At 73.4% G+C, this 57,223-nt stretch carries 49 protein-coding genes, 3 tRNA genes and 1 pseudogene (1 of these 53 cut by a window edge); 33 read left to right on the forward strand and 20 right to left on the reverse strand.

What is annotated here, in order from left to right; all coding sequences use genetic code 11:
• Positions 1-150: 150 nt before the first annotated feature.
• A complete protein-coding gene (locus tag AB0I41_RS19360) occupies positions 151-1,110 on the reverse strand; it encodes a hypothetical protein (RefSeq protein WP_357109127.1) in 960 nt (319 codons plus the stop codon).
• Between the two features lie 102 nt (positions 1,111-1,212).
• On the opposite strand from AB0I41_RS19360, the gene AB0I41_RS19365 reads away from it, so the two are divergent.
• Both AB0I41_RS19365 and AB0I41_RS19370 read left to right on the forward strand, forming a co-directional pair.
• On the forward strand, positions 1,213-2,319 hold the full coding sequence (locus tag AB0I41_RS19365; protein WP_357109130.1) for a hypothetical protein: 1,107 nt from the start codon (positions 1,213-1,215) through the stop codon (positions 2,317-2,319).
• A 197-nt stretch (positions 2,320-2,516) separates the two neighbouring features.
• A pseudogene (locus AB0I41_RS19370) lies at positions 2,517-2,863 on the forward strand (amidase family protein); the annotation flags it as partial.
• 89 nt (positions 2,864-2,952) lie between these two features.
• On the opposite strand, the gene AB0I41_RS19375 reads toward AB0I41_RS19370, so the two are convergent.
• Positions 2,953-3,600, reverse strand: a complete 648-nt coding sequence (locus AB0I41_RS19375) for a response regulator transcription factor (protein ID WP_357109133.1) — start codon at positions 3,598-3,600, stop codon at positions 2,953-2,955.
• Positions 3,601-4,818 carry a histidine kinase gene (locus AB0I41_RS19380; RefSeq protein ID WP_357109137.1) on the reverse strand — a complete coding sequence of 406 codons (1,218 nt, stop codon included), beginning with the start codon at positions 4,816-4,818 and terminating at the stop codon, positions 3,601-3,603. It lies immediately after the preceding gene.
• Positions 4,819-4,917: 99 nt separating this feature from the next.
• Between AB0I41_RS19380 and AB0I41_RS19385 the strand changes: the two genes are divergently transcribed.
• The 5 genes from AB0I41_RS19385 (at position 4,918) to AB0I41_RS19405 (ending at position 11,245) form a co-directional block, all read left to right on the forward strand.
• The gene (locus AB0I41_RS19385) at positions 4,918-5,832 is read left to right on the forward strand and encodes an ATP-binding cassette domain-containing protein (RefSeq protein WP_357109140.1); all 915 of its coding nucleotides are present in this window, start codon (positions 4,918-4,920) and stop codon (positions 5,830-5,832) included.
• Complete coding sequence (locus AB0I41_RS19390; RefSeq protein WP_357109144.1) at positions 5,829-6,596, forward strand: ABC transporter permease subunit; 768 nt, start codon at positions 5,829-5,831, stop codon at positions 6,594-6,596. The genes AB0I41_RS19385 and AB0I41_RS19390 overlap by 4 nt, the downstream gene beginning before the upstream one ends.
• Entirely contained in the window at positions 6,593-7,162 is a 570-nt protein-coding gene (locus tag AB0I41_RS19395) for a putative Ig domain-containing protein (protein ID WP_357109147.1), read from the forward strand. The genes AB0I41_RS19390 and AB0I41_RS19395 overlap by 4 nt, the downstream gene beginning before the upstream one ends.
• Before the next feature lie 98 nt (positions 7,163-7,260).
• Positions 7,261-8,760: an Asp-tRNA(Asn)/Glu-tRNA(Gln) amidotransferase subunit GatB gene (gatB, locus tag AB0I41_RS19400; protein ID WP_357109150.1), complete on the forward strand. Its 1,500-nt coding sequence runs from the start codon at positions 7,261-7,263 to the stop codon at positions 8,758-8,760.
• 118 nt (positions 8,761-8,878) lie between these two features.
• On the forward strand, positions 8,879-11,245 hold the full coding sequence (locus AB0I41_RS19405; RefSeq protein WP_357109153.1) for a transketolase C-terminal domain-containing protein: 2,367 nt from the start codon (positions 8,879-8,881) through the stop codon (positions 11,243-11,245).
• Positions 11,246-11,476: 231 nt separating this feature from the next.
• On the opposite strand, the gene AB0I41_RS19410 is transcribed toward AB0I41_RS19405, so the two are convergent.
• Together AB0I41_RS19410 and AB0I41_RS19415 are read right to left on the reverse strand one after the other, a co-directional pair.
• Entirely contained in the window at positions 11,477-13,054 is a 1,578-nt protein-coding gene (locus AB0I41_RS19410; protein WP_357109156.1) for a metallophosphoesterase, read from the reverse strand.
• Between the two features lie 121 nt (positions 13,055-13,175).
• The gene (locus tag AB0I41_RS19415; RefSeq protein WP_357109159.1) at positions 13,176-14,351 is read right to left on the reverse strand and encodes a PQQ-dependent sugar dehydrogenase; all 1,176 of its coding nucleotides are present in this window, start codon (positions 14,349-14,351) and stop codon (positions 13,176-13,178) included.
• Between the two features lie 154 nt (positions 14,352-14,505).
• On the opposite strand from AB0I41_RS19415, the gene AB0I41_RS19420 reads away from it, so the two are divergent.
• Complete coding sequence (locus tag AB0I41_RS19420; protein ID WP_357109161.1) at positions 14,506-15,432, forward strand: 2-hydroxyacid dehydrogenase; 927 nt, start codon at positions 14,506-14,508, stop codon at positions 15,430-15,432.
• Positions 15,433-15,438: 6 nt separating this feature from the next.
• Here AB0I41_RS19420 and AB0I41_RS19425 read toward each other — a convergent pair whose 3' ends face one another.
• On the reverse strand, positions 15,439-15,813 hold the full coding sequence (locus tag AB0I41_RS19425) for a PH domain-containing protein (protein WP_357109164.1): 375 nt from the start codon (positions 15,811-15,813) through the stop codon (positions 15,439-15,441).
• 212 nt (positions 15,814-16,025) lie between these two features.
• On the opposite strand from AB0I41_RS19425, the gene AB0I41_RS19430 reads away from it, so the two are divergent.
• The 3 genes from AB0I41_RS19430 (at position 16,026) to AB0I41_RS19440 (ending at position 20,298) form a co-directional block, all read left to right on the forward strand.
• Complete coding sequence (locus AB0I41_RS19430) at positions 16,026-17,792, forward strand: sensor domain-containing phosphodiesterase (protein WP_357109167.1); 1,767 nt, start codon at positions 16,026-16,028, stop codon at positions 17,790-17,792.
• A 395-nt stretch (positions 17,793-18,187) separates the two neighbouring features.
• The gene (locus tag AB0I41_RS19435; RefSeq protein WP_357109169.1) at positions 18,188-18,526 is read left to right on the forward strand and encodes a metalloregulator ArsR/SmtB family transcription factor; all 339 of its coding nucleotides are present in this window, start codon (positions 18,188-18,190) and stop codon (positions 18,524-18,526) included.
• A 113-nt stretch (positions 18,527-18,639) separates the two neighbouring features.
• Entirely contained in the window at positions 18,640-20,298 is a 1,659-nt protein-coding gene (locus AB0I41_RS19440) for a SulP family inorganic anion transporter (protein ID WP_357109172.1), read from the forward strand.
• A 47-nt stretch (positions 20,299-20,345) separates the two neighbouring features.
• Here the strand turns inward: AB0I41_RS19440 and AB0I41_RS19445 are convergent, their stop codons facing one another.
• From AB0I41_RS19445 to ilvD, 3 genes are all read right to left on the reverse strand, one after another.
• Complete coding sequence (locus tag AB0I41_RS19445) at positions 20,346-21,677, reverse strand: DUF6596 domain-containing protein (protein ID WP_357109175.1); 1,332 nt, start codon at positions 21,675-21,677, stop codon at positions 20,346-20,348.
• Complete coding sequence (locus tag AB0I41_RS19450) at positions 21,650-22,069, reverse strand: YciI family protein (protein ID WP_357109178.1); 420 nt, start codon at positions 22,067-22,069, stop codon at positions 21,650-21,652. Before AB0I41_RS19450 ends, AB0I41_RS19445 begins: the two co-directional genes overlap by 28 nt.
• A gap of 191 nt (positions 22,070-22,260) precedes the next feature.
• Entirely contained in the window at positions 22,261-24,108 is a 1,848-nt protein-coding gene (gene ilvD, locus AB0I41_RS19455) for a dihydroxy-acid dehydratase (protein WP_357109181.1), read from the reverse strand.
• A gap of 110 nt (positions 24,109-24,218) precedes the next feature.
• On the opposite strand from ilvD, the gene AB0I41_RS19460 reads away from it, so the two are divergent.
• The 5 genes from AB0I41_RS19460 to serA all read left to right on the forward strand — a co-directional run bounded on the left by AB0I41_RS19460 (position 24,219) and on the right by serA (position 32,504).
• Positions 24,219-26,570 (forward strand): bifunctional diguanylate cyclase/phosphodiesterase, encoded by a 2,352-nt coding sequence (locus tag AB0I41_RS19460; protein ID WP_357109184.1) that lies wholly within the window; start codon positions 24,219-24,221, stop codon positions 26,568-26,570.
• Between the two features lie 234 nt (positions 26,571-26,804).
• Positions 26,805-28,688: an acetolactate synthase large subunit gene (locus AB0I41_RS19465; protein WP_357109187.1), complete on the forward strand. Its 1,884-nt coding sequence runs from the start codon at positions 26,805-26,807 to the stop codon at positions 28,686-28,688.
• Positions 28,688-29,203, forward strand: coding sequence for an acetolactate synthase small subunit (gene ilvN / locus AB0I41_RS19470; RefSeq protein ID WP_357109190.1), 516 nt, complete (start codon positions 28,688-28,690; stop codon positions 29,201-29,203). Before AB0I41_RS19465 ends, ilvN begins: the two co-directional genes overlap by 1 nt.
• A 54-nt stretch (positions 29,204-29,257) precedes the next feature.
• The gene (gene ilvC / locus AB0I41_RS19475; RefSeq protein ID WP_357109193.1) at positions 29,258-30,271 is read left to right on the forward strand and encodes a ketol-acid reductoisomerase; all 1,014 of its coding nucleotides are present in this window, start codon (positions 29,258-29,260) and stop codon (positions 30,269-30,271) included.
• A gap of 634 nt (positions 30,272-30,905) precedes the next feature.
• Positions 30,906-32,504, forward strand: a complete 1,599-nt coding sequence (serA, locus tag AB0I41_RS19480; protein WP_357109196.1) for a phosphoglycerate dehydrogenase — start codon at positions 30,906-30,908, stop codon at positions 32,502-32,504.
• A gap of 61 nt (positions 32,505-32,565) precedes the next feature.
• On the opposite strand, the gene AB0I41_RS19485 is transcribed toward serA, so the two are convergent.
• Positions 32,566-32,922: a hypothetical protein gene (locus AB0I41_RS19485; RefSeq protein ID WP_357109197.1), complete on the reverse strand. Its 357-nt coding sequence runs from the start codon at positions 32,920-32,922 to the stop codon at positions 32,566-32,568.
• A gap of 363 nt (positions 32,923-33,285) precedes the next feature.
• Positions 33,286-34,161: an FAD:protein FMN transferase gene (locus tag AB0I41_RS19490; RefSeq protein WP_357109200.1), complete on the reverse strand. Its 876-nt coding sequence runs from the start codon at positions 34,159-34,161 to the stop codon at positions 33,286-33,288.
• 223 nt (positions 34,162-34,384) lie between these two features.
• Between AB0I41_RS19490 and AB0I41_RS19495 the strand changes: the two genes are divergently transcribed.
• On the forward strand, positions 34,385-35,416 hold the full coding sequence (locus AB0I41_RS19495) for a 3-isopropylmalate dehydrogenase (RefSeq protein ID WP_357109347.1): 1,032 nt from the start codon (positions 34,385-34,387) through the stop codon (positions 35,414-35,416).
• 230 nt (positions 35,417-35,646) lie between these two features.
• On the forward strand, positions 35,647-36,744 hold the full coding sequence (locus AB0I41_RS19500) for a branched-chain amino acid aminotransferase (RefSeq protein ID WP_357109203.1): 1,098 nt from the start codon (positions 35,647-35,649) through the stop codon (positions 36,742-36,744).
• Positions 36,745-37,173: 429 nt separating this feature from the next.
• Here the strand turns inward: AB0I41_RS19500 and AB0I41_RS19505 are convergent, their stop codons facing one another.
• The 4 genes from AB0I41_RS19505 to AB0I41_RS19520 all read right to left on the reverse strand — a co-directional run bounded on the left by AB0I41_RS19505 (position 37,174) and on the right by AB0I41_RS19520 (position 39,629).
• The gene (locus AB0I41_RS19505; RefSeq protein ID WP_357109205.1) at positions 37,174-37,911 is read right to left on the reverse strand and encodes a tyrosine-protein phosphatase; all 738 of its coding nucleotides are present in this window, start codon (positions 37,909-37,911) and stop codon (positions 37,174-37,176) included.
• A 56-nt stretch (positions 37,912-37,967) separates the two neighbouring features.
• Entirely contained in the window at positions 37,968-38,378 is a 411-nt protein-coding gene (locus AB0I41_RS19510; protein ID WP_357109207.1) for a PRC-barrel domain-containing protein, read from the reverse strand.
• 158 nt (positions 38,379-38,536) lie between these two features.
• A complete protein-coding gene (locus tag AB0I41_RS19515; protein ID WP_357109210.1) occupies positions 38,537-39,067 on the reverse strand; it encodes a carboxymuconolactone decarboxylase family protein in 531 nt (176 codons plus the stop codon).
• A gap of 1 nt (position 39,068) precedes the next feature.
• Positions 39,069-39,629 carry a peroxiredoxin gene (locus AB0I41_RS19520; protein WP_357109212.1) on the reverse strand — a complete coding sequence of 187 codons (561 nt, stop codon included), beginning with the start codon at positions 39,627-39,629 and terminating at the stop codon, positions 39,069-39,071.
• Between the two features lie 364 nt (positions 39,630-39,993).
• On the opposite strand from AB0I41_RS19520, the gene cimA reads away from it, so the two are divergent.
• Positions 39,994-41,577 (forward strand): citramalate synthase, encoded by a 1,584-nt coding sequence (gene cimA, locus AB0I41_RS19525; RefSeq protein WP_357109215.1) that lies wholly within the window; start codon positions 39,994-39,996, stop codon positions 41,575-41,577.
• Between the two features lie 18 nt (positions 41,578-41,595).
• Here cimA and AB0I41_RS19530 read toward each other — a convergent pair whose 3' ends face one another.
• Entirely contained in the window at positions 41,596-42,579 is a 984-nt protein-coding gene (locus AB0I41_RS19530; protein WP_357109218.1) for an endonuclease/exonuclease/phosphatase family protein, read from the reverse strand.
• A gap of 347 nt (positions 42,580-42,926) precedes the next feature.
• On the opposite strand from AB0I41_RS19530, the gene AB0I41_RS19535 reads away from it, so the two are divergent.
• The 7 genes from AB0I41_RS19535 (at position 42,927) to arfB (ending at position 48,365) form a co-directional block, all read left to right on the forward strand.
• Entirely contained in the window at positions 42,927-43,433 is a 507-nt protein-coding gene (locus AB0I41_RS19535) for a hypothetical protein (RefSeq protein ID WP_357109221.1), read from the forward strand.
• A gap of 180 nt (positions 43,434-43,613) precedes the next feature.
• Positions 43,614-44,663 (forward strand): MoxR family ATPase, encoded by a 1,050-nt coding sequence (locus AB0I41_RS19540; RefSeq protein ID WP_357109224.1) that lies wholly within the window; start codon positions 43,614-43,616, stop codon positions 44,661-44,663.
• Positions 44,660-45,664, forward strand: a complete 1,005-nt coding sequence (locus tag AB0I41_RS19545; RefSeq protein WP_357109227.1) for a DUF58 domain-containing protein — start codon at positions 44,660-44,662, stop codon at positions 45,662-45,664. Before AB0I41_RS19540 ends, AB0I41_RS19545 begins: the two co-directional genes overlap by 4 nt.
• Positions 45,661-46,620, forward strand: a complete 960-nt coding sequence (locus AB0I41_RS19550) for a VWA domain-containing protein (protein ID WP_357109230.1) — start codon at positions 45,661-45,663, stop codon at positions 46,618-46,620. Before AB0I41_RS19545 ends, AB0I41_RS19550 begins: the two co-directional genes overlap by 4 nt.
• Before the next feature lie 31 nt (positions 46,621-46,651).
• Complete coding sequence (locus AB0I41_RS19555; RefSeq protein WP_357109232.1) at positions 46,652-47,515, forward strand: trypsin-like peptidase domain-containing protein; 864 nt, start codon at positions 46,652-46,654, stop codon at positions 47,513-47,515.
• Positions 47,516-47,621: 106 nt separating this feature from the next.
• A complete protein-coding gene (locus AB0I41_RS19560) occupies positions 47,622-47,930 on the forward strand; it encodes a hypothetical protein (RefSeq protein WP_357109234.1) in 309 nt (102 codons plus the stop codon).
• 9 nt (positions 47,931-47,939) lie between these two features.
• Positions 47,940-48,365: an alternative ribosome rescue aminoacyl-tRNA hydrolase ArfB gene (gene arfB, locus AB0I41_RS19565; RefSeq protein WP_357109236.1), complete on the forward strand. Its 426-nt coding sequence runs from the start codon at positions 47,940-47,942 to the stop codon at positions 48,363-48,365.
• Between the two features lie 69 nt (positions 48,366-48,434).
• Here arfB and AB0I41_RS19570 read toward each other — a convergent pair whose 3' ends face one another.
• Both AB0I41_RS19570 and AB0I41_RS19575 read right to left on the reverse strand, forming a co-directional pair.
• Positions 48,435-49,298: a 3-methyladenine DNA glycosylase gene (locus AB0I41_RS19570; protein ID WP_357109239.1), complete on the reverse strand. Its 864-nt coding sequence runs from the start codon at positions 49,296-49,298 to the stop codon at positions 48,435-48,437.
• A 33-nt stretch (positions 49,299-49,331) separates the two neighbouring features.
• Positions 49,332-50,792 carry a hypothetical protein gene (locus AB0I41_RS19575; protein WP_357109241.1) on the reverse strand — a complete coding sequence of 487 codons (1,461 nt, stop codon included), beginning with the start codon at positions 50,790-50,792 and terminating at the stop codon, positions 49,332-49,334.
• Positions 50,793-50,958: 166 nt separating this feature from the next.
• On the opposite strand from AB0I41_RS19575, the gene AB0I41_RS19580 reads away from it, so the two are divergent.
• The 4 genes from AB0I41_RS19580 (at position 50,959) to AB0I41_RS19595 (ending at position 52,438) form a co-directional block, all read left to right on the forward strand.
• Entirely contained in the window at positions 50,959-51,762 is an 804-nt protein-coding gene (locus tag AB0I41_RS19580) for a fumarylacetoacetate hydrolase family protein (protein ID WP_357109244.1), read from the forward strand.
• Positions 51,763-51,868: 106 nt separating this feature from the next.
• Positions 51,869-51,940: transfer RNA gene (locus AB0I41_RS19585), tRNA-Gln, on the forward strand.
• Between the two features lie 137 nt (positions 51,941-52,077).
• Positions 52,078-52,150, forward strand: a tRNA-Glu gene (locus AB0I41_RS19590).
• A gap of 212 nt (positions 52,151-52,362) precedes the next feature.
• Positions 52,363-52,438 (forward strand) — tRNA-Glu (locus AB0I41_RS19595).
• A 494-nt stretch (positions 52,439-52,932) separates the two neighbouring features.
• On the opposite strand, the gene AB0I41_RS19600 is transcribed toward AB0I41_RS19595, so the two are convergent.
• Positions 52,933-53,619 (reverse strand): IclR family transcriptional regulator, encoded by a 687-nt coding sequence (locus AB0I41_RS19600; RefSeq protein WP_088963553.1) that lies wholly within the window; start codon positions 53,617-53,619, stop codon positions 52,933-52,935.
• Positions 53,620-53,668: 49 nt separating this feature from the next.
• Here AB0I41_RS19600 and leuC point away from each other — a divergent pair, with 49 nt between their 5' ends.
• The 3 genes from leuC to AB0I41_RS19615 all read left to right on the forward strand — a co-directional run bounded on the left by leuC (position 53,669) and on the right by AB0I41_RS19615 (position 56,630).
• Positions 53,669-55,111 (forward strand): 3-isopropylmalate dehydratase large subunit, encoded by a 1,443-nt coding sequence (gene leuC, locus AB0I41_RS19605; RefSeq protein WP_357109247.1) that lies wholly within the window; start codon positions 53,669-53,671, stop codon positions 55,109-55,111.
• A gap of 15 nt (positions 55,112-55,126) precedes the next feature.
• Positions 55,127-55,714: a 3-isopropylmalate dehydratase small subunit gene (gene leuD, locus AB0I41_RS19610; protein ID WP_357109250.1), complete on the forward strand. Its 588-nt coding sequence runs from the start codon at positions 55,127-55,129 to the stop codon at positions 55,712-55,714.
• Between the two features lie 172 nt (positions 55,715-55,886).
• Positions 55,887-56,630 carry an HU family DNA-binding protein gene (locus tag AB0I41_RS19615; RefSeq protein WP_357109253.1) on the forward strand — a complete coding sequence of 248 codons (744 nt, stop codon included), beginning with the start codon at positions 55,887-55,889 and terminating at the stop codon, positions 56,628-56,630.
• Positions 56,631-56,695: 65 nt separating this feature from the next.
• Here the strand turns inward: AB0I41_RS19615 and AB0I41_RS19620 are convergent, their stop codons facing one another.
• Positions 56,696-57,223: the 3' portion of an NUDIX hydrolase gene (locus AB0I41_RS19620; protein WP_357109256.1), read on the reverse strand. It continues 357 nt past the right edge of the window; only the last 528 of its 885 coding nucleotides appear in the window; its start codon lies beyond the right edge, outside the window; the stop codon is at positions 56,696-56,698.

A 57,223-nucleotide genomic window follows, 5' to 3' on the forward strand; every position in this document is an offset into this window, starting at 1 on the left:
CGCGGCGCCCCCGCGCCCGCCCCCCCCGCCCGCCCGGGCCCCCCCCGCCCGCCCCCCCCGCACCCCGGCGCGCGCCGCCGCCGGTGCGGGTGCCCGCGGGCGGGGTCCGGTAGGCGGTCGCGGGCCTGACCCCGGCCGGCGGCCGGGAGGTCACCCGAGGCCGCGGCGGCCGGCCTGCAGTCCCGCCTGGAAGCGCGTGCGGGCGCCGAGGGCGGTGAGCAGAGCCGACGAGCGGCGCCCCAGCGTTCGCACGCCGATGCCGAGTTCACGGGCGATCGCCTCGTCCTTGAGGCCGGTGGCGAGCAGTCCCAGCAGCCGCAGGTCGATGTCGTCGCCAGCCGGCACGGGCAGTTCGGGATCCCACAGCGGCAGCGGCGTCGCCTGCGCCCACAGCAGCTCGAACAGCTTCACCAGCGCCGACACCACCATCGGTGCCCGCACCACCAGCGCCGCGTCGACGGCGCGTTCACTGGCCAGCGGCAGCAGCGCCACCGACCGGTCGCCGATCGCCAGCTTGAGCGGCACGTCGGTGTGTACCCGGGCCTGTTCCCCCGCGGCCACCGACACCATCGCCTGCTCGAAGGCGCCGGGCAGCTCGAAGGCCTCCGGCGCGTAGATCCCGCGAACGCTGGCGGCGCGGCCCAGCAGGTCGGTCTCGGACCCGTTCGCGGCGGCCACCTCCTGCGCGTACGGCGGGCGGTCGAGCACCAGCAGCTCGTTCGTCACGCCGTGCGTGAGCTGGATGAACTGAGCCTCGACGGCCGCCCTGCCGGTGACGATCTCCAGCAGTTGGTCCGGCCGGGTCAGCATCTCCTGCGGGAACTCCTGCGCCATCCGCTCCGCCGTCCGGCGTACCGCGGTGAACTCCTCCGTACGCCGCACCACCAGCGCGTTCACGGCGACGTCCGGGCGGGTCGCGACGAGTCGGGTGCGTGCGCCGACCAGCCGACTGAGGAAGCCCAGCTCCTCCAGGCGCTCGGTCGCCGCGCGCACCGCGCGCAGGCTCTCGTCCGTCTGCCGGGCGAGGTCCGGCAGGCTCGACTCCGGTGCCCGCAGCAGAGCGAGGTAGACCGCCTCCTCGACGGCGCTGAGGCCCAGTGCCTCGAACATCCGAGCCCCCTCACGCTCCGTGATCTGTCCGACTCAGGCCATGGCCGGCCTCGGCCACCGCTAACGATGGCGACCGGCGCGGTCCGCGTCTAGACATGCTTCATGATCTCTTCTCGACTCCGGACCGGCGCCCTGCTGGTGGCCGTCACGGCCACCAGCGCCGCCGGCCTCTCCGTCGCCGCCCCCGCCGCCGCTGCCGACGCCTGGCACCGTCCCCAGTGCGGCGTGGTGGAGGGCGACGGCTCGGCGACCATCACCCGCACCGACGGCACCTTACTGGCCCGCACCACGGCCAACCTGACTCCGGTCACCTACACGAAGCTGACCACCTTGAGTACCCCGAACGCCCTCGTCGCCATCTCGAAGAAGTCGATCCAGCGCTCGACGGACGCCGGCTGCAGCTGGCGGCAGATCGGCAGCACCGGGCAGGACCTGGCGGCGTACGACGTCACCGCCGGGCCGGACGGGACGGCGTACGCGTACGGGGTCAACGACCAGCCGATCTACCGGGTGGAGGGCGACACCTTCACCACCGTCGCCGGGCCGGTCTCCTACGACGGCGTGGTCGGCCTGGCAGCGGGCCCGGCCGACGCGCGCGTCCTGCGGGCGGTCAGCAAGGCGGGCCAGGTCTACGACTCCGTGGACGGCGGCACGTCCTGGGCGCCGGTGGGGGTGCCGGTCGGAGAGGACCAGTTTCTCTACAAGGCGGCGATCGACCCGACCGACCACGACCACGTCGTCGTCGGCACCATGGGCGCCGGCAGCTTCGTGACGTTCGACGGTGGCCGCAGCTGGACGCCGTCGACCGGCGCCGGCGCCACCGCACGGTCGAACGTCTTCTCCGTGGCGATCTCCCCGGTGGACCCGCGGACGGTGTGGCTGGAAGGCTACGACCCCAGCCAGAACGACAACGCCGCGCGGCACATCTGGCGCTCGACCGACGGGGGTCGCAGCTTCGCGTCGATGCTCGACGGCGCCCAGGTGACGCTCGTCAACGGCACCTCGATGTGGCCGAGCCCGGTCGACCCGGACGTGCTGTACTTCGAGTACGGCACGTGGTTCGGCGGCTACGGCACGGACCTCTACCGGTACGAGGCGTCCACCGGTCGGCTGACCTCGCAGCACAACCCCTACGACGGGGTCGCCAGCGTCGCCTTCAACCCGGCCGACCCGCGGGTGATGTACCTCGGTCTCGTCGAGGAGCGCTGACGGCGGTGCCCGCCCGGGGCCTGCGCCTCGGGCGGGCCACGCGCTGCCGAGACCGCCGTGGGGTGGACCGGGGCACCACAAGCGGTGAGTGAAAACCCGGGCGCGGCGGCCCTGGGCCGCCCCGCGGGTGATCCGAAGCGGGCCATCGGCGATCCGTCCGCTGGCACAGGATCGACCGTCGTCCAGTCTCGCCATTCGGTGTGGTCACCGAGTTCAGCGGCGAGGGCGCCGAGCCGGGCGTGATGGCCGCGTTCCGCGAGTCGGTGGAGACCCTCGCGAAGCTGGGCGCCGAGATCGTCGAGGTCTCCTGCCCGCACTTCGAGTACGCGCTACGTCGGACCCGTACCAGATGTACCTGGCGGATCTGTTCACCATCCCGACCAACCCGTACGGCGGACCGGCCATCTCGGTGCCGTGCGGGCTCTCCGACGGGCTCCCGGTCGGCCTGCAGATCATGGCCCCGACGATGGCCGACGACCGGGTGTACCGGGTTGCCGCCGCGTTGGAGTCCGTGGTCGGCACGTTCACCCCACCAGCGCTGTAGCCGACGACGTTCCGACGGTGCCGGCCCGGACCCCGAACCCGTGGGTCCGGGCCGGCACCGGATGGCCGGTGGCCCACGAGGCCGGCCTGCTATCGGCCCTCGGTGTCGCGGACCAGCAGGGCCGCCTGGACGCGGTTCGCGCAGTCCAGCTTGGTGAGGATCCGGCTCACGTAGGTCTTGATGGTCGTCTCGCTCATGTGCAGCCGCCGACCGATCTCGGCATTGGACAGGCCCTCGGCCACCAGCCCCACGACCTCCCTCTCGCGGGACGTCAACGCGCGCAGCCGTTCGCCGGCATCCTGCCGGCGTCGGGCGGTCACCGGCGTGACCATGCCCAGCACCAGGCGGGCCACCGCCGGGGAGAGGTAGGCGTCACCGACGTACGCCGCCCGGACCGCGCGGACCAGCTCGTCGGGGGTGCAGTTCTTGAGCACGAATCCCGCCGCGCTGTGCTGGAGGGCGTGCAGCACGTTCGGTTCCGCGCCGAACGACGTCAGCACCACCACCCGCAGCCCGGGCGCCTGTCGACGTAGTTCCTCGATCGCGCCGAGTCCGTCCAGCACCGGCATCTTGAGGTCGACCAGCGCGACGTCGACGCGGTGTCGGATCGCCTCCGCCACGGCTGTCCGGCCGTTCTCCGCCTCGGCGACGACCGTGATGTCCGGCGCCGACTCCAGTACGGTGCGGATGCCGGCGCGGATCAGTGGTTCGTCGTCGGCGACCAGCACCTTGATCACTCAGCCCACCCCCACCAGGATGGTCGCGGGCAGGACCACGAACATGAGCGTCGCGGCGGCGAACCCGACGGCGACCGCGCGGAAGCGGCCGATCGTCGGCGGATGGCTGTCGCCAGCCGACTGTGCCGCGACGCCGGGCGGTACGCAGGGCAGCATCGCGTAGAGCCGGAACGCCCCCTCGGCCACCCGGTGGTCGAGGAACCCACCGGCCGGGAGGACCCGCTCACCCAACCCGGTCAGGCCGTGGCCCGCCCCGACCTTGTCGGTCGGCGAGTCGGCCAGCGGATTGACGACGGTGAGCAGCAGCGCGTCCGCCTCCCACTCGACGTCGACCGTGACCGGCTGACCCGGGGCATGCTTGACGGCGTTGGTCAGCCCTTCCTCGACCACCCGGTACGCCGCCTGCCCGGCCGCTGTCGACAGCGGGAGCGGTTCGCCGCGTTCGCGCAGCGTCACCGACACCCCGGCTGCCTGGAACTCCGCCACCAGCCGGCCGATCGCCGGCACACCCGGTGCCCCGGGGAGTGCCTCGTCCCGTTCGCGTAACGCCCCCACCAGCTCGTACAGCTCGTTCATCGCCCCGCGCGTCGCGGTCGCCAGTTGCCGGACCGCCTGCTGTTGTCGCGATGGCAGCTCCGACACCTCGAGTGCGGCTGCCTGGACCGACACCAGGCTGAGTCGGTGGCCGAGCGAATCGTGCATGTCCCGGGCGATTCGCAGCCGTTCGTCGAGCCGTTCCCGTTCGGCGATGATCTCCTGTTCCCGGCGGAGCTGCCGGTTGTTCTGGCCGAGCGCCGACACCAGCCGCTCGTGCTGTGCGAGATACCTGCCGACCAGCAGGGGCAGCGCGACGAACACGATGAACGCGGTGGCGAGGGGCGCGATCGCCCGCGGTTGCCCGGCCCGGGTCACGAGCTGCGCGCCGAGACCGCCGACTGCCGCGCCGACGACCACGGCGGTGCCGGTTCCGGAGATGACCGCCCGCCCGGCCTGGTAGGCGGCCCAGAGCAACAGGACGTACGTGCCGCCGGTCAGCGTGGCCAGCACCAGCGCGACCACGAACGAGGCCGGGGGGCTCCAAAACCGCAGGGCGACCACCAGCGCGACAGTCAGCGCGTAGCCCACGACGGCGGCCGGGGGCAGGCCGTCGGAGTGGGCGGCCATCAGGAGTCGGGTGTCCACGATGACCACGACCGCGGCGAGAAGATACGTGCCCACGTCCGGCAGGCTAGTACGCGACCCGGATCAACTTTGGCGACGGAGACCGACAACCTTCGAGGACTGCCCGCGTTCCGCCCGGTCCCTAGCCTGGTCCCGGTGATTCAAGTGCGCAACCTCAGCAAGCGGTACGGGAGCACGGTCGCGGTGGACGGGCTCTCCTTCACCGTACGGCCGGGCCAGGTGACGGGGTTTCTCGGGCCGAACGGCGCCGGGAAGTCCACCACGATGCGGATGATGCTGGACCTTGAACGGCCCTCGGGCGGCCAGGTTCTCATCGGCGACACGCACTACCGGCGGCTGCCCGAACCGCTACGCCGGGTCGGCGCCCTGTTGGAGGCCGGGGCGGTGCACCCCGGCCGCAGCGCGTACCACCACCTGCTGTGGCTGGCGCAGAGCAACCGGATCCCGAAGGCCCGGGTGCGGGAGGTCCTGGAGCTGGTCGGTCTGACCGGCGTGGCGCGGAAACGGGTCAAGGGGTTCTCACTCGGCATGGGCCAGCGGCTCGGCATCGCCGCCGCGCTGCTCGGCGACCCGCCGGTGCTGCTCTTCGACGAGCCGGTCAACGGGTTGGACCCGGAGGGCGTGCGGTGGATCCGAAACCTGATGAAGGGATTGGCCGCCGAGGGGCGGACGGTCTTCGTCTCCAGTCACCTGATGAGCGAGATGGCGCTCACCGCGGAACATCTCATCGTGATCGGCCGCGGTCGGCTGCTCGCCGACACCACGGTCCGTGACTTCATCGAGGCTCACGCCCGCTCGTACGTGAGGATTCGGACGCCGGAGCCGGAGCGGATGCGCGACGCGCTGACGGCGGCCGGCATTCCGGTGCAGCAGGCGGCGGACGGCGCACTGGAGAGCCCTGGGGCGGAAGCCGCGAAGATCGGCGAGCTGGCCGCCGCGAACGGCCTGACCGTCCACGAGGTCAGCACCCAGACGGCCACGCTGGAGGAGGCGTTCATGCGGCTCACCGGGGACACCGTCGAGTACCGGGCCCTGGGGGGACAGCGATGAGGGCCGTCGCGGTCCTCGCCGCCGAACTGACCAAGATCCGGACTGTCCGGTCGACCGGCTGGACCCTGACGTCGGGCTTCGTGGTCTGCGTCGGTCTCGCCGCGCTGGTCGGGCTCAGCTTCCGCAACGGCCCGTCGGACCCGCAGCGATACTTCGACCCGCTCTTCGCCACGTTCTACAGCCTCACCCTCGGTCAACTCGCCCTGGTGGCGTTCGCGGTGCTCGTGGTCAGTGGCGAGTACCGCTCCGGCACGATCCGCGCGTCGCTGGCGGCGGTACCCCGCCGTGGCCTGTTCTACGGCGGCAAGCTGGTCGCCGGGGCGCTGGTGGTGTCCGTCGTCTCGCTGGTCACCGTGGTGGTCACCTTCGTCGTGGCGCAGCCGGCGCTCGGTCCACGCAAGACCTCACTCGGCGCGGACGGGGTGCCGCAGGCGATGGTCGGGGCCTGGCTCTATCTGACGCTGATCTGCCTGTTCGCCATGGGGGTGGCGGCGATGTTGCGTAGTTCGGCGCTGTCGCTCGGAATCCTGATCCCGCTGCTCCTGCTGAACTCGCAGGGGCTCGGCAACATTCCGAAGGTGAAGACCGTCGCGCAGTTCCTGCCGGATCAGGCGGGCTGGGTGATCATGCATCTGGCCGGGCCGCCGGACGATCCGCGCTGGGCCCGCGCCTACGGTCCCTGGACCGGGCTGGGCATCGTCGCGCTCTGGGCTGTCGCTGCCCTCGTCGGTGGCTACCTGGTGCTGCGTCGGCGCGACGCGTGAGCATCTTCTCGGGTACGCCGACCACTCCTGGCAGCTACTCGTTCGGGATCCGGATGAGCGACGCACACGGCTTCCACGCCGACCAGGAGGTGACCGTCGTCATCGCCGAGCCGGCCACCACCATCACCTCGGGGGAGCCGCCCCGGGGCGTGGTCGGCGCCGCCTACTCGTTCAGGTTCACCGCCGCCGGTGACTCGAACATCCAGTTCAGCGCGGTCGGCGGCGACCTGCCCGGCGGGCTCACCCTCGCTGCGGATGGTCTGCTCAGCGGCACCCCCGAGGCCGCGGGAAGCTTCACCTTCACCGTCAAGGCGACCGGAACCGCCTCGAGTGCCACGGACGAGGTGACCGTGGTCGTCGACGCCGCGCCGTCTCCGTCTCCGTCGCCCACCCAGACGTCGTCCTCACCGCCGACGCCGACGCCGACGCGCTCGGCCGGGCCGGGACTCCCGGTGACCGGCTCGGACACCCTCGCCATGCTGTGGCTGGGTATCGGCGCGATCGTCGTCGGCGGGATCATCCTCCTCGTGGTCCGCGGTCGCCGGCGGTTCACGACAGGCGGGTGAATCCCGACCGAGGTGGGGGAGGCCGAGCGGCTAGGCTTGGGCGCGTTCTGTACGGATGCCGCCGTGAGCCGGCCGCTGCCCGAAAAGCTGGAGTTCTCATGACCACGACACTGCCCGCGTACGACGAGGTTGTCGCGCGCTACGAACCGGTGATCGGCCTGGAGACCCACGTCGAGTTGGGCACGAACACCAAGATGTTCTGCGGCTGCCCGACCGACTTCGGCGGCGAGCCGAACACCCGGGTCTGCCCGGTCTGCCTCGGCCTGCCCGGCTCGCTGCCGGTGGCCAACAAGGCGGCCATCGAGGCGACCATCCGGATCGGCCTGGCGCTGAACTGCTCCATCGCCGAGTGGTGCCGGTTCGCCCGGAAGAACTACTTCTACCCGGACATGCCGAAGGACTTCCAGATCAGCCAGTACGACGAGCCGCTGTGCTTCGACGGCTACCTGGACGTCGAGGTCGGCGGCGAACTGGTGCGGATCGGCATCGAGCGGGTGCACCTGGAGGAGGACACCGGCAAGACGCTGCACGTCGGTGGGGCCACCGGCCGCATCCACGGCGCGACCGAGTCGCTGGTCGACTACAACCGGGCCGGCATCCCGCTGGTGGAGATCGTCACCAGGCCGGTCCCCGGCACCGGCGCGCTGGCGCCGGAGGTGGCCCGGGCGTACGTGACCGAGCTGCGCGACGTGCTCCGCTCGCTGGGCGTCTCCGACGTGCGGATGGAGGAGGGCTCGCTGCGCTGCGACGTCAACACCTCCCTCAACCTGCCCGGTCAGGAGTGGGGCACCCGCACCGAGACCAAGAACGTCAACTCGCTGCGCTCGGTGGAGCGGGCGGTCCGCTCGGAGATGCTGCGGCAGGCCGCGGTGCTCGACGCCGGCGGGAAGATCACCCAGGAGACCCGGCACTTCCACGAGGACACCGGCGACACCACGCCGGGCCGGTCCAAGGAGACCGCCACCGACTACCGGTACTTCCCGGAGCCGGACCTGGTGCCGCTCGCCCCGGACACCGCCTGGGTGGCCGAGCTGAAGGCGGCCCTGCCGGAGCTGCCCCGGCTGCACCGCCGCCGGCTCCAGGAGCGGTGGGGCCTGTCCGACCTGGACATGCAGTCGGTGCTCAATGCCGGCGCGGTCGAGCTGATCGAGGCCACCGTCGCCGCCGGCGCGACCCCGGCCGCCGCCCGCAAGTGGTGGCTGGGCGAGCTGTCCCGGCGGGCCAACGAGACCGGCGTGGAGCTGGCCGACGTCGGGGCCACCCCCTCGCAGGTCGCCGAGCTGCAGGGCCTGGTCGACGCGGGCAAGCTCAACGACAAGCTGGCCCGCACCGTCCTGGAGGGCGTGGTGGCCGGCGAGGGCTCGCCGACCCAGATCATGACCAACCGGGGCCTGGAGGTCGTCTCCGACACCGGCGCGCTCACCGCCGCCGTGGACGAGGCGATCGCCGCCAACCCGGGCGTCGCGGACAAGATCCGCAGCGGCAAGGTCGCCGCGGCCGGCGCGTTGGTCGGCGCGGTCATGAAGACCACCCGCGGCCAGGCCGACGCCAAGACCGTCCGCGAGCTGATCCTGGAGCGCCTGGGCGCCCAGGGCTGATTCCCCGGTCGAGGGCCGCCGTCGCGATCCGGCGGCGGCCTTCACTTCTTCGAGTACGCGCGCGACCCGCGCCACCCCCTCGCATGGGCGTCAACGGCGACGCCCGGATGGAGCCACCGTGAACGACCGTCCCGAGCCCGACCTCGACGTCCTCGACGAGATCCAGCGGCGGGTGCTCTGGCTCGCCACCCGGATCGTGGACGCGGCCAACCACGACCGGGACACCGGCGACGGAGTGAAGGTCGGCGGCCACCAGGCCTCCAGCGCCTCGCTGGTCACCGCGATGACCGCGCTCTGGTTCGCCCACCTGGACGCCGAGGACCGGGTCGCGGTCAAGCCGCACGCCTCGCCGGTGTTCCACGCCATCCAGTACCTGCTCGGCAACCTGGACCGGTCGTACCTGCCGAAGCTGCGGGCGCGGGGCGGGCTCCAGTCGTACCCGTCGCGGACCAAGGACCCGGACGAGGTGGACTTCTCCACCGGCTCGGTCGGGCTCGGCGCGGCGGCCCCGCTGTTCGCCGCGGTCACCCGCCGCTACGTGGACGCCCACTTCGGGGCGCGGCCGCACTCCCGGTTCGTGGCGCTGATCGGCGACGCGGAGCTGGACGAGGGGAACATCTGGGAGGCGGTGGCCGACCCGGCCACCACCGGGCTGGGCAACGTGATGTGGCTGGTCGACTTCAACCGCCAGTCGTTGGACCGGGTCGTCCCGGGTATCCGGATCAACCAGTGGCGCGGCCAGTTCGAGGCTGCCGGCTGGCACGTCGTGGAGGTCAAGTACGGCCGCCGGCTCGCCGAGGCGTACGCCCGGCCGGGTGGCGAGGCGCTGCGCGACTGGATCGACCTGATGCCCAACGAGCAGTACCAGTCGCTGTTCGGGCTGGCCGGGCCGGCGTTGCGCAAGCAGTTCCTCGACGGCGCGCCGGCCGAGGTGGGCGCCTTCGTCGCCGACATCCCCGACGACGAGCTGGGCCCGCTGGTGACCGACCTGGGCGGGCACGACCTGGCGGCGCTGCTCGACGCGTACGCGCAGTGCGACGCGGTGACCGACCGGCCCAGCGTGGTCTTCGCGTACACGGTCAAGGGGTGGGGGCTGCCGATCGCCGGCAACCCGCGCAACCACTCGGCGCTGCTCACCACCGAGCAGGTCGACGCGCTGCGCGCCGCCCACGGCCTGACCCCCGAGACCGAGTGGGACCGCCTCGACCCGGCGTCGGAGGCCGGCATCAGGGCCGGCGAGCGCCGGGAGGCGCTGTCCCGCGCGCCCCGCGAGCGGGCGCTGGGGGTCACCGTCCCGGAGACCACCCGGGTACGCGCCAACAAGCCCGTTTCCACCCAGGAGGTCTTCGGTCGGGTGCTGGTCGACCTGGCCCGGGACGAGAACGTCGCGCCCTACCTGGTCACGACCGCGCCGGACGTGGCCACCTCCACCAACCTCGCCGGGTTCATCAACAAGACCGGCGTCTTCGCCCCCACCGAGCAGCGGTCCTGGACCGAGGACCGGATGCTGCGCTGGACGGAGAGCCCCGCCGGCCAGCACATCGAGCTGGGCATCTCGGAGATGAACCTGTTCCTGCTGCTGGGGCAGCTCGGCCTGTCGTGGGACCTGTCGGGGCAGCCGCTGCTGCCGGTCGGCACGGTCTACGACCCGTTCGTGCTGCGCGGCCTGGACGCCTTCCTCTACGGCACCTACTCCGGCTCCCGGTTCGTGGTCGCCGGCACCCCGTCGGGCATCACGCTCGCCCCGGAGGGCGGCGCCCACCAGTCGACCATCACCGCCTCCGTCGGCCTGGAACTGCCCGGCGTCACCTTCATCGAGCCCGCGTACGCGGCCAGCCTGGACTGGCTGCTCTGCGACGCGCTCGGGCAGATCGCCGGCGGATCGGCGCCGGCGGCCACCGCCGCGCCAGCCGAGGACGGGGCGTACTACTTCCGGCTGAGCACCCGCCCGATCGACCAGGCGCCGTTCGAGGCGGCCCGGGCCCGGATCGGGGACGCGGTGCTGCGCCGGCAGGTGGTCGCCGGGGCGTACCGGCTGGTCGACGCGCACCAGGCGTACCCGCAGTTGGCGGGCGCCCCGGTGGTCACCCTGGCCGGCTCGGGCGCGGTGCTGCCGGAGGTGCTCGCGGCGGCCGCGGAGCTGGCCGAGGAGGGCATCGCCGCGCACGTGGTGGACGTGACCTCGCTGGACCGGCTGTACCGGGCCTGGCAGCGGACCCTGCGCCAGGGCGTACGGACCGCGACCGTGCCGAGCGTGCCCGGCGCGTTGCGGGCCGCGTTCGGCGACCGGGCCCCGGTGGTGACCGTGCACGACGCCGCCTCGCACGCGATGGCCTGGCTCGGCTCGGCGCTCGGCGTGCCGGCGGTGCCGCTGGGAGTGGACGAGTTCGGCCAGTCCGGCAACGTCCGCGAGCTGTACGAGCTGCACGACCTGCTGCCCGGCAGCATCGTCAACGCCGCCCTGGCCGCCCTGTCCCTGCGCTGAGCTCCGGTCCGGTCCCGCGGCCACCCGTGCGTGGCCGCGGCCGGGTCCGGGCGTGACGGCGCATGCCCGGATCCCGCCTGGTCGCGTCGGGCGTGGGGCTGCCTGTCCGGGCCCGCCTGTTGTCTCCTTCGGGGTGCCGGCCGCCGGGGGCGTAGCAGTACGAGCCCGTAGCCGCCCGTTGACACAGGCCGCCGCCAGCCGTGGGGCCGGGCCGGGTAGGCCCGGGGTGGGTCAGCGGGTCGGGGTGGGGGTGACGGGGACCGGGACGCCCTGCACCGGCTCCTTGATTACGTGGCGTTCCAGGTTGACCTGCGCCTGTCCGGTGCCGCCGACCGTGATGTCGTCGTACGCCTGGAGCAGTTTCTGCTGGTCGAAGTAGAGCACGGTCATCGACAGCGGGGTCGGTTTCTCGCCCTCCAAGCCGCGCAGCCCGGCCCCGCCGGTGGAGCCTTCCACCATCAACTGGGTCGTCTGCTTGCCGGGCTGTTGCGGCAGTTTCGACACCTGCCGGGCGTGGGTGTGCCCGGCGAGCACCAGCGGGCAGGTGCCGGAGAGCGGGCCGGCGGAGGCCGGGTCGTGCACCATGGCGATGTTCACCGGTCGGGGTGACCTCTGCATGGTGGTGGCGAGCTGTTCGCCGGCCCCGATCACCTGGTCGGCGACCTGCTTGGTCAGGCCGCTGCCCGCCGGCGAGGTCTCCTTGTCCGGGGTGAACCGGGGATCGCCGATCCCCGCGATGGTCAGCCCGGCCACCGTGGTGGTCGAGTTGTTGAGCACGATCGCGTTGGGCTGCCGGGCCACCGCCGCGGCGGTCCGCGCCGAGTCGTGGTTGCCCCGGATGTAGACGTACGGCTTCTTGAGCAGCCCGATCGAGCCGACGAAGGACGCCTCCGGCTCGCTGCCCCAGTCGGTGATGTCCCCGGTGTCGATCACCACGTCGATGCCGAACTGCTCCACCACCGTGCGGATCAGCTGCCAGCCGGTCGGGTTGAGGTGCATGTCCGAGACGTGCAGCACCCGGGTGGTGCCGGGCGCCGGCTCGTACACCGGCAGGGCCGAGACCGTGGTGTAGAGCTGGCTGACGTTGCCGACCAGGCGTTGCAGCTGCTCGGCGTAGCGGGAGTAGTCGTTGGCGATCCGCCGGGCGTCGCCGACGATCGCCGGGGCGTTGACCAGCAGTCCCTCGTACCGTGGCTCCTCGATCGCCTGCGGGCGCAGGGTGCCCGCGGCGAGCCCGAGGCTGCCGGCGGTGACCGCCAGCGCGAGCCCCGTGGACCAGGCGGTACGACGGACGTTCCGGAAGATCAGCGCGGCCAGCAGCAGGGTGACCAGCACGGCCGAGCCGGCGGTACGCAGCCCGAGCCGCATCACCCCGTTGCGGACGTCCTCGACGGCGGACTGGCTGGCCCGGCTGATGCTGGCCGGGTCGTCGATCAGCGCCTCGGTCTTGCGCTGGTCCAGCGCGCCCAGCCGGACGGTCAGGTGGGTCGGCCCGTCGTGGCTGTTGAGCTGGAGCGCGCCCAGCGGCGGGATGTCGACCGTCGTGCCGCCCTTGACCGCCGGGGCGAGGGTCAGGCTGGCCTGGAACGGCCCGATGTCGGTGTTGACCCGGCCGCCGGCCAGCACCCCGATCACCGCCCCGCCCAGTGCCACCATCAGGACGGCGAGCACCACGCCGGCCCGCCGGGCCCACCCAGGCCCGGTCGGCCGGTCGACCCCGTTCCTCCCGGGCCGCCAGCGCCGCTCGCGCCGGGCCGGGGGAGTGTCCTCGTCCCCGGGCCCGCGCTGCTCGTTCTCCCCACCGTCCATGCTGAGATTCTGTCCTGCCCAATGAAGGATCCTGGCAAACCCGGCACACGCCGCCGCGTTCCCCGCCGAAACTACCGGTGTGTCGCCCCTCCCGGCCTCGTGGCGGCCGTTCGGGTGGTGCTCAGCTGCGCCCGGCGCCGCCCTCGGCGAAGACCAGCCGCAGCAGCCGGTCGTCCTCCGGCGCCGGCTCGCCCCGCCCGTCGTGGTTGGAGGTGGAGACCCAGAGCGAGCCGTCCGGGGCGGCGGCCACCGCGCGTAGCCGCCCGTACCGGCCGGTCAGCAGCTCGCGCGGCTGCCCGAGCACGGTGCCGGTATCGGTCAGCTCGACCAGCCAGAGCCGCTCGCCGCGCAGGCAGGCGGTCACCATCAGCCGGCCCGCCGCGGCCAGGCCCGAGCAGGACGCATCCGAGGTGCGCCACTGCACGGTCGGGTCGGCGTACCGCTTGTCGTCCGCCTGCCCCTCGACGGTGGGCCAGCCGTAGTTGGCGCCCTTGTCGATCCGGTTGATCTCGTCCCAGGTGTTCTGGCCGAACTCGGTGGCGTACATCCGTTTGCCGGCGTCCCAGGCCAGGCCCTGCACGTTGCGGTGCCCCAGTGACCAGACCGGTGAGCCGGGGAACGGGTTGCCGGGCGCCGGCCGGCCGTCCGCGGTGATCCGCAGGATCTTGCCGCCGAGGTTCCCGCGGTCCTGGGCGAACCCCCGGTTGCCGGCGTCACCGGTGCTCACGTAGAGCTGCCCGTCCGGGCCGAAGGCCAGCCCGCCGCCGTCGTGGTTGCCGGCCTTCGGGATGCCGGTGAGGATCGGCGTCGGCGTGTCGCCGAGCTTCAGCTTGGCGACCCGGTTGTCCCGCTCCGTCGTGTAGTACACGAAGACGGTCCCGTCCTTGGCGTACGAGGGGGAGACCGCGATGCCGAGCAGCCCCGCCTCGCCGCCGGCCGCCACGTCCGGCACGGTCTGCACCGGGGTGACCCGCAGGCCCTCCGGGCCGGACTCCGGGCCGACCTTGAGGATCCGCCCGCTGTCCCGCTCGGTGACCAGCGCGGCGCCGTCGGGCAGGAACGCGATGCCCCACGGCACCCGCAACCCCTTGGCCAGGACCGTGGCGACCACCTCCTGTCCGGCACCGCCGGGGCTCGCCGACGCGGACGGGGTGGGCAGGTTGGGAGGCTCGCCGGCCGGGTCCGGCTCCGGCGGGCCGAAGCTGCACCCGGAGGTGGCCAGCAGCAGCGCCGCGCAGGACGCCGCCAGCGCCGCGCGACGGCGGCCGGTGCGGGGGTACGGGGGACGGGCGCTCACCCGGCCCAGCCTAGCCCGCGAATCCGGACCAGCCGGCCCACCGGCGACAGGCCGGGACTGGCGACCCGCTCACCGGGCCCGGACGGCGAGCAGCGCGACGTCGTCCTCGCGCCGGTCCGCGGCGGTGAGCAGCAGGTCACTATTGTCGGCGGACGTGAAGGTATGGATTCCACACGAGGTCGGGGCCGGGTTGCTCGGCGAGGTGCCCGCAGGCGTCACCGTCGAGCCGTGGACGGACCCGGGGCACCCGCCGTCGGACCCGGCCGGCGTCCGGTTCTGGGTGCCGACGTTCCTGTCCGCCGGAGACGCCACCGCGATGCTGGAGCGGCTGCCGAACCTGGCGGTGGTCCAGCTCCTCTCCGCCGGGGCGGACGCCTGGATCGGCCGGGTGCCGGAGGGAGTGACGCTCTGCGACGCGCGGGGCGTGCACGACGCCGGCACCGCCGAGTGGGTGCTCACCGCGATCCTGTCCCAGCTGCGCGGCTTCCCGGCGATGGCCCGGGCGCAGGCCCGCCGGGAGTGGGCGTACGCCGAGGTCAGCCCGACCGACGAGCTGACCGGCAAGCGGGTGCTGATCGTCGGCGCCGGCTCGATCGGCGCGGCGGTCCACGCCCGGCTGGCCCCGTTCGACGTCACCGTCACCCTGGTCGCCCGGACCGCCCGCCCGGCGGAGGGGGTGCACGGGGTGGACGAGCTGCCCCGGCTGCTGCCGGAGGCGGACGTGGTGGTGCTGCTGGTGCCGCTGACCGAGCGGACGAGAGGCATGGTGGACGCCGACTTCCTCGCCGCGATGCCCGACGGCGCGCTGCTGGTGAACGCCGCCCGGGGTCCGGTGGCCCGGACGGAGGCGCTGGTGGCGGAGCTGTCCAGCGGCCGGTTGCGGGCCGCGCTGGACGTCACCGACCCCGAGCCGTTGCCCGCCGACCATCCGCTCTGGGAGCTGCCCAACGTGCTGCTCACCCCGCACGTCGCCGGCTCGGTACGCGGCCTGCTGCCGCGGGCGTACCGGTTGGTGGGGGAACAGGTGCGCCGGTTCGCCGCGGGGGAGCCGCTGGTCAACACGGTGACCGACGGCTACTGAGCGGGCTCAGCGGTCGCCGGGCAGGTGCTGCCCGGTGGCGGAGACCAGCCGGGGCAGGTCGCTGCCGCGCACCGCGGGCAGCACGAGCTCCTGCCCGTCGTCGAGGCGGGCGACGGCGCGGCCGCGCGGGTCGGCGGACAGCTCGACGACCCGGTCCCAGGCGATCCGGCGGCCGCCGGCCAGGGCGCGCAGCCGCAGCTCGCGCTGGTCGGCGTCGGTGCCCGCCCGCCACGCCCAGACCGCGACGGCCAGCGGGACGAGGAGCACCGGCAGCAGGTACCACGCGGCGGTGGCCAGCGGCACGGCGCCGATGAAGGCGACGATCGCCGCGACCAGGATGGCCTGGTTGTACCGGAAGCGGATGGTGTCGGCGCTACTCACCCTCCGATGATCCCACCCCGGCGCGGTCCCGCTCTCCTCGGGCGGCGGAGGGTGACCGGTGCCATCCGGCGGTGACTTGAGTCACTGCCGGATGGCGTAACCGGGGATCGGCTCGGTCGTTTTCCGGGGATGGTGGGTGTCGGCTATCCGTCCCTGCCGCGTCCGCCCGCATCGCCGCACCGCCCCGTGTCCCCCTCACGAAGGCGACCGCAGTGCTTCACGCCTACCTCGTCCACCGCCCGCCGCCCGCGGTGGTCGCCGTGCTGGGAGCCGCCACGCTGCTGGCCGCCGCCCTGTTGCTCTTCGCCGCCGCCAACCGGCACTGGGCCGGCCGGCTGGCCGCCCGCGAGGCGCACTTCCGGGCGCTGGTCTCCGGTGGCCGTGACCTGATCCTGCTGCTCGACGAGGAGCTGCGGGTGCGCTGGCTCTCCGCGGCCGGCTCGCGCTGGTTCGGGCTGTGCGACGACGAGGTGCGCGGCCGGCGCCTGGCCGAGCTGCTGCACCCCGCCGACGCGCCGGCCGCGCTCGGCCGGCTCGCCGCGACCCTCGGCCACCAGGAGCCACTGCTGCTGGTGGCCCGGATGGCCACCGGCGACGGGGGATGGCGGGAGACCGAGTCGACCGTGAGCGACCAGCGCGGGGTGCCCGAGGTCGACGCCGTGGTGCTGCACGTGCGCGACATCGGCGAACGGCGCCGGTTGGAACGGGAACTGCACCGGCTCGCGGCCATCGACCAGCTCACCGGCCTGGCCAACCGGCGCGAACTGCTGCGGGCGCTCGGCGGGCGGGGCGGCGGCCGGGGCGCGCTGCTGCTGGTGGAGCTGCACGGCCTGGGCGCGGTGGTCGAGGGGGCGGGTCCGTCGGCGGCGGACGCCGTGCTGGTCGCGGCCGCCCGCCGGCTGCGCGACGTGGTGGGCCCGCACGACATGGTCGCCCGGGTGGCCGGGGAGGAGTTCGCCGTGGTCACCGACGCCGGTCCGGTGCCGGCGTACGCGCTGGGCGGCCGGCTCCTGGCCGCGCTCGGCGAGCCCTGTCCGACACCCGGGTGGATGGTGCGGCTGCGGGTGAGCATCGGCCTGGCCGAGCTGGCCGGGGCCGGGCCGGAGGACGCCCTGCGCCAGGCGGACCTGGCCCGGCGGCGCGCCGTCCAGCTCGGCCGGAACCGGATCGAGTGGTACGACGCCTATCTGGAGGAGCAACTGGTCCGCCGGCTGGACCTGGAGCGGGAGCTGCCCGGTGCGACCGCCCGGGGCGAGCTGGACCTGGTCTACCAGCCGGTGCTGGGGCTGGTCGACCGGCAGCCGGTCGGCACGGAGGCGCTGCTGCGCTGGCGCAGCCCGGTGCTGGGCACCGTGCTCCCCGCCGAGCTGCTGCCGGTGGCCGAGGATCTCGACCTCGTCGGCGAGCTGGGGCGCTGGGTGCTGGACCGCGCCTGCCGGCAGCTCGCCAGCTGGTCGGCCGGGGGCCGCGAGCTCTGGATGGCGGTCAACGTGACGCCCCGGGAACTGCTGGCGCCGGACTTCCTGCCCGGGGTGGCTGCCACGCTGGCCGGGCACGGCGTCCCGGCGCACCGGCTGGTGGTCGAGGTGGGGGAGCCCCGGATCGGCAGGGAGCTGCCCACCGTGGTGGCCCGGCTGGCCGGCCTGCGGTCGCTGGGGGTGCGCACCGCGCTGGACGACTTCCACGCCGAGCACGCCTCGCTGGCCCAGCTGCGTCGGCTCCCGATCGACCTGCTCAAGCTCCGGCCGCGGTTGGTGGGGCCGGCGGACGACCCGCAGCGCCCGCTGATCGAGGTGGTGGTCAGCCTCGGCGAACGGCTCGGCCTGTCGGTGGTGGTGGCGGAGCTGGAGTCCGAGGCGGACGTCGATCGGGCGCAGCGGGCCGGCTGCCGGTACGGCCAGGGCTTCGCGCTGGCCCGGCCGGCCACGGCGGAGCGGGTGGAGGCGTACTTCGAGGAGTTCCCGTCCGCCTCCCGCTGACCGTGCCGTTCAACACTCGCTGAACCGGTTCACGTGGCGAGGTTGTGACCGCACCGTGGCCGGCCGACCTTCTCGCGTCGGCCGGCCACGCCGGCGTCGTCGCGATCACGCCGCACGGCAAAGGCCGCTACGCACGGTGGTGACCCGCGCGGAGCCGGACCCCACAACGAGCGATATGCCTGTCGGTCATATTTGTGCCGCCCGGGCATATCGCCCACCAGGCCTACGCCCTCCCCGCCGCGACACGCCTCGTCCGGGCCACCCGGTCGTGAGCGCGGCGTACTCCTGTCCCCCGAAGGTGGCCACCGCCTCTTCCTGTACTTGAAGAATTCTTCAAGTGATAAAGTGTGCAAGGCGACGGGCCGGTCGGCCGTGCGGTGACGGGGAGGACGAGCGTGTCGGTGCCGCTGTACCAGGCGAAGGCGGAGCTGTTCCGTACCCTCGGGCATCCGGTGCGGATCCGGGTCCTCGAACTGCTCCAGGACGGCCCCAAGCCCGTCCGTGACCTGCTGGTGGCGATCGAGGTCGAGGCGTCCAACCTCTCCCAGCAGCTCGCCGTGCTGCGCCGCGCCGGCATGGTCACCTCGTACCGGGACGGCCCGCTGGTGGTGTACGCGCTCAGCGCCCCCGACGTGGCCGACCTGCTGGCCGCCGGGCGGCGCATCCTCGGCGCGGTCCTCACCGACCGCGACGGGCTCCTCGACGAGCTGCACGCCGACGGGCGGGACCGGTGAGCAAAGCGGCGTCGGGCCACCAACCACGGTCGGTCGCGGGTCGGCAGGGCAGCGTCGGCGGACCCGAGGGCCCCGCGTCCGGCTCGGGACGACCTCAGGGGGTCGTCGGCCTGGTGGGGGATCGTGTCCTCGGGTTGCTGCCCGGCCGCGCCGACTGGGCGGCCGTCCGCCGCTCGCCACGCCGGGACCTGCTCGCCGGGCTGACCGTCGCGGTGGTGGCGCTGCCACTGGCCCTGGCGTTCGGGGTCACCTCCGGGCTGGGCGCGCAGGCCGGCCTGGTCACCGCCGTGGTCGCCGGTGCCGTGGCCGCCGTCTTCGGCGGCTCGAACCTGCAGGTGTCCGGCCCGACCGGGGCGATGACCGTGGTACTGGTGCCGGTGGTGCAGCAGTTCGGCCCGACCGGGGTGCTGATGGTCGGCGCGATGGCCGGGCTGATCCTGGTCGCCCTGGCCCTCGCCCGTCTCGGTCGGTACGTCCGCTACCTGCCCACCCCGGTGATCGAGGGCTTCACCGCCGGCATCGCGGTGGTCATCGCCCTGCAACAGGTGCCCGCCGCGCTGGGCGTGACCGACGCCGAGGGCGACCGGATCTGGGCGGTGGCGGCCGACGCGGTCGCCCGGTTCGTCGTACACCCCCGGCCAGCCGCCGTCGCGGTGGCCCTGGGTGTTGCGGCGCTGATGCTCCTCGGCGCCCGCTGGCGGCCCGGCCTGCCGTTCTCGCTGCTCGGAGTGGCCGCGGCGACGGTCCTGGCCGAGACCGCCCCGGTCGAGCTGGCTCGGATCGGCGCCCTGCCGCAGGGGCTGCCCGCACCGTCGCTCGGCTTCCTCGACCTCGACGCGGTCGGCGTGCTGCTCCCCTCGGCGCTCGCGGTGGCCGCACTCGCCGCCCTGGAGAGCCTGCTGTCGGCCACCGTTGCCGACGGGATGACCGTCGGCGAGCGACACGACCCGGACCGGGAACTCTTCGGCCAGGGCCTGGCCAACCTCGCCTCCCCGCTCTTCGGCGGCATCCCCGCGACCGCCGCCATCGCCCGGACCGCGGTCAACGTCCGCGCCGGAGCATCCTCGAAGCTCGCCGCGCTGACCCACGCCGTCGCCCTCGCGGTGATCGTGCTGACCGCCGCACCCCTGGTCGGCCGGATCCCGCTCGCCGCCCTGGCCGGCGTGCTGCTCGCCACCACCGTGCGGATGATCGAGGCGGGTTCCCTCTGGGCGCTCGCTCGCGCCACCCGGGGCGACGCCCTGGTCCTCGTGCTCACCTTCGCCGTCACGGTGATCTGGGACCTGGTCACCGCCGTCGCGGTCGGCGTGGCCGTCGCGGTCGTCGTCGCCCTGCGCGCGGTGGCCCGCAGCGCCCGGTTGGAACAGGTGCCGCTCGACGCCGGGGATCACAGCGCCGAGGAACACGCCCTGCTGGCCGAGCACATCGTCGCCTACCGGCTGGACGGGCCGCTCTTCTTCGCTGCCGCCCACACCTTCCTGCTGGAACTCTCCGACGTCGCCGACGTCCGGGTGGTCATCCTGCGGATGTCCCGGGTGTCCACCATCGACGCCACCGGTGCGCAGGTCCTCGGCGACGCGATCGCGCGGTTGCGGGGGCGGGGCATCAGCGTGCTGCTCTCCGGCATCACCCCCGGCCACGACCAGGTGCTGGCCACCCTCGGCGTCGCGGACCAACTACGCCGGGAGGGCCTGGTGTTCCCGGACACCCCGGCCGCCATCCGGCACGCCCGGAGCATCGCCCTGCCCGGGACTGCCCCGGCCACGCACTGACCGCCGACCGCGGTGCGCCTCCCCCGGCAGCGGGGGGCGGACCGCTGTCACGCCAGCGCGGCCGCCTTGCGCAGCAGCACCGATCGCTCGCGGACGTTGCGGCACAGTCGGGCGGCGAGCTCCAGCTCGGCCCGTGCCTCGGCGGTCCGGCCGAGCCGGGCGAGCAGCTCGCCGCGCACGCTCGGGAGCAGGTACGACCCCGACAGGCGGTCGGAGGCGAGCAGCTCATCCACAATGGACAGCGCCTGCTGTGGTCCACTCGCCAGCGCGACGGCGACGGCCCGGTTGAGCTCGACGACGGGTGACGGAGCCACGCGGCCGAGCGCCTCATAGAGGAGCACGACCCGCTCCCAGTCCGTCTCCGGCACCGAGGACGCCGACGCGTGGCAGGCGGCGATCGCTGCCTGCAGCCCGTACGGTCCGAGGCCGCGTCCGACGGACGAGGCCCGGCCGATCGCGGCCAGACCGCGACGGATCGCCGATCGGTCCCACAGGCGCCGGTCCTGATCCTCCAGGAGCACGGCCTCACCATCGGGCCCGGTCCGTGCGGGAAAGCGCGCGGCCGTGAGCTCGAACAGGGCGAGTAACCCATACACCTCCGGCTCATCGGGCAGCAATGCGGCCAGCATCCGGGCCAGCCGGATCGCCTCGTACGCGAGATCGGGGCGCAGCAGGCGGTCACCGGAGGTCGCCGTCGAGCCCTCCGTGAAGATCACGTACAGGACGCTCAGGACGCCGCCGAGTCGCTCGCGCCGTTCCTCGGACGGCGGCAGCTCGAACGGCACTCTCGCCGCGGCGATCGTCTTCTTCGCCCGCGTGATCCGTGCCTGGACGGTCGGCACGGGCACGAGGAACGCCCGGGCGATCTCCTCGCTCGCCAGGCCGCCGACCGCGCGCAGCGTCAGGGCCACGCGGGCCTCGGGGGAGAGCACCGGATGGCAGGCCACGAACATCAGCGCGAGGATGTCGTCGTCGACCCGGTCGGGATCCCACGGCAGGTCGTCCGACCGGTCCCGCGGGGCCACCGCGCCCGAGCTCGCCTCACCCTCGGCGAGCTGGCCGGCGAGCATGGCGTACCGCTCGTCGAGTGCCGACCGGCGGCGGAAGCTGTCGATGGCGCGCCGCCGCGCGGTCGCGAGCAGCCAGCCCACCGGGTTCGCCGGCGCACCGTCGCGCGACCAGGTGACGAGTGCCTCCGCCACCGCCTCCTGCGCGACGTCCTCGGCGAGCTCGAAGTCCCCGGTGTAGCGGGCCAGCGCACCGACGATCCGGGCGGACTCGATCCGCCAGACGGCCTCGACGGCCCGCCGCGCCGACTCGGTGCTCGGCGGGCCGCCGGTGGCGGCGGGCGTCAGAGCTGGCCGGTCCGCTCGCGCCATGCCCGCTCCTTGATGATCCACTCGTTGTCCTGCGGGAACTCGTCGATGCCCGGTACGCGGCGGATCTCGCACTTCGTGCCGGTAATCGCCGGGAGTCGCTTGGCCCACTCGACCGCCTCCTCCTTCGAGGCCACGTCGATCACGTAGAAGCCGCCGAACAACTCCTTCGTCTCGCCGTACGGACCGTCGGTGACCACCGGCGTCTCACCGCTGAAGTCGACCACCACGCCCTGGGTCGGGTCGTCCAGGCCCTCGGCGGCGACGAGCACGCCGGCCCGGATCATCTCCTCGTTGAAGCGGCCCACCGTCTCGAGCATCTGCTCGAAGGGCGTCTCCATCATCTTCGCGACGGAGTCGTCCGTGCCTCGCATGATCAGCATGTACTTCGCCATCTTCGAACTCCTTGATGTCGGGGTCGCCTCTCGACCCTCTCACTCACAGGTCGAACGGGGCAGCCGCGGATCGACACGGCAGACGGGCCCGCGGACCACGACCGGACCCGGGCCGGCTGATGGCGGAGGAACGTGGCGGCTCCACTCGGTGCGACGTTCGCTCCGAGGACACCTACGCCGAACGCCCGAACCTACTCCGGCACCCGCCGGTACGCGCCGTCGCTCGCCGACGTCGCCATCGAGGCGTAGGCGCGCAGCGCCGCCGACACCGGGCGCTGCCGGTCGACCGGGGTGTACGGCCGCTCCCGCTTCTCCTCCGCGACCCGGCGCGTCTGGAGCACGTCGTCGGGCACGTTGAGCTGGATGGACCGGCCGGGGATGTCGATGACGATCTCGTCACCGTCGGCCACCAGCGCGATCAGTCCGCCCGAGGCCGCCTCGGGCGAGACGTGCCCGATGGAGAGCCCGGAGGTGCCGCCGGAGAAACGTCCGTCGGTGAGCAGCGCGCAGGCCCGGCCCAGCCCCCGGCCCTTGAGGAACGAGGTGGGGTAGAGCATCTCCTGCATGCCGGGGCCGCCCTTCGGGCCCTCGTAGCGGATCACCACGACGTCCCCGGCGACGACCTGCCTGGCCAGGATCGCCGAGACCGCGTCGTCCTGCGACTCGTACACCTTCGCCGGGCCGCGGAAGGTCAGGCACTCCTCGGGCACCCCGGCGGTCTTCACCACGCAGCCGTCCGGGGCGAGGTTGCCGTACAGGATGGCCAGCCCGCCGTCGGCGCTGTACGCGTGCTTCCGGTCCCGGACGCAGCCGCCGGCCGCGTCGGTGTCCAGCGACGACCAGCGGTTGGTGGTGGAGAACGGCTCGGTGGTGCGCACCCCGCCCGGGGCGGCGTGGAACAGCTCGACCGCCTCCGGGGTCGGCGAGCCGCTCCGGACATCCCAGTCCGCCAGCCACCGGGCCAGCGAGGGGGAGTGCACGGCGTGCACGTCCCGGTTGAGCAGCCCGGCCCGGTCCAGCTCGCCCAGGATGGCGGGGATGCCACCGGCCCGGTGCACGTCCTCCATGTGGTACTGCGGCGAGTTCGGCGCGACCTTGGCCAGGCAGGGCACCCGGCGGGAGATCGCGTCGATGTCGGCCACGTCGAAGTCCAGCTCGGCCTCCCGGGCGGCGGCGAGCAGGTGCAGGATCGTGTTGGTCGACCCGCCCATCGCCACGTCCAGGGCGACCGCGTTCTCGAACGCGGCCCGGGTGGCGACCGCGCGGGGCAGCACCGAGGCGTCGTCACGGTCGTACCACCGCTTGGCGATCTCCACGGCGGTGCGGCCGGCCTCGACGAAGAGCGACCGACGCGCGGCGTGGGTGGCCAGCGTCGAGCCGTTGCCGGGCAGCGCCAGGCCGATCGCCTCGGTCAGGCAGTTCATCGAGTTGGCGGTGAACATGCCGGAACAGGAGCCGCAGGTCGGGCAGGCGGACCGCTCGATCTCGCCGAGCTGGTCGTCGGTGACCGCCTCGTTGGAGGAGGCGATCATCGCGTCGATCAGGTCGATCTTGGAGTGCACGATCCCCTCGATCGCCACCGTCTTGCCGGCCTCCATCGGCCCGCCGGAGACGAAGACGGTCGGGATGTTCAGCCGCAGGGCGGCCAGCAGCATCCCCGGGGTGATCTTGTCGCAGTTGGAGATGCAGACCAGGGCGTCCGCGCAGTGCGCGTTGACCATGTACTCCACCGCGTCGGCGATCAGCTCGCGGCTGGGCAGCGAGTAGAGCATGCCGCCGTGGCCCATGGCGATGCCGTCGTCGACCGCGATGGTGTTGAACTCGCGACCCACCCCGCCGGCCTCGGCCACCGCGTCGGCGACCAGGCCGCCGAGGTCCTTGAGGTGGACGTGACCGGGGACGAACTGGGTGAAGCTGTTGGCGATGGCGACGATCGGCTTGCCGAAGTCGTCGTCGGTCATCCCGGTGGCCCGCCACAGGGCCCGGGCACCGGCCATCGTCCGACCGTGGGTGGAGGTCCTCGACCGCAGCTCAGGCATGGGTACCAGTCTGGCACCGTCCCGGCGGCGGCTCCCAACGGTCGGAGCGTGTCCCAACAGATGCACACCCGGTACCCCGCGCACGGCTCCGATCCGGCACAGTTGAGGACGTGCGTTTCCCCCCGGGCATGGTCGCCGTGGCGCTCCCGAGCGCCTTGGTCGCCGTGACCGCCACCGTGCTGCTCGTCGGGTCGGCCCGGCGGCGCACCGGCCCGGACCGCCGGCCGTACGCGCTGCTGGCCTCGGCCGGCGCGCTCGCCCTGGTCGGCCTGCTGGTCGGGGCGGGCGTGGTGCTCGGTGACCCGCACCACCCGCTGCATCCGGCGCGGCTCACCGGCTGGCCCGTCCTGATCTCCGTCGCGGTGGCGCTGAGCGGCCTGGCCGCCGCGACCGGGCTGCTCCGGCTGCCGGGGGCGGTGGTGTCCCGGGCGGCGACCGCCCGGCTGCTCCTGGACGCGCTGATCGTCGCGACCGCCCTCTGGTTCGTCGGCTGGGTGCTCTTCTCCGGGCCGACCCGGCTGCTCGGGCCGGCCACCCCGGTGGCCTGCCCGGCGATCCTGCTGGCGACGGTCAACGCCGCGCTGACCGTCGGGGTCACCCTGATCGTGGTGCTGCGCGCCGACCCGCCCCGGGGCCGGTTCGGGCTGCTCGGCGCCGGCATCACCACCGTCGCCGCCGGCGGGCTCGGGCTGACCGGCGGGGTCTGCCAGGGCGGGCCGGTGATGACGCTGGCCAGTGCGGCCCTGCTCGCCGTGGGCCTGCTGGCGGTCGCGCTCGCGGTGCACCAGGTCGAGCCGCCGGGGCAGGTCGACGTCGACCTGATCCGCCGGGACGGCGCGTACGCCTTCGTCCCGATGTTCGCGATGGCCGCCTCGGCGATGTACCACCTGGCGCAGGGCGGACGCTTCGACGCGCTCGGCATCGTCGCCGGCAGCGTCGAAGGGTTCGCGCTGGTGGCCCGGCAGTACCTCACCCTCAACGACATGCGCGGGTACGCCGGCCGGCTGGCCGAGCGCGAGGCGCACTTCCGTGAGCTGGCCCACACCGACCCGCTGACCGGCCTGGCCAACCGGCGGGGCCTGCTGCGCGAGCTGCAGCGCTGCGCCGACGAGGGCGTCGGGCGCGTACTGCTCGGGCTCGACCTGGACGGCTTCAAGAACGTCAACGACATGCGTGGCCACGACGTGGGCGACATGGTGCTGGCCGAGGTGGGCCGGCGGCTGAAGGGCAACCTGCGCCCCGGCGACCTGGCCGCCCGGCTCGGGGGCGACGAGTTCGCCGTGCTGATGCGCGGCCGCCCGGCCGACGCCGACGTGGTCGCCGAGCGGCTGCTCGGGGTGCTCGGCCGGGCGTACGAGCGGCCGGACGGGCCGGTCTTCCTCTCGGTGAGCATCGGGGTGGCCGGCCAGCGCGGCGAGCCCGACTCGGTGGCGCTGCTGCGCCACGCCGACCTGGCGCTGCGGTACGCCAAGCAGCGTGGCAAGAACCGCATCGAGCGCTACGACGGCACGCACGACCAGCTGCTGCTGCGGCGTACCCGGCTGGAGCACGAGATGCGCGGCGCGATCGAGCGCGACGAGCTGCGGCTGGTGTTCCAGCCGGTCGCCTCGCTGCCCTCGGTCCGCCCGGTCGGCGCCGAGGCGCTGCTGCGCTGGCACCACCCGGAGCTGGGCAACGTCCGCCCCGACGAATTCATCCCGCTCGCCGAGGAGTGCGGGATGATCGCCAAGCTGGGCGCCTGGGTGCTGCACCAGGCCTGCTGGCAGCTCTCCCGCTGGCTGGCCGACGGCCACGACGTCTGGGTCTCGGTCAACGTCTCGCCGCGCGAGCTGCACGCCCCGGAGTACGTGGTGCAGGTGGCCGAGGCGCTGCGCGCCCACCACGTACCGCCGCAGCGGCTGGTGCTGGAGGTCACCGAGCACGCCGTCGCCACCGACCTCGACGAGCTGATCCGGCGGCTGACCGCGCTGCGGCGCACCGGGGTGCGGATCGCGCTGGACGACTTCGGCGCGGGCTACTCGTCCCTGGGGCAGCTGCGCCGGCTGCCGATCGACATCCTGAAGATCGACCACAGTCTGGTGGCCGAGCACGAGCCGGTCCGCCCGGTGGACCGGGACGGGCCGGCCTTCGCCCCGATGGTCGACATCGTCATGCGCCTCGGGCACCAGCTGGGGATGGAGGTGATCGCCGAGGGCGTCACCACGCCGCCGGAGCTGGCCGCGGTGGTCGCCGCCGGCTGTCGGTTCGGCCAGGGCGCGCTCTTCGGCTGGGGCGTGCCGGCCGAGCACCTGGAGGCGATGCTGGAGGCCGCGACCTCGCCCGGCGCGCGCCCTCGGGCGCTGCCCGCCACGCCGCTCGCCGGCCCGCGGCCGGTGCCGGCCCCGCGCACCGGTGGGACGGGATCCGCGCAGGTCGGACCGATCGGGAAGTCCGGAATCGGAGGCGGTATCCCCCGTTCGTGAACCAACATGTGGGATCAGTTGACTCATCGCGTGAGATGCGTCAGGCTGGTCCACATGTCGATCCGGTCGCTGCGAGTACTTACCTGAGCGCACTCTCCCTCACCGAGAGTGCGCTGGCCCCGTGCATCTGCACGAGGGCCGTTTTTATTGCCGTCGGACTCCACCGGGGCGGGCGCCGCCCGCGTCGCACGTGTTGAAAGAGCCTCCACCCTCCAGCCGAAGGCCTGAACCGCCATGACGAGACCCACGCCAGAGACACTCGCCCACTCCGCCCGGCGGGCGCGCGCGGCCACCGAGCCGGCCGGCGACGCCGACCACACCCCCGCGCCGCGCGGGGCCGCCGCGGCCACCCCGGCCGTACGGCAGCCCGCCCCGGCCCAGGTCTCCGGGGCCGGCTCCCTCGTGCGGTCCCTCGAGGCGCTCGACGTCGACGTCGTCTTCGGCATCCCCGGCGGGGCGATCCTGCCCGCGTACGACCCGCTGTACGACTCGACCGTGCGGCACATCCTGGTCCGCCACGAGCAGGGCGCCGGACACGCCGCCACCGGGTACGCGCAGGCGACCGGCCGGGTCGGCGTCTGCATCGCCACCTCCGGACCGGGCGCGACGAACCTGGTCACCCCGATCGCCGACGCGTACATGGACTCGGTGCCGATCGTCGCGATCACCGGCCAGGTCGCGCGGCCCTCGATCGGCACGGACGCCTTCCAGGAGGCGGACATCCAGGGCATCACGCTGCCGATCACCAAGCACAACTTCCTGGTGCAGACCCCGGAGGAGATCCCGCAGGTGCTGGCCGAGGCCTTCCACCTGGCCTCGACCGGGCGGCCCGGGCCGGTGCTGGTCGACATCCCCAAGGACGTCCTCCAGGCGCCGACGACCTTCAGTTGGCCGCCCACCCTCGACCTGCCCGGCTACCGGCCGACCCTGCACCCGCACGGCAAGCAGATCCGCGAGGCGGCCCGGCTGATGAGCAGCGCCCGCCGCCCGGTGCTCTACGTCGGCGGTGGGGTGCTCAAGGCCGGCGCCACCGACGGGCTGCGCAAGCTGGCCGAGCTGACCGGCATCCCGGTGGTCACCACGCTGATGGCGCTGGGGGCGTTCCCCGACTCGCACCGCCAGCACCTGGGCATGCCGGGCATGCACGGCACCGTCGCCGCGGTCTACGGCCTGCAGAAGGCCGACCTGATCGTGGCGCTCGGGGCGCGCTTCGACGACCGGGTCACCGGCAAGCTGGACTCGTTCGCCCCGGACGCCGCCGTGGTGCACGCCGACATCGACCCGGCCGAGATCGGCAAGAACAGGCACGCGGACGTGCCGATCGTCGGCGACGCCAAGCACGTGCTCGACGAGCTGATCACGGCGGTCACCGCGGAGCGCGACGCCGGCCGCCGGGCCGACCTCGGCGACTGGTGGACCCAGCTGGACGACCTGCGCGAGCGCTACCCGCTGGGGTACGAGGAGCCGGCCGACGGCACCCTCTCCCCGCAGTACGTGATCAGGCGGCTGGGCGAGATCGCCGGCCCGGACGCGGTCTACGTGGCCGGCGTGGGCCAGCACCAGATGTGGGCCAGCCAGTTCATCTCGTACGAGAAGCCGGGCACCTGGCTCAACTCGGGCGGCCTCGGCACGATGGGGTACGCCGTGCCGGCGGCGATGGGCGCCAAGGTCGGCAGGCCCGACACGGTGGTCTGGGCGGTGGACGGCGACGGCTGTTTCCAGATGACCAACCAGGAGCTGGCCACCTGCGCGCTGGAGGGTATCCCGGTCAAGGTCGCTGTGATCAACAACGGCAACCTCGGCATGGTCCGGCAGTGGCAGACCCTCTTCTACGGCGAGCGGTACTCCAACACCGAGCTGGGCACCCACAAGCACCGCATCCCGGACTTCGTCAAGCTCGCCGAGGCGCTCGGCTGCGTCGGCCTGCGCTGCGAGACCGCCGAGGACGTCGACAAGACCATCGAGGCGGCGATGGCGATCACCGACGCCCCCGTCGTGATCGACTTCGTGGTCGGCAAGGACGCGATGGTCTGGCCGATGGTGGCCGCCGGCACCAGCAACGACGAGATCATGTTCGCCCGTGGCGTCCGCCCGGCCTTCGACGAGGACGAGATCTGATGAATCTGCACACGCTTTCGGTCCTGGTGGAGAACAAGCCGGGTGTCCTCGCCCGGGTCTCCGGCCTGTTCTCCCGGCGCGGGTTCAACATCGACAGTCTCGCCGTGGGCGAGACCGAGAACCCGGACGTCTCCCGGATCACCATCGTGGTCAACGCCGAGTCGTCCCCGCTGGAGCAGGTCACCAAGCAGCTCAACAAGCTGGTCAACGTACTCAAGATCGTGGAGCTGGACCCGCAGGTCTCGGTGGCCCGGGAACTGCTGCTGGTCAAGGTCCGCGCGGACCGCAACGCACGGGCGCAGGTGCTGGAGACGGTCAGCCTGTTCCGGGCCCGGGTGGTCGACGTCGCGCCGGACACGCTGACCATCGAGGCCACCGGCACCCCCGACAAGCTGGACGCGCTGCTGCGCGACCTCGAACCGTTCGGCATCAAGGAGATGGTCCAGTCCGGCACGGTGGCGATCGGGCGCGGCTCGCGCTCCATCACCGCCGGGCCCGCGCTGCGCGCCGCCTGACCACCGCACAAGTCCACGACGGGCCGCTCGGACCGCCGTAAGAAAGGGAAGTCAATGAGCGTTGAGGTGTACTACGACGACGACGCCGACCTGGGCCTGATCCAGGGCCGCAAGGTCGCCGTGATCGGGTACGGCAGCCAGGGCCACGCCCACGCGCTGTCGCTGCGCGACTCCGGCGTCGAAGTGGTGATCGGTCTGCCGGCAGGCTCGAAGAGCCGGCCCAAGGCCGAGGAGCAGGGCCTGCGGGTGCTCACGCCGGCCGAGGCGGCGGCCGAGGCCGACGTCATCATGATCCTGGCGCCGGACACCGCGCAGCGCGCCCTCTACGCCGAGGCGATCGCCCCCAACCTCGCCCCCGGCAAGGCCCTCTTCTTCGGCCACGGCTTCAACATCCGGTACGACCTGATCAAGCCGCCGGCCGACGTGGACGTGGCGATGGTCGCCCCGAAGGGCCCCGGTCACCTGGTCCGCCGCCAGTACGTCGACGGCAAGGGCGTGCCCTGCCTGGTCGCCGTCGAGCAGGACGCCACCGGCACCGCGTTCCAGCTGGCCCTGGCGTACGCCAAGGGCATCGGCGGCACCCGGGCCGGCGCGATCAGGACCACCTTCACCGAGGAGACCGAGACCGACCTCTTCGGCGAGCAGGTGGTGCTCTGCGGCGGTGCGGCGGCGCTGGTGCAGACCGGTTTCGAGGTGCTCACCGAGGCCGGCTACGCCCCCGAGGTGGCCTACTTCGAGTGCCTGCACGAGCTGAAGCTGATCGTCGACCTGATGTACGAGGGCGGCATCGCCCGGATGCGCTACAGCATCTCGGACACCGCCGAGTACGGCGACCTCTCCCGTGGCCCCCGGGTCATCGACTCCCGGGTCAAGGAGGAGATGCGCAAGATCCTCGGTGAGATCCAGTCCGGCGAGTTCGCCCGCGAATGGGTGGCCGAGGACGAGGCCGGCCGGCCGAACTTCGCCAAGTGGCGGGCCGAGGGTGCGGCGCACCCGATCGAGGAGACCGGTCAGAAGCTGCGCGCGATGATGAGCTGGGTCGACCGGCCGATCACCGAGACCGCCTGAGGCGCGGCGGCCCCGCTGGGGGCCGCCGCAACGCGGCCCGCGACCCGACGCTCTCCCCGGCGTCGGGCCGCGGGCCGCGTGCGTCCGCCGGCCCGGCCGGCCCTCCCCGCATCCCCGCCGGCGCCTGGCAGGCATAACGCTCAAGGCATGTCCCGCATCGGCGGCCGTCACGCTCCGTGACGTTTCACGCGCAGGGCGGGTCCGTCGGCCCCGCCCTGCGGTGGCGGTGGACCCGCTGCTCACCTGCTGGGACCGGGTGACCAACGCCTCGGCCAGTCGCGGGCCGAACCGGGCGGAGTCGTGCCGGGGCAGCCGGCGCAGCAGCGCGATGCGGACGGTGGGTGACACGGCCGGCTCCCTCCCGGGCGGGCGTGCTGGGCTCCGTTGCAGCCCGGCCGCGCCACCGCTCGCGTCGGCGCGCCCGCGCGTGCCGGATGAACGCGGGATGACCAGCCTGCGACGACCCTGTGTGAGGGCGCTCACCCCGCAGTCCGGGACACGCCGGCCACCGGGCCACCTACGATCCCTGGTAGGTGCGTAGCCGGCACCTGACGGCCATGGCACGGATCAGCGCGGGGCGCAGCGCGGCGTCCCGGCGCCCCAGGCCGACCGCATACGACGTCTACGAGGACCGATGAATCCTGTCGTACTGATCGCCGAAGAACTCGCTCCCGCCGCCATCGAGGTGCTCGCCCACGACTTCGACGTACGTCACGTCGACGGCACCGATCGCCCGGCCCTGCTCTCCGCGCTCTCCGAGGCCGACGCGGTGATCGTGCGCAGCGCCACCCAGATCGACGCCGAGGCGATCGCGGCCGCGCCGCGTCTCAAGGTGGTCGCCCGGGCCGGCGTCGGTCTGGACAACGTCGAGGTGCCGGCAGCCACCGCGCGGGGCGTCATGGTCGTCAACGCCCCCACCTCCAATATCGTCTCCGCCGCCGAGCAGGCCGTCGCGCTGCTGCTCGCCGTCGCCCGCAACACCGCCGCGGCCAGCGCGGCGCTGAAGGCAGGGGAGTGGAAGCGGTCCAAGTACACCGGCGTGGAGCTGCAGGGCAAGACCGTCGGCGTGGTCGGCCTCGGCCGCATCGGCGTGCTCTTCGCTTCCCGGATCGCCGCCTTCGGCACCCGGCTCATCGCGTACGACCCCTACATCCAGCCGGCCCGCGCGGCCCAGCTCGGCGTCCGCCTGGTCGGCCTGGAGGAGCTGCTGCGGGAGAGCGACTTCATCTCCATCCACCTGCCGAAGACCCCGGAGACCGTGGGCCTGATCGGGGAGAAGGAGCTGGCGCTCGTCAAGCCCGGCGTACGCATCGTCAACGCCGCCCGCGGCGGCCTGGTCGACGAGCAGGCCCTGGCCGACGCGATCGCCGAGGGCCGGGTCGCCGGCGCCGGCGTCGACGTGTACGCCAAGGAGCCCTGCACGTCCTCGCCGCTGTTCGCCTTCGACAACGTGGTGGCCACCCCGCACCTGGGGGCGTCCACCCACGAGGCGCAGGACAAGGCCGGCCTGGCCGTCGCCAAGAGCGTCAAGCTGGCGTTGCAGGGCGAGTTCGTCCCGGACGCGGTGAACGTGCAGGCCGGCGGCGTGGTCGCCGAGGACGTCCGCCCGCTGCTGCCGCTGGCCGAGAAGCTGGGCCGGGCCTTCACCGCCGTCGCCGGCGGGGTGGCCGCCAGCGTCACCGTCGAGGTGCGCGGCGAGATCGTCAACCACGACGTGTCGGTGCTCAAGCTCGCTGCCACCAAGGGGCTGTTCAGCTCGGTGGTGGAGGAGCAGGTCACCTACGTCAACGCGCCGCACCTGGCCGCCGAGCGGGGCGTCGAGGTGACCCTCGCGACCCAGGCCGAGACGGTCGACCACCCCGATCTGGTCACCGTCCGCGGCGCGCTGCCCGACGGCCGTACGGTCAGTGTCTCCGGCACGGTCACCCACACCGGCGTCCGGGACGTCATCAAGCTGACCGAGGTGGACGGTTTCGATGTGGAGATCGGCGCGGAGGGCATCCTGCTCTTCCTGCGCTACGTCGACCGGCCGGGCGTGGTCGGCACCGTCGGCACCCTCCTCGGCGAGGCCGGCGTCAACATCGCCGCGATGCAGGTGGCCCGTCGGGAGGCCGGCGGCGAGACGCTGATGACCCTCACCGTCGACCAGGCGCTCGGGGCGGACCTGCTCACCTCGGCCGCCGACTCGATCGGCGCGACCTCGGCCAGCGCCGCCGACCTGCGCGACGAGTAGTTCCGCGCACGACGCATCGGGGGCCTGGCCGTCTCGGCCGGGCCCCTCGTCGTACGCCTGATCAGCCCACGACGCGGGACGGCGGCGGATAGACCGACCCGTCCTGGGCGTCGAAGAGCATCAGGTCGTGCTCGCCGGCCAGCCGCTCGATGTCGAGCAGGACCTGGTCCTCGCAGGTCGGCACGAGGTTCAGCTCCACGTGGTCGCTGGCCGCGTGCAGCGGTGCGACCTCCCACGGCGTGCCCGGTCCGGCGGGCCGGTCCGGGTAGCTGGCGGTGATGGCCCGGTAGAAGGCGACGACCCGCGGATCGGGGTGCCGGTCACCGTGGCGTCCCTCGCGGCACCGCCGCACCGCCGCCCGGACGTCCTCGGGCGTGGCCCCGTCAGGCAGGGCCCACACGCTCAGATCGAAACTCACGGCGGACAGCGTGCCATCCATCGTTCACGTAGCCGCAACTGACCCGCCGACGAGCGATGCGAAGGTGACGCAGGGTCCGTCGGGGACGGTCCGCTGTGGAGACTCTTGCGTCGAGTTGCGTCGATTCGCTAGCGTACCGGTGCGGCCACCGGCTGAGTGGGGGCGTTCGGCCCGTCTTCGGGTGATGAGGTCAGGTGTTCCGGCCGACCGGTCCGCACCCCTCGATTGCGCGAGCCACGCGCACTCGTCGCTGACCGGCCCCCACGGTCGTTGCCGAGACCGTGGGGGCCGATCGCGGGCCCGCCGACCGAGCCACCACAGTGGACCCCCTCCACAGGTCGGCCGGCGTGCCGCCACGGGCGCTCAGCGGCGCCGGTGGGCGAAGAGCGCCTGATATCCCGAGCCGTTGCGGAACCAGGCCAGCCCGGTCGGGCCGGCCGCGTACAGCGCCGTGGCGTAGGCGTCCGCCACCGCCAGGTCGGGTCCGACGACGGTGGCGGTGACCAGTTGGTCGGCGGGTTCGCCGGTGTGCGGGTCGACCACGTGGCCGCGGCGGCCGGTCACCCCGGAGGTGCCCACCGCGCCGGCGGTCATCTCCAGCACCAGCGGTGCGCGGCGTGCGTCGGTCGGATGGTGCACCGCGACCCGCCACGGCCTGCCGTGCGCGGCGTGGCCGCGGACGGTGAGGTCGGCGCCGGAAAGCACGGCGTAGTCGTGGATGCCGGCGGCGCGCAGCCGGGCCGCCGCCCGCTCCACCGCCCAGCCGTTGAGCAGGCCACCGGGGTCGAAACCGCCGGGTACGGCCCAGGCGTCGAACCAGCCGTCGGTCGCGGCGCGCATCGCCGCGCAGCGGTCCACCAGATCGGCCAGGGGCGGGTACGACTCGGGCGCGATCTCGCCCCGCCGCAGCCGGGAGACCAGGCTGTCCGGCCGGGCCGGGCCGTAGGTGAGGTCGATGGCGCGCAGTTCGGCGACGGCGTCGCGCAGCGCGTCGCCGACGGCCCGGCGGCCGACGTGCTCGGGGGCGTTGAGCAGGAGCGAGTACTCGGCCGTGCTGGTCCGTACGCTGTGCCGGACGGCGATCCGGTCGACGGCGGCCTCGCCGGAGCGGTCGAGCCGGTGGCTGCTGGCCCCGAGCCGCAGGTCCGGCCGGCGTCGGGTGAACGCCGCCTGGTCCACCCACCGGGTGCGCGGCTGCTCGTCCGTCCGGGCTGGTCGGGACTGCTGGTCGATGCGCATCACACCTGCTCCTTCGCCGACGGCGCCGCAGCGCTGCGGCGGATCCCGTCACGGGCCCCCGTGACCCGTTCGTCATCGACCATAGGCAGCGGACATGACCGCACCATGAATGTCACCTGGGAGCCTCCTGAGCATCCGGATATCCCAAATGTTGGAAGACGCGTACCGGGAGGCGGGACGGCGACGTACCGTGCACGAGAACGACGAGGGTGAGGAGCGCCAGGTGGCACGGATCGCGGTGGTGGCCGGGGACGGGATCGGACCCGAGGTGGTCGCGCAGGCTCTCAAGGTCCTCGACGCCGTGCAGCCCGGGATCGAGGCCACCACGTACGACCTCGGCGCGGCACGGTACCACCGCACCGGCGAGGTGCTGCCCGACGCGGTGCTGACCGAGCTGGCCGACCACGACGCCATCCTGCTCGGCGCCGTCGGCGACCCCTCCGTCCCGCCCGGCGTGCTGGAGCGGGGCCTGCTGCTCAAGCTCCGCTTCGCCTTCGACCAGTACGTCAACCTGCGCCCGTCCCGGCTCTGGCCGGGCGTGCCCGGCCCGCTGGCCACCGTCAAGCCCGGCGAGGTCGACCTGGTGGTCGTCCGGGAGGGCACCGAGGGCCTCTACGCGGGTGCGGGCGGCGTGCTGCACCGGGACACCCCGGCCGAGGTGGCCACCGAGGAGAGCCTGAACACCCGGCACGGGGTCGAGCGGGTGATCCGGGACGCCTTCGCCCGGGCCGCCCGTCGCGAGCGCCGCAAGGTCACCCTGGTGCACAAGACCAACGTGCTGACCCACGCCGGCTCGCTGTGGGCGCGCGCCTTCGCGGCCGTGGCCGCCGAGCACCCCGACGTGACCACCGAGTACCAGCACGTCGACGCCGCGGCGATGTTCCTGGTCACCCAGCCCCAGCGGTACGACGTGGTGGTCACCGACAACCTCTTCGGCGACATCCTCACCGACATCGCCGCCGCGGTCACCGGCGGCATCGGGCTCGCCGCCAGCGGCAGCATCAACCCCGACGGGGCGTACCCGTCGATGTTCGAGCCGGTACACGGCTCGGCGCCGGACATCGCCGGCAAGGGCCTCGCCGACCCGGTGGCCGCGGTGCTCTCCGGCGCGCTCCTGCTCGACCAGCTCGGCCACGCCGACGCCGCCGCGCGGGTGACCGCCGCGGTCGCCACCGAGCTGGCCAACCGCACCCCGGGCGCACCGCTGCGCACCGAGGAGGTCGGCGACCGGCTCGCCGGGTACGCCGTGGCCTGACCGGCCACCGCCCGTTCCACCGGTCCGGTCCAGGCTCCGCCAGACCCCGGGGCCGGGCCGGGTCCGTCCCGCCGTCGTCGGCGGTCCCGACGCTCCCCGCGACGCCCATTTGGAGCGTTCGATCTGCCGGGGTGGAGCTATCCGCTGAACGACCGTTCGGGGTAAGTTTCTGGCACCAGTGATTCGGCGTGCGGTCCCGCGCGCTGTGGACCCGCAGGGAGGTCAGCGCGATGAGCGGTGGTGACAAGCTCGATTTCGAGATCCGTCCGAATCCCGCGCCGGTATCCGCCACCGACCGGGCCGCCCTGCTGGCCAACCCGGGCTTCGGGCGGGTCTTCACCGACCACATGGTGACCGTCCGGTACGCCGAGGGCAAGGGCTGGTACGACGCCCGGGTCGAGGCGCGCGCGCCGATCCCGATGGACCCGGCCAGCGCCGTGCTGCACTACGCGCAGGAGATCTTCGAGGGGCTCAAGGCGTACCGGACGGCGGACGGCTCGGTCACCATGTTCCGCCCCGAGGCCAACGCCAACCGGTTCATCGCCTCCGCGCAGCGGCTGGCCATGCCGGAGTTGCCGGCGGAGACGTTCGTCGAGTCGCTGCGCCGGCTGGTCGAGATCGACCGGGACTGGATCCCGGCGGGGCCGGACGCCAGCCTCTACCTGCGGCCGTTCATGTTCGCCAGCGAGGTCTTCCTCGGCGTGCGCCCGTCCAACGAGTACCTCTACTGCGTGATCGCCTCGCCGGCCGGCGCGTACTTCGCCGGTGGGGTCAAGCCGGTCACGGTCTGGGTGTCGCCGGACTACACCCGCGCGGCGCCCGGCGGCACCGGCGCGGCGAAGTGCGGCGGCAACTACGCCGCCTCGCTGGCGGCCCAGGCCGAGGCGATCGCGGCCGGCTGCGACCAGGTGGTCTTCCTCGACGCGGTGGAGCGCCGGTTCGTCGACGAGTTGGGCGGCATGAACGTCTTCTTCGTCTACGACGACAACACCCTGGTCACCCCGCCGCTGACCGGCACGATCCTGCCCGGCATCACCCGGGACGCGGTCCTCACCCTGGCGTCCGCCGCCGGGCACCGGGTCGAGGAGCGGCCGGTCAGCTTCGCCGACTGGCAGGCGGACGCCGCCAGCGGCCGGCTCCGCGAGGTCTTCGCCTGCGGCACCGCCGCGGTCGTCACCCCGATCGGCCGGGTGCGCTTCCCGGACGGGGAGTTCCTCATCGGTGGGGGTGAGCCGGGCCGGTCCACCATGGCGTTGCGGGAGCAGCTGGTGGCGATCCAGCGCGGCGAGGCCGAGGACCCGCACGGTTGGGTGCAGCACATCCTCTGATCCAATCGTGCCGCCCGGCGGTCTGCCGGGCTGGTCGGCGCGGGCTGCGGTGTGGACGAAGCGCGCCGGCGCGGCTGCGGTATGCAGGAACCATGTTCGCGCGGCCCTTTGGAGCTGATGACGTGAACGATTCACCGACAGCGTCGGGCCCTCGCCGGGTGGGGGTACAAATCGTGGTCCGCCTGGTCCGCCTGGTCGGCCGGCGGTGGATGGCGGTGGCAGTCAGGGCCCTCCCCACCGCAGTCCTGCCGTGAACCGTTGACGTCATCAGCTCCAAAGGGAGCACAGCAGGGGCCTATTCAGGTCGCGGGCGCTGGCCGGCTTCGCGGCCGCTTCGTCACGCCGCCCACCGGCCACCGGCCCACCGGCCCACCGGCCATCGGCCCACGCGTTCAAGAGCTCGTCGGCGGACGGGCGGATGGGTGCGGGTCACTCCAGCAGGTGGTCGCGGAGGGCGGTGAGCTGGGTGTCGGTCAGCCCGGCGTGCCGCAGGTAGCCCTCCACAGAGCCGTGCCGCTGCCGCAGCTCGGCCAGGAAGAGCACCATCGCCCCGGCCGGGGTGGTCAGCGGGGGCAGCCCCGGCCGCATCTGCTTGCCGGTGCTGTCGAACCAGGCCTGGAAGCGCTCGGCGGCCTCGGTGCTCAGCGCGTAGTCGGCGGCGATCTCGGCGTCGGAGACCCCGAGCACGGCCAGGGTCAGGCCGCAGACGATGCCGGTGCGGTCCTTGCCTGCGACGCAGTGCACCAGCACGGGGGCGTTCGCCTGGTCGGCGATCAGTCCGACCGCCTCGGCCAGTCCGGCGGCGCCGGACTCGGCCAGGTCGGCGTACCGGTCGGCGAGGTAGCGGGCGAGATCCGTCCCGTGCTGGTAGGGGTTCTCACCCCAGTCGGCGTGCTCCGGGTGGATGTTCCGGTACGCCAGCCCGCCCAGCTCCGGCACCCGGCCGTCCCGCTCCACCTCGGACGGCCGGCGCAGGTCGACGACGGTCCGCACGCCGAGGGCGGCGAAGGCGTCCCGGTCGGCGCCGTCGATCCGGTGTGGTGAGTCGGAGCGGTAGAGCCGGCCCCAGCGGACGGTGCGACCGTCGTAGCCGGGGTAGCCGCCGACGTCGCGGAAGTTGAACATGACGGAGAGCGGGATCCTGCGGTTGACCTCGATGGCGTCCACGCTGACACGGTAACGGCCGGTGGGTCTCCACCCCACCGGCCGTCACGCCGGATCGGTCAGCGCGCGGTGCCCGGGGGCACGTTGCCGTAGCTCTCGTCGTAGTAGCCGCCCAGCTTGTCCCGGTAGGCCGGGTCGCTGTGGCTGGTCTCGTCGTACTCGGGCGCGGCCTTGATCTGGTCCTTGCTGCGGTCGACGTAGACCTTCCGGCCGTCGTGGTCGACCTGGTTGACCATGCCCGCAGGCAGCATGACCTTCTTGCCGAAGATCCACGGCCCGGTGTCGACGACCAGGTAGCTGCCGCCGACCTCGTGGCTCGCGCTGTCGATCTTGCCGATGCCGCCGTCGGTGGCCTCGATCTTGTAGCCGACCAGGTCGGCGTCGGCCACCCCGGCCTCGTCACGGTAGCTCCACGGGTTGAAGGCGCCGGCGGGCATGCCGTGCGTGGTGTACGGGTCGAGCCTGTCCATGGGTAACTCCTGCCCCGACTGTCCTCGTCGTTTCGGAGGGATCGTCTTCCGTGTCCGGAAAACAGGTACCCGGACCGGCCGCATCCCACACCCCGGGCGCCGGGAACGACGGCGGGCCGGCGCCGCGAGTGCGGCGCCGGCCCACCGGGGCGTACGGCTCAGGCCAGCGCGGCCTGCGCGTCGAGCGCCACTGCGGCGGCGTGCACGACGGCGGCGATGCGCAGCCCCTCGTGCACCTGCTCCCGGGTGAACCCGGCGCCGCGCAGCGCCTTCTCGTGCGACTCCAGGCAGACGCCGCAGCCGGTGATCGCCGAGACGGCGAGGCACCACAGCTCGAAGTCACCCTTGTCCACGCCCGGCTTGGCGATGATCTGCATCCGCAGCCGGGCCGGCATCGAGGCGTACTGCTCGTCGCCGATCAGGTGCTTGGCGCGGTAGTAGACGTTGTTCATCGCCATGATCGTGGCCGCGCCCTTGGCGGCCTCGGCCGCCTCCGGCGTGAGGTGGGCGGCCGCCTCGTCGGCGATCTCCTTCAGCACGACCGGGTTGCGCGCGGCGACCGCGCAGGCCAGGGCGGTGCCCCAGGCCTGCTCCGGCTTGAGCGTCGAGGTGCCGACGGTGGAGCCGAGGTTGAGCTTGATGTCCTTGGCGTACTCGGGCAGAGCCGCCTTGACGGCGTCCAGACCCATGTCAGGCGCCGGCGCCGGCGAGCAGCGCGTTGGCGTCGAGGGTGGCGCCGCCCTTGTTCCAGTTGCACGGGCAGAGCTCGTCGGTCTGCAGGGCGTCGAGCACCCGCAGCACCTCGGAGACGTTGCGGCCGACCGACCCGGCGGTGACCATGGCGAACTGGATCTCGTTGTTCGGGTCGACGATGAAGGTGGCCCGCTGCGCCACGCCGTCGTCGCCGAGCACGCCGCAGGCCGCGGTCAGCTCGCGCTTGATGTCGCTGAGCATCGGGAAGGGCAGCTCGCGCAGGTCCGGGTGGTCCTTGCGCCAGGCGTAGTGGACGAACTCGTTGTCCACCGAGACGCCGAGCACCTGGGCGTCGCGGTCGGCGAACTCGCCGTTGAGACGGCCGAACTCGGCGATCTCCGTCGGGCAGATGAAGGTGAAGTCCTTCGGCCAGAAGAAGACCACCCGCCACTTGCCCTCGTGGGACTTGTGGTTGATGGTCTCGAACGCCTTGCCGGCGTCGAGCGAGACGCAGGCGGTGAGTTCGTACTCAGGGAAGCGGTCACCGACAGTGAGCACGGGTCCTCCTTGGCAGCAGCATGTCAACGGCGCGAAGCCGGTAACTGGATCGGTTCCAGATACTGCCGCAGTGCTGTTTCGGCCTGGTGGCGGCCGGGTGACTTGTGAAGTCGATCACGGGCGGCCCGTTCCGTACCGGACACGGCGACGGATCAGGTAATGGACACCCTGGGTCACCGTCCCGGTATGTGGTTTGTGCCTCCCAAAACCCGGGGTGGGGTGGCAAAGTGGCGCTCGTGACCAGCACCGTCCTGATTATTGGCAGTTAGCGCGCCGGCTTCCCCTCCGCCGAGCGCGCAGACCTCCCGCATCCGCGGGGGGTCTTTTTGTTGCTCCCCCCAGGGTTCGCGAAGAAGGGATTCCCATGACGTTCCAGGTGTACGACACGACGCTGCGCGACGGCGCCCAGCGTGAGGGGCTCAGCTACTCGGTGGTCGACAAGCTGGCGGTGGCGCGGCTGCTCGACGAGTTCGGGGTGGGCTTCATCGAGGGCGGATGGCCGGGCGCGGTGCCGAAGGACACCGAGTTCTTCCGCCGGGCGCGGACCGAGCTGGACCTGCGGCACGCCGTCCTGGTCGCCTTCGGCGCCACCCGCCGGGCCGGGGTGGCGGTGGAGGCCGACCCGCAGGTGCGCGGGCTGCTCGACGCCGAGACGCCCGCGGTGGCCCTGGTCGCCAAGGCCGACATCCGCCACGTCGAGCGGGCGCTGCGCACCACCGGCGCGGAGAACCTGGCGATGATCCGCGACACCGTCGCCCACCTGGTCGCCCGGGGTCGCCGGGTCTTCGTCGACGGGGAGCACTTCTTCGACGGCGCCCGGCACGACCCGGCGTACAGCGCCTCGGTGGTCGAGACCGCGCTCGCCGCGGGCGCCGAGCGGTTCGTGCTCTGCGACACCAACGGCGGGATGCTGCCGTCCCAGGTGACCGCCGCGATCGCCGACCTGACCGCCCGCACCGGCCTCGCCCCGGAGCTGTTCGGCATGCACGCCCAGAACGACACCGCCTGCGCGGTGGCCAACACCATCGCCGCCGTCGAGGCCGGGGTCCGGCACGTCCAGGGCACCGCCAACGGGTACGGCGAGCGCCCCGGCAACGCCGACCTCTTCGCCGTCGTCGCCAACCTCCAGCTCAAGCTCGGGCTGCCCGTCCTACCCGAGGGCTGCCTGGAACAGATGGTGCGGGTCTCGCACGCCATCGCCGAGATCGCCAACATCGCCCCCGACACCCACCAGGCGTACGCCGGGGCCGCCGCCTTCGCCCACAAGGCCGGGCTGCACGCGAGCGCGATCAAGGTCGACCCGTTGCTCTACAACCACGTGGACCCGTCGGTGGTGGGCAACGACATGCGGATCCTGGTGACCGAGATGGCCGGCCGGGCCAGCGTCGAGCTCAAGAGCCGCGAGCTGGGCCTGGACCTGGCCGGCCATCCCGAGGCCCTGTCGAAGGTCACCAGCCGGGTCAAGGAGCTGGAGGCGGGCGGCTGGTCGTTCGAGGCGGCCGACGCCTCGTTCGAGCTGCTGGTCCGCTCCGAGTTGCCGGACGCCGCGCCGCCCCGGCCGTTCGCGCTGGAGTCCTACCGGGTGCTGGTCGAGCACCGCGAGGACGGCGCGGTGGTCTCCGAGGCCACCGTGAAGATCCGGGTACGGGGTGAGCGGATGATCGCCACGGCCGAGGGGAACGGCCCGATCAACGCCCTGGACGAGGCGCTGCGGGTCGGCCTGTGCCGGCACTACCCGGAGCTGCGCGACTTCGAGCTGGCCGACTACAAGGTGCGCATCCTGGAGGGCAGCCACGGCACCGGCGCGGTGACCCGGGTGCTGGTGGAGACCGCCGACGGGGCGGGCCGGGACTGGACGACCGTCGGCGTGCACCCCAACGTGGTCGAAGCGAGCTGGCACGCCCTGGTCGACGCGCTCACCTACGGCCTGGACCGCGCGCGGGTCTGAGCCGCGGGGCACCGGGAGTCAGGCGGCGGGGAGGCGCAGCTCCGCCAGCACCGCCCGGTGATCGCTGCCGGGCACCGGGTGCACGGAGACGGACCGGACGGCGATCCGCCGGTCGACCAGCACGTGGTCGATGGTGACCGGTGGGATGAGGTCGCCGTCGTACGGGCCCCAGGTGCCGGTGAGCCCGGCCCCGGCGGCGTCGGCCGCGTCGACGTACCCGGTGGCCAGCAGCGCTCGCAGCGGGGCGTGGTCGAGGGTGGCGTTGAAGTCCCCGGCGAGGATGCTCAGCGGCCCGTCCGGGGTCGCCCGGGGCTGCGCCCGCAGGTCGGTGAACCACTCGTCGACCACGCCGACCGCGTACGGGGCGGCCGGGTGGGCCGACTCGACCCGCAGCGGGGGCGCCCCCGGCGCCGCCACGGTGGCGTACGCCTGGGTGAACCCGAAGCCGGCGTTGCGCCGGAAGCCGCCGTCGGAGAGCGGCAGCCGGGCGTAGAGCCCGGAGCCGGTGGTGCCCACCTCCGGGTTGAGCTGCCGGTGGGGCAGCAGCTCGGCGAGGCCCTGCCGGTCGAGTTCGGCGCGGGCCTCGGGGGTGAACTCCTGCACCGCGAGCACGTCTACCCGGTGCCGGCGTACCAGGTCGACCAGCGTCCGGGCGTCGGCGCCGCCCTTGAGCAGGTTGGCGGTGAGCAGCCGCAGCACCGGCCCGCCGGCCGCCGGCTGGCCGGAGGGGACCGCCCGGGGGAGCACCACGCCGAGCAGCGCCAGGGCCAGCACCGCCGCGACCACCGCGGGCTGGCGGCGCCGCAGGGCGAGCGCCAGTACCAGCGGGACCAGGCTCCATCCCGCGACGTACGGGGTGAAGGCGACCGCCTGCACCAGCGGCCCGCGCTCCAGCCCGGCCAGCCGGACCAGCGCCCAGGCGGCCCCGGGTACGAGCGCCAGCCAGCAGATCAGGGCGCGCACCGGCAGCCGCGTCCGGGCGGGCGCTTCGATGGTGATCATGGTCGTCAGACTAGTGCGAACGCCGAGTGGCGGGGGGCTCGGCCTGTTTCATGAATAGCGCAGCCCTCGCCTTTCACGTTTTCGGAACCGCCGTCGAGAATGCGGAACCGATTGATCAACTATTGACGGTCGACTTTTTACGGTGGTACCTTCCTTGCTGGTTGTGGCGCCACAACGGAGCGTAGTAATCCCTGCTCAAGCCGGGTGTGAAATGTTGAGAAGTCAACATTTCCGGTGCGGCCGGAAGCGTATTGCTTTCGTCATCCCGGCTTGTCCACGGCAATCAACCGGCTCGTCGAAAATGCGGGCCGACCGTATCACCACGGTCAGAAAAAGGGAGGCCTGTCATGGCCACATTCTTCAGGCGCAAGGCGGCGGCGTTGACGCTCGGCGTCCTGGCGCTCACCCTGGCCGGCGGGGGGATCGCCGCCGCGCAGCCCACCACCACGGCCCAGCCCGGAGCCCGGCAGCCCGGCGCGGGCAGCCAGCCGCCCGTCTCGCCGGCCGACGCCCGGCAGGCCAGGGCCGCGATGCAGGCGACGCTGGTCGCGCCGGCCCCCGGCACCGTCGAGTGGGCCGTCGTCAGCAGCGCCGGCACGCTCCTGCAGCACTCCGCCAACGTCGTCTCGGCCACCAGGTACGGCCCGGGGCAGTACCAGGTGCTGCTCAACTACGACGTGCGCTTCAAGGCGTACACCGCGACGATCGGCACCAACGACCAGTTCAACGTCCCGCCGGGCGGCGAGGCCTCGGTCTCCCCACGCAACCTGACCCCCAACGGGGTCTTCGTCCAGACCCGGACCTCCGGCGGGTCGGCCGCGGACCGGCCGTTCCACATCCACATCGCCAACTGAGTGCGTCCCGGACGGTGCCGGCCCGTGAGGTCGGCACCGTCTGGTGTGGAGCACGCCCCGGCGACCGCTCCGCGAGGTTGCCGCCCGGTCGGGTGAGTCGTCCCGCTCCGGGCGGGAAAGGGCCTGACAGGGGCTGATATTCCGACGTTTGTCCGCCCGGTGCCACGGGAAGCAAGCACCGTGACGGACATCTCGGACACCCTGGCCAGCCTGCCCAGCCCGGCCGATCCCGACGCGGCGGCCACCGAGCTGGAACAGACCCTCTTCGAGGTCAGACGCGTGATCGTCGGGCAGGATCGGCTCGTCGAGCGCCTGCTCACCGCACTGATCGCCGACGGGCACTGCCTGCTCGAGGGCGTACCCGGCGTGGCCAAGACGCTCGCCGCGCAGACCCTCGCCACCGTCGTCGGTGGCACCTTCTCCCGGATCCAGTTCACCCCTGACCTGGTCCCCTCCGACATCGTCGGCACCCGCATCTACCGGGCGTCGAAGGAGAGCTTCGACGTCGAGCTCGGCCCGATCATGGCCAACCTGGTGCTGGCCGACGAGATCAACCGGGCCCCCGCCAAGGTCCAGTCCGCGCTGCTGGAGTCGATGGCCGAGCGCCAGGTCTCCATCGGCGGCCGGAGCTGGCCGGTGCCGGAGCCGTTCCTGGTGCTCGCCACCCAGAACCCGATCGAGTCCGAGGGGGTCTACCAGCTCCCCGAGGCGCAACGCGACCGGTTCCTCATGAAGATCGTCGTCGACTACCCGAGCGACGCCGACGAGCTGGCCATCCTCTACCGGATGAGCACCGACCGGCCCCGCGCCCGCCAGGTGCTCGACCCGGGCCGGCTGCGCGGGCTGCAGCAGCGCGCCATGCAGGTCTTCGTGCACCACGCGCTCGCCGAGTACGTCGTCCGCCTCATCCTCGCCACCCGCGACCCGGGCCGTTTCGGGCTGGCCGACCTCGCCCCGATGATGGCGTACGGGGCGAGCCCCCGGGCCACCCTCGGCCTGGTCGCCGCCGCCCGGGCCCAGGCGCTGCTGCGCGGCCGGGACTACGTGCTCCCGGAGGACGTCCGCGAACTCGCGGTGGACGTGCTGGCCCACCGGCTGGTGCTCTCCTTCGACGCGGTGGCCGACGGCGTCTCGCCCGAGGCGCTGGTGCACCGGCTGGTGCAGGCGGTGCCCCCGCCCGTGCTGGCCACCGCGCAGCCCGAGCACGCCCCCGACCTGGCCGCCGCATGAGGCGCCCCACCGCGCCGCCGGCCGCCGGACCGGGCCTGGCCGACCTCGCCCCCGACCAGCGACTGCGCCGGCTGGAACTGACCGTCACCCGGCGGCTGGACGGGCTGCTCCAGGGCCAGCACCGGGGCCTGCTGCCCGGGCCGGGCAGCGAATTCGCCGGCAGCCGGGAGTACCGCCCCGGCGAGGACGAGGTGCGCCGGATGGACTGGGCGGTGACCGCCCGCACCACCGTGCCGCACGTGCGGGAGGTCGACGCCGACCGGGAACTCACCACCTGGCTGCTCGTGGACGCCAGCCCCAGCATGGAGTACGGCACGGCCGAGCTGGACAAGCGCGAACTCTCGGTGGCCGCCGTCGCGGCGGTCGGCTTCCTCACCGCCGGCACCGGCAACCGGCTCGGCGCGCAGGTGCTCAGCCCGACCGGGCTGCGCCGCTTCCCGGCCCGCAGCGGCCGTACCCATCTGTTGAGCCTGCTCCGCGCGCTGCTGGCCGCCCCCCGTGCCGGCGGCCACGACGAGCGGACGGCCCCACCCGACCCGCCCGACCTGGCGGCGGCGTTCGCGGCCGTGCAGCGGGTCGCCACCCGGCGCGGGCTGGTCGTGGTGGTCTCCGACTTCCTCGACGGCCTGCCCGAGGACCACGACGAGCCGACCCCCTGGGAGCCGGCGCTGCGCCGGCTCGCCGCCCGGCACCAGGTGCTCGCGGTCGAGATCACCGACCCACGCGAGCTGGAGCTGCCGGACGTCGGCCTGATCACCCTGATCTGCCCGGAGACCGGCCGGCGGCGGGAGGTCTGGACCGGCGACGAGGCGCTGCGCCGGCGCTACGCCAGCGCCGCCGCCGCCCAGCGCGAGCAGGTACGCCGGGCGCTGCGCCGGAGCGGCGCCACCCACCTGGCACTGCGCACCGACCGGGACTGGACCGCCGACGTGGTGCGACACGTACACACCCAGCGGCGCCTGGCGGCCGCGCCCGCCGCCGCCCGGGGAGGTGTCGCATGAACTGGCAGTCGCCCGCCCGCCTCCTGCTGCTGCTCGGCGTGCTCGCGCTGGCGGGCGGCTACCTGCTCGCCCAGCGCCGGCGCAGCCGGTACGCCGTGCGCTTCACCAACCTGCGGCTGCTCGACCGGGTCGCGCCGACCCGGCCCGGCTGGCGGCGGCACCTGCCGGCCGGTCTCTTCCTGGCCATGCTGGCGCTGCTCGTGGTGGGCTTCGCCCGGCCGACGGCCGAGGTACGGGTGCCCCGGGAACGCGCCACCGTCATGGTCGCCGTCGACGTCTCCACCTCGATGCTCGCCACCGACGTGGAACCGGACCGGCTCGCCGCGGCCAAGCACGCCGCCCGGCGCTTCGTCGACGGCCTGCCCGACGAGTTCAACGTCGGCCTGGTCGCGTTCGCCGGCAGCGCGGCGGTGCTGGTGCCGCCCGGCACCGACCGGGAGGCGCTGCACGAGGGGATCGACCGGCTCGCCGAGGGCATCACCGGGGTGCAGGGCACCGCGATCGGCGAGGCGATCAGCGCCTCGCTCGGGGCGGTCAAGAGCCTGGACTCCACGGCGGCGAAGCAGCCGCCACCGGCCCGGGTCATCCTGCTCTCCGACGGGGCGAACACCTCCGGCATGGACCCGATGGAGGCCGCCGCGGCGGCCGTGGCGGCCAAGGTGCCGGTGCACACCATCTCCTTCGGCACTCCCGGCGGGTTCGTCGACCGCGGCGGCCGGCCGATCCAGGTGCCGGTCGACGGGCAGACCCTCAAGGCGGTGGCCGAGGACACCGGGGGCGGCTTCCACGAGGCCGGCAGCAGCCAGGAGCTGCGCGAGGTCTACGAGGACATCGGCTCCTCGGTCGGCTACCGCACCGAACGCCAGGACATCTCCGCCCGGTTCATCGGCCTCGGGCTGGTGTTCGCGATGGGCGCCGCGGCCGGGTCGATGCGGTGGTTCTCCCGCCTGCCCTGAGCCCGGCACATCGACAGTGAGGAGCGCACGCATGGCAGTGCAGACCGGACTGGGCGAGCCCCGGGGACCGTGGTTCGTCTCGCCCGAGCTGGGGCCGGACGGGCGGCCCCGGTGGGACGTACCGGGGGCGGGGGAGGACCCGTCGCGGCGGCGCTGGCGCGGCCGGCTGCTGACCGCGGCGGCGGTGGTGGCCCTCTCCACCGTCTCCGGCGCGGCGGCCGGCGGCTGGGTGGCCGGCCGGGACGGCGGCGCGGGGCCGGCGGCGGCGTCCGCCGCGCCGGTGCCGGCGGAACTGGTGACCGCCGCCCAGAAGACCGTGCCGGGCGTGGTGTCGGTCATGGTCGGCGGCGGCTCCGCCTCGGCCGCGTCCGGTTCCGGGTTCGCCATTGACAACCAGCAGCACATCATCACCAACGACCACATCCTGGCCAAGGGCGGTGGCGGCGAGGTGACGGTGGAGCTGTCGGACGGCCGGCGGTACACCGCCGAGGTGGTCGGCCGGGAGCCGGGCAGCGACCTGGCGGTGCTGCGGGTGCCGGCGGCGGCCGGGCTGGCGCCGCTGCCGCTGGCCAAGCCGCGCTCCACCAAGGTCGGCGAGCCGGTGCTGGCGGTCGGTTCGCCGCTCGGCCTGGCCGGGACGGTCACTGCCGGCATCGTCAGCGCACTCGACCGCCAGGTACGCCTCGGCACCAACCGGCGCAGCGCGGTGCAGACCGACGCCTCGATCAACCCGGGCAACTCCGGCGGCCCGCTGGTCAACGCCCGGGGTGAGGTGGTCGGGGTGAACACCGCGATCGCCACCATCGACGGCAGCGGCTCGATCGGCATCGGCTTCGCCATCCCGATCGAGCAGGTGCAGCAGGCCGCCGACACCATCATCGGCAAAGGCGGCTGAGTCGGACGCGCCAGGACCGGACGGTCGTAACGGTAGAACTGTCGGATACCTGGCATGGAACCATCGGACCATAGAAATATTACGCTGAGTATGGATACTGGCGTGGGTGGAGCTTCCTCTCATAGCGGTCCTGCTGGCGGTGGGACTCTTCCTCGGATGGGGCGTGGGCGTGCAGTACGCCCGGGCCAAGCGCGGCTGGACCGACTACAAGGCCGCCCAGCGAGCCGTGCCGGGCGCTCGGAAGACCGCCTGGCTGCTGGTCCGGGCGGTCACCACCAAGGTCGGCGTCATCGCGCTGCTGCTCGTCGGGGCGGTCGCGTACGCCGCCGTCGGCCCCGACCACGACCGGGCGGAACCGGCCCCCAGCCCGTCGCCGAGTTCGTCCGCCACCCACGGTGGCATCCGGGGGCGCTAGCCTCGGGGCGTGGACGACGGACTGCGGGTGACCGACCGGTGGATCGTGCCCTCCGCCGAACTGCGGGAACGGTTCTCCCGATCGTCGGGGCCGGGCGGGCAGGGGGTCAACACCGCCGACTCCCGGGTGGAGCTGAGCTTCGACCTCGCCGCCTCGCCCAGCCTGCCGCCGGCGCTGCGGGCACGGGCGCTGGAACGGCTGGCCGGCCGCCTGGTCGACGGCGTGCTGACCATCGCCGCCAGCGAACACCGCGCCCAGCTCGCCAACCGGGAGGCGGCCCGGGAGCGGCTGACCACGCTGCTGCGCGAGGCCGTCGCGCCGCCGCCCCCGCCCCGGCGGCCGACCCGCCCGTCACGCGGCGCGAAGGAACGCCGGCTGGCGGAGAAGAAGCGCCAGTCGCAGCGCAAGCGGGACCGCCGGGTGGACGGCGACTGAGCGGGAAATCCGCTGTGTCCCCACGGCGAGCTGAGCCCGGCCGAGGGGCCCGTGCGGTACGGCGGGCCCTCAGTCCAGCGCGGCCAGCAGGCGGGACCGCAGCACCGCGGCCCGCTCGGCGAAGCCGCGCTGGGCGGTCGCGTACTCGGCCCGGCCCTCCGGGGTCTCCACCCTGACCGGCGGGTAGCCGAGGGCGGCCAGGTCGTACGGGCTGGCCCGCATGTCCAGCGCGCGGATCTCCCTGGCCAGCGCGAAGCAGTCCGCCACCAGTTCGGAGCTGACCAGGGGCGAGAGCTTGTACGCCCACTTGTAGAGGTCCATGTTGGCGTGTAGGCAGCCCGGCTGCTCCAGCGCGTGCTGGCTCTCCCGGGTCGGGCTGAGCAGGTTCAGCGGGCGGGCCGGCGCGGTGAAGAACCGGTACGCGTCGAAGTGGCTGCACCGGACGCCCCGCTCCTCGACCACCGTGGCGGTGCGCTCCGGGCTCAGGCGCAGCGGCCAGGCGTTGTGCCGAATTTCCTCCTGGGTCTGCCGGTAGACCATCGCCCACTCGTGCATACCGAAGCAGCCGAGGTGGGCCGGGCGCCCGGCGGTCGCGGCGAGCAGGTCGCGGATCCAGGCGATCGAGTCGGCGCGCCGCGCGCGTACCCGGCCGGTGTCGAGGGTGACCCCGGCGGCGTCGGCGCGGTAGTCCCGGCCGAACTCGGCCGGCTCCGCGTCGCGCAGCACCACCCCCGCGCCCGGGTGCCAGCGACGTAGCTGGGCCGGCCGGTGCGAGTAGTAGGTGAAGAGGAAGTCCTCGACCGGGTGCCGGCCGCCGCCGCGCCGGCGGGCCAGGTGTGGCGCCAGCCAGGCGTCGACCCGGGCGACGTGCGCGGCCCGGCGGGCCTGCCAGTCGGCCGCGTCGAGGGCGGCGGGTGCGAGGGCGGCGGTCACGGACCCAGGGTACGACCGCCGCCCGGCCGCCGGTCAGGGCACGTCCACCCGGACCCCGGCGGAGAAGACCCCGCTGCGCAGCTCCAACTGCTTCGGCTTCTGTGCCCCGTTGACCGTGAAGACCAGCGGCAGCACCTCCCGGTTGCCGGCCGCGACCGGTTGGGCGAAGACGTCCCGGCCCAGGTTCGCCAGCCGGGTGGCCGGCTCGTCGGTGCTGACCCAGTTGCCCCCGGGCAGGTAGGCGCGTTGGAGTTGGCCGTGCCAGGTCTGCTGCTCGGGCGTGAGGTTGCGCACCCCGACGGTGGCCTTGCACTGGCGGCCCGTCCCGCCGGCGGTCTCGCAGGTCACCCGGTAGACGGTGAACTCGAACGCGTTCTCGCGTAACGGGACGCCGACGCTGCCGGTGGCGCTCTGGCCCGTCCAGGCGCCGCTGGTCGGCTGCTTGGTGGTGTCGATGGCGGCGACCCGCTGGGAGGCGGTCCACACCGCAGCGAGGACCACGCCGCCCAGGATCGCCAGGGTCACGCCGACGATCAGCAGGACCGGTGGCCTCCGGCGCCCCCCGGACCTGCCGGGCGCGGCCGGGCGCGGGTAGACCGTGCCGCCGCCGGGCGGGGCGGCTCCGCCCGCGTACGTCGGACTGCCGGCGGCGGTCGGGGCGGTGCCGGTCGGTTCGACGCCGCTGCGCCGCCGCCGGGCCCGCTGCCACCACCAGATGCCACCGGCGGCGAGGACCAGCAGCACGGCCAGCGCCGCCGCCAGGATCGGTGGCCGGCGCCAGACCGGGGCCGCCTCCTCCACCTTGGCCGCCGGGACGGGCGCGGCCTGCCAGGTCGCGGTGGCACAGTCGTACGGCCGGCTGCCGTCGCCGGTGTAGGCGCAGGCCGGCGCGGTCACCGATGTGCCCGGCGCGGTCGCCGCCAGGGCGGTGTCCAGCGTCGTGGTGCTGCGGGCCGGCAGCCGGAGCCGCCAGGTCACCTCGCCGGTGCCGTTCGCCGCGGACCGGGTGGCCCGCCCGCCCGCGCTGACCGCGGTCGTCGAGGCGCCGGCTGGCAGTTCCTGCCGCACCGTGGTGTCGAGCGGGCCGGTGGTGTCGTTGCGGACCCGGATCCGGTAGCCCGGCACCGGCGTGCCGGCCGGCGCCACCGTCACGGTGACCGGCGGGGCCGGTCGTGGCGCACCCGGATTCGCGGTGGTGGCCATCCCCGGCGCCGGCACCGCCGGTGTCACCGGGATCACGGCTCCGCTCGCCGCCACCCCGGGTGCCACCGGCGGCGCGTGCCCCCCCGCCGCAACCGGTTCGCCGGTAGCGCCCGGTGCGCCCGGGCCGATCGGTGTGGCTGCGGCGGCCGGGCTCGCCGGTGCGCTGACCGTGGGTGCGGCCTCGGCCCTGGTCGCGGGTGTCGCCGTGGGCAGAGCCGGCACGGCGGCGAGGACGCCCAGGCCGTTCACGAACACGGCGAGGGCCCTGTGGTGTCGTCTCGATGCAGGCATACGAACGAACCTCCGGAGCCGACGGTAGGGGCGGGGACACTCCGCGCGGGTACGAAGCGCCGAAGCCCGCCCCGACCATCGGCCGATCGCGTATGCTGCGCCGACGTCGCGGCGGCTCCCGGCGTCGACGGGGTGCCGCCGGGCCGGCGGGGGCTAGATTGGCCTCGTGCGTATCGCTCGTTTTGCTCATGCCAAGGGAATGTCGTTCGGGGTCGTCGAGGGCGAGCCGGGGGTGGGCCCGCAGGGCCTGACCATCGCCGAGATCGAGGGCCACCCGTTCGGCCAGGTCACCTTCTCCGGCGCCCGCTGGGCCCTCTCCGACGTCCGGCTGCTCTCGCCGATACTGCCGAGCAAGGTGGTCTGCGTCGGCCGCAACTACGCCGAGCACGCCGCCGAGCACGGCAGCGAGGTGCCGAAGGAGCCGCTGCTCTTCCTGAAGCCGTCCACGTCGGTGATCGGGCCGCGGGACGCGATCCGGCTGCCCATCTTCTCCAAGCAGGTCGAATACGAGGCGGAGCTGGCCGTGGTGATCGGCGCCCCGGGCGCCCGCCGGGCCGACCGGGCCGCCGCGCAGAAGGCCATCTTCGGCTACACCTGCGCCAACGATGTGACGGCGCGGGACCTCCAGCGCTCGGACGGGCAGTGGACCCGGGCCAAGGGCTTCGACTCGTTCTGCCCCGTCGGCCCCTGGATCACCACCGGGCTGGACGTCTCCGACCTGGAGATCCGCTGCGAGGTGGGTCGCAACCCGGAGGAGATGGAGGTACGCCAGCTGGGCCGGACGAAGGACATGGTCTTCGACGTACCGGCTCTGGTGTCGTACATCTCGCACGTGATGACGCTGCTCCCCGGCGACGTGGTGCTGACCGGCACGCCGGCGGGGGTTAGTCCGCTCGCGGAGGGGGATACCGTCACCGTGCGGATCGAGGGGATCGGCGAGCTCACCAATCCGGTGGTGCCGGTCGCCTGATGCGTCCGACGCCCCGTTTTCGCAGGTCACAGGCGTTTCGGGGGGTTGGATTTGGCCTGCCGGCGCGGGGAGGGTAAAGTTCATTCCCGGCGCCGCAAGGGGCCAATGGGGTATGGGGTAATTGGCAGCCCGACTGATTCTGGTTCAGTTAGTCTAGGTTCGAGTCCTGGTACCCCAGCGCAACCGCGGATTCGCGAGAATCCCGGACGCTGGATTCTGGCGGAGTTCCGCTCCGTCCCTCGCGAGGGACGGCAGATGATCTCTGATAGAGTGCAGCTTCCCCGCCCGGCAGGGTGGGGAAGCAGGTGAAGTTCTGGCCCCGTCGTCTAGTGGCCCAGGACGCCGCCCTCTCAAGGCGGTAGCGCCGGTTCGAATCCGGTCGGGGCTACAGTGCTGACAGCCCGTTCCACTCCGGTGGGGCGGGCTGTTTCGTGTCTCCGGCGCCCGGTGGCTTCTGGCCCGATTCGTTTGTGGTGACCCGGCGCGTCGACGGGCCACCGCCTCGACGTGAGCCGCGGACCCCTCGTCGCTCTCGGCGGGCGGTGCCGCTAGACTACAGCGGCACCGCCCGCCGGGGCGGTGAAGCAGGAAAATGTGCCTGGCCCCGTCGTCTAGTGGCCCAGGACGCCGCCCTCTCAAGGCGGTAGCGCCGGTTCGAATCCGGTCGGGGCTACCAGCAGAACGGCCCGTCTCGCGTGAGCGAGGCGGGCCGTTCGCTTTCCCCGTAGCCCGGACCGGGCACCTGCTCCCGTGCGGCTGCTCAGTCGATTCCCCGGCCCGCAGCGCCCGGCCCCACGGCCGGGCTGTCGGAGACCCTCAGCCCGGGGTCCGAGACCCTCAGCCCGGCCCCGGAGAGGGGTGACCCATGAGGCGCGGCCCGGAAGAGGGGTGATTTCCAGGCCCAGCCCGGCGAGCGGTGGTTCCTCGGCGCCGGCCCGGCGAAGCAGCGGGTGGCAGGGGTGCCGGCCGGCCGAGCGTCAGCCCTGGGGTGGGTCGTGGACGCTCTGGAGCTGATGCCGCAAACGACTCACGGGTGCGGTCCGGCGGCAGGCGGCAGGCCGACCTTCGCCTCTGATCCGTTCACGACATCAGCTCCAAAGGAGTTCGCCACCTGCCTTCACCTGTCGGCCAGACCTGTCCAGCTCGCCGATGAAGGGGAGGGGGAAGGGGTCAGAGGCCGGAGAGGCGTTGGCCGGCTCGGACGACGGCCATGGCGTGGCGTTCGCCGGGGCGGCGGCCCAGGCGCTCGATGGGGCCGGAGATGCTGATCGCGGCGATCACCCGGCCGGTGCGGTCGCGGATCGGGGCCGAGACGCTCGCCACACCCGCCTCCCGTTCGGCGACGCTCTGCGCCCAGCCGCGGCGGCGTACCTCGGCGAGGGTGCGGCCGGTGAACTTGGCGCGGGGCAGCAGCGGCATGACCGCCTCCGGTGGCTCCCAGGCGAGCAGGATCTGTGCGGCCGAACCGGCTGTCATCGGCAGCACCGAGCCGACCGGTACGGTGTCCCGCAGGCCGCTGGCCCGCTCGGCGGCGGCCACGCAGACCCGCTCGTCGGCGCGGCGCAGGTAGAGCTGGGCGCTCTCCCCGGTGGCATCCCGCAGCGCGGCCAGCAGCGGCTCGGCGGCGGTCAGCAGCACGTCCGGGGCGGCGTTGGCCAGCTCGCCGAGCCGGGGCCCCGGGCGCCAGCGCCCCTGGGTGTCCCGGACCAGCATCCGGTGGATCTCCAGAGCCTGCGCCAGCCGGTGCGCGGTGGCCCGGGGCAGCTTGGTGCGTTCAACGAGTTCGGCCAGGCTGGCGCCGTCGACGCAGGCGGCCAGGATGACCACCGCCTTGTCGAGGACGCCGACACCGCTCATACTGTGTCCCACAAGCCGAAACTTACCTCCCAGAATTTAGGATGTCCAGATGGTGGGAGTCACTCAACCGAGGACCCTGGCCGAGAAGGTCTGGGACGCGCACGTCGTACGGACCGCCGCGGGCGAGCCGGACCTGCTCTACATCGACCTGCACCTGTTGCACGAGGTGACCAGCCCGCAGGCGTTCGACGGGCTGCGCCTGGCCGGTCGCCGGGTCCGCCGTCCCGACCTCACGCTCGCGACCGAGGACCACAACACCCCGACCGGGTACGACGACCCCAGTTTCCGGTCACGCCGCGGCGACCTGCTCACCATCGCGGACCCCACCTCGCGTACGCAGATCGAGACGTTGCGCCGCAACTGCGCCGAGTTCGGCCTGCGGCTGCACCCGCTCGGCGACGAGAACCAGGGCATCGTGCACGTCATCGGCCCGCAGTTGGGGGTCACCCAGCCCGGCATGACCATCGTCTGTGGCGACTCGCACACCGCCACCCACGGTGCCTTCGGGGCGCTCGCCTTCGGCATCGGCACCAGTGAGGTCGAGCACGTGCTGGCCACCCAGACCCTGCCGCAGGCCCGCCCGCGCACCATGGCGGTCAACGTCACCGGTCAGCTCGGCCCCGGCGTCACCGCCAAGGACCTGGTCCTCGCGCTGATCGCCCAGGTGGGCACCGGCGGCGGGCGCGGCCACATCGTCGAGTACCGGGGTGAGGCGATCCGCGCGCTGTCCATGGAGGGGCGGATGACCGTCGCCAACATGTCCATCGAGTGGGGCGCCAAGGCCGGCCTGATCGCGCCGGACGAGACCACGTTCGCGTACCTCAAGGGGCGGCCGCACGCGCCCCGGGGCGCGGACTGGGACGCGGCGGTGGCCCACTGGCGGACCCTGCCCACCGACGAGGGCGCGACCTTCGACGCCGAGGTGACCCTCGACGCCAGCCGGGTCACCCCGTTCGTCACCTGGGGCACCAACCCGGGCCAGGGCGCGCCGCTCGGCTCGGCCGTGCCGGACCCGGAGGACTTCGGCACCGACGCGGAGCGGGCCGCCGCCCGCCGGGCCCTGGAGTACATGGCCCTGACGCCGGGCAGGCCGCTGCGCGACCTCGCGGTCGACGTCGTCTTCGTCGGCTCCTGCACCAACGGACGCCTGGAGGACCTGCGCGCCGCCGCCGACGTGCTGCGCGGGCACAAGGTCGCCGACGGCGTACGCATGCTCGTGGTGCCCGGCTCCGCGGCCGTGCGGGAGGCGGCCGAGGCGGAGGGGCTGGACAAGGTCTTCGTCGACGCGGGCGCCGAGTGGCGTTTCGCCGGCTGCTCGATGTGCCTGGGCATGAACCCGGACACCCTCTCCCCAGGCCAGCGTTCGGCCTCGACCTCCAACCGCAACTTCGAGGGCCGTCAGGGCCGGGGAGGGCGCACCCACCTGGTGTCCCCACCGGTCGCCGCCGCCACCGCCGTGGTCGGCCGGCTCGCCGCCCCCGCCGACCTGTAGAAGGGCAGCCGAGAGATGGACAGGTTCACCACCCACGCCGGCACCGCCGTGCCGCTGCGCCGTTCCAACGTGGACACCGATCAGATCATCCCGGCCGTGTACCTCAAGCGGGTGACCCGGACCGGTTTCGCGGACGGGCTCTTCAGCGCGTGGCGGGAAGATCCGGCATTCGTGCTCAACGATCCGGCGTATTCCGGTGCGTCGATTCTCGTGGCCGGTCCCGAGTTCGGCACCGGATCATCGCGGGAGCACGCCGTCTGGGCGCTGCGCGACTGGGGCTTCCGCGCGGTGATCTCTCCGCGATTCGGTGACATCTTCCGCGGCAACGCGCTCAAGGAAGGTCTCCTTCCGGTGGAGCTGGAATTGAAAGCCGTCGAGGAGATCTGGGACCGGGTCGAGTCCGACCCGAGCGCCGAGATCAGCGTCGACCTGGTCGCCCGCGAGGTCCGGGTCGGTCCGGCCAGCTGGTCGTTCCCGCTGGACGACCACAGCCGTTGGCGGCTGATGGAAGGCTTGGATGACATTGGACTGACCCTCCGGCACGCCGCGGAGATCAGCGCGTACGAGGCGTCCCGACCGTCGTTCAAGCCCGCCGTGGCATAGCCGTACGCCCGAACACTCATCGGTATTCGCCCCCACCGGTCCACCCGGTGGGGGCGAATCCGTTACGACACAAGGCCTTTTTTCCATCGAATGTTTGTGTCCAGGCAGCACAGGGCATACCGTGCGCGCAGAATGGCTCGCGTCGAGTCAGTTGCACAATCGGGAGGAAGTCGTGAACAAGGCCGAGCTCATCGAGGCGCTCGCCGCTCGCCTGGGGGACCGGAAGACGGCGACGGCGGCGCTCGACGCGGTCATCGCCGAGGTCCAGGCGGCGGTCACCAAGGGCGAGAAGGTGGCGATCACCGGATTCGGAGCGTTCGAAAAGCGTGTCCGGGGTGCCCGAACAGCGCGCAACCCGCGTACCGGTGAGGCGGTGAAGGTCAAGAAGACATCCGTGCCGACCTTCCGCGCCGGCACCGGATTCAAGGAGATGGTGGCCAGCGGCAAGGTGCCCAAGGCCGCCGCGCCGGCGAAGAAGACCACCACCACGGCCGCCACCAGGACCACCGGCGCGAAGGCGACGGCGGCCCGGGCGACCGGCGCCAAGGCCACCACCGCGAAGAAGACGACCGCCACGGCCGCCAAGAAGACCACCGCGGCCAAGACCACCGCGGCCAAGGCCGTCACCACCAAGAAGGCCGCCCCGGCGAAGAAGACCGCCGCGGCCGCCAAGACCACGGCGGCGAAGAAGGCCCCGGCGGCCAAGAAGGCCCCGGCGGCGAAGAAGGCGCCGGCGGCGAAGAAGGCGCCGGCGGCGAAGAAGACCACGGCGGCGAAGAAGGCGCCGGCGGCGAAGAAGACCACGGCGGCGAAGAAGGCTCCGGCGGCGAAGAAGACCACCGCCGCCAAGAGCACGGCGGCGAAGAAGGCCCCGGCGAAGAAGGCTCCGGCCAAGAAGGCCACCGCCCGGCGCTGACCTGCGCACGTACGCCCGCGAGGGGCGCCCACCGCACAGTGGGCGCCCCTCGCGCCGTTCCCGGTTCAGAGCCGGTCGGCGGCGACCAGCCGGTCGGCGGAGAAGGCGAGCAGCCAGCCGCCGCCCTTCGGGGTGGTGAAGTTGCCGGGCCGCCCGGTCAACCGCTCCAGCGCGCCCGGGATCACCTTGCCCTGGCTGCACACCGCGACCGGCTCGCCGGCGGCGGCCAGCTCCGCCAGCCGGCCGGCGGTGGCCAGCGCGCACTCGTCGCCCAACTGGCCCGGCCGCGGCTCGTCCAGGTCGCCGTGCACCTCGATCGGCAGGTCGAGCAGGGCGGCCGCCGGGGCGAGGGTCTGCACGCAGCGGCACGCCGAGGCCGACAGCAACCGGATGGGGCGGACCAGTGCCACCAGCGGGGCCAGCGCCTCGGCCTGGGCCCGGCCGGTCGCGTCCAGTGGGCGCCCGTCGTCCGGACCGGACCAGGTGGCCCGCGTACCGGCCTGCGCGTGCCGGACCAGCGCGATCGTCGTGGTGACCCGGGGCAGCGCGGCGAACGCGGCCAGCACCTCCGCGTCGTGCGGGTAGCTGACCAG

The organism is Micromonospora sp. NPDC050200 (assembly GCF_040656135.1).
Classification (GTDB): Bacteria; Actinomycetota; Actinomycetes; order Mycobacteriales; family Micromonosporaceae; genus Micromonospora.

What these genes read in the sequence shown, in the direction of transcription:
- AB0I41_RS19500 (WP_357109203.1), top strand. Translation starts at nt 35,647, where the DNA reads ATGAGCGGTGGTGACAAGCTCGATTTCGAGATCCGTCCGAATCCCGCG.
- AB0I41_RS19365 (WP_357109130.1), top strand. Translation starts at nt 1,213, where the DNA reads ATGATCTCTTCTCGACTCCGGACCGGCGCCCTGCTGGTGGCCGTCACG.
- AB0I41_RS19510 (WP_357109207.1), bottom strand. Translation starts at nt 38,378, where the DNA reads ATGGACAGGCTCGACCCGTACACCACGCACGGCATGCCCGCCGGCGCC.
- cimA (WP_357109215.1), top strand. Translation starts at nt 39,994, where the DNA reads ATGACGTTCCAGGTGTACGACACGACGCTGCGCGACGGCGCCCAGCGT.
- leuD (WP_357109250.1), top strand. Translation starts at nt 55,127, where the DNA reads ATGGACAGGTTCACCACCCACGCCGGCACCGCCGTGCCGCTGCGCCGT.
- AB0I41_RS19410 (WP_357109156.1), bottom strand. Translation starts at nt 13,054, where the DNA reads ATGGACGGTGGGGAGAACGAGCAGCGCGGGCCCGGGGACGAGGACACT.
- AB0I41_RS19600 (WP_088963553.1), bottom strand. Translation starts at nt 53,619, where the DNA reads ATGAGCGGTGTCGGCGTCCTCGACAAGGCGGTGGTCATCCTGGCCGCC.
- ilvN (WP_357109190.1), top strand. Translation starts at nt 28,688, where the DNA reads ATGAATCTGCACACGCTTTCGGTCCTGGTGGAGAACAAGCCGGGTGTC.
- AB0I41_RS19535 (WP_357109221.1), top strand. Translation starts at nt 42,927, where the DNA reads ATGGCCACATTCTTCAGGCGCAAGGCGGCGGCGTTGACGCTCGGCGTC.
- ilvC (WP_357109193.1), top strand. Translation starts at nt 29,258, where the DNA reads ATGAGCGTTGAGGTGTACTACGACGACGACGCCGACCTGGGCCTGATC.
- leuC (WP_357109247.1), top strand. Translation starts at nt 53,669, where the DNA reads ATGGTGGGAGTCACTCAACCGAGGACCCTGGCCGAGAAGGTCTGGGAC.
- AB0I41_RS19515 (WP_357109210.1), bottom strand. Translation starts at nt 39,067, where the DNA reads ATGGGTCTGGACGCCGTCAAGGCGGCTCTGCCCGAGTACGCCAAGGAC.
- ilvD (WP_357109181.1), bottom strand. Translation starts at nt 24,108, where the DNA reads ATGCCTGAGCTGCGGTCGAGGACCTCCACCCACGGTCGGACGATGGCC.
- AB0I41_RS19490 (WP_357109200.1), bottom strand. Translation starts at nt 34,161, where the DNA reads ATGCGCATCGACCAGCAGTCCCGACCAGCCCGGACGGACGAGCAGCCG.
- AB0I41_RS19465 (WP_357109187.1), top strand. Translation starts at nt 26,805, where the DNA reads ATGACGAGACCCACGCCAGAGACACTCGCCCACTCCGCCCGGCGGGCG.
- AB0I41_RS19390 (WP_357109144.1), top strand. Translation starts at nt 5,829, where the DNA reads ATGAGGGCCGTCGCGGTCCTCGCCGCCGAACTGACCAAGATCCGGACT.
- AB0I41_RS19550 (WP_357109230.1), top strand. Translation starts at nt 45,661, where the DNA reads ATGAACTGGCAGTCGCCCGCCCGCCTCCTGCTGCTGCTCGGCGTGCTC.
- gatB (WP_357109150.1), top strand. Translation starts at nt 7,261, where the DNA reads ATGACCACGACACTGCCCGCGTACGACGAGGTTGTCGCGCGCTACGAA.
- serA (WP_357109196.1), top strand. Translation starts at nt 30,906, where the DNA reads ATGAATCCTGTCGTACTGATCGCCGAAGAACTCGCTCCCGCCGCCATC.
- AB0I41_RS19555 (WP_357109232.1), top strand. Translation starts at nt 46,652, where the DNA reads ATGGCAGTGCAGACCGGACTGGGCGAGCCCCGGGGACCGTGGTTCGTC.
- AB0I41_RS19445 (WP_357109175.1), bottom strand. Translation starts at nt 21,677, where the DNA reads ATGGCGCGAGCGGACCGGCCAGCTCTGACGCCCGCCGCCACCGGCGGC.
- AB0I41_RS19575 (WP_357109241.1), bottom strand. Translation starts at nt 50,792, where the DNA reads ATGCCTGCATCGAGACGACACCACAGGGCCCTCGCCGTGTTCGTGAAC.
- AB0I41_RS19545 (WP_357109227.1), top strand. Translation starts at nt 44,660, where the DNA reads ATGAGGCGCCCCACCGCGCCGCCGGCCGCCGGACCGGGCCTGGCCGAC.
- AB0I41_RS19530 (WP_357109218.1), bottom strand. Translation starts at nt 42,579, where the DNA reads ATGATCACCATCGAAGCGCCCGCCCGGACGCGGCTGCCGGTGCGCGCC.
- AB0I41_RS19360 (WP_357109127.1), bottom strand. Translation starts at nt 1,110, where the DNA reads ATGTTCGAGGCACTGGGCCTCAGCGCCGTCGAGGAGGCGGTCTACCTC.
- AB0I41_RS19450 (WP_357109178.1), bottom strand. Translation starts at nt 22,069, where the DNA reads ATGGCGAAGTACATGCTGATCATGCGAGGCACGGACGACTCCGTCGCG.